The 56,084-nt window shown below is 70.8% G+C and carries 58 protein-coding genes (2 of these 58 cut by a window edge); 23 read left to right on the forward strand and 35 right to left on the reverse strand.

All coding sequences use genetic code 11. The features are described from left to right. The 5 genes in view from ABZX85_RS03315 to ABZX85_RS03335 are tightly spaced (at most 49 nt apart) and all read left to right on the forward strand, a layout consistent with a single transcriptional unit that may run on beyond the window. Positions 1-223: the 3' portion of a CPCC family cysteine-rich protein gene (locus ABZX85_RS03315; RefSeq protein ID WP_355862109.1), read on the forward strand. 164 nt of this gene lie to the left of the window's left edge; 223 of the gene's 387 nt are visible here — the last part of the coding sequence; its start codon lies off the left edge, out of view; it ends in the stop codon at positions 221-223. Further along, positions 220-951: a HEAT repeat domain-containing protein gene (locus ABZX85_RS03320; RefSeq protein ID WP_355862111.1), complete on the forward strand. Its 732-nt coding sequence runs from the start codon at positions 220-222 to the stop codon at positions 949-951. Before ABZX85_RS03315 ends, ABZX85_RS03320 begins: the two co-directional genes overlap by 4 nt. 3 nt (positions 952-954) lie before the next feature. Further along, a complete protein-coding gene (locus ABZX85_RS03325; RefSeq protein WP_355862113.1) occupies positions 955-1,584 on the forward strand; it encodes a DUF6000 family protein in 630 nt (209 codons plus the stop codon). Between the two features lie 39 nt (positions 1,585-1,623). Further along, on the forward strand, positions 1,624-2,793 hold the full coding sequence (locus ABZX85_RS03330) for a hypothetical protein (protein WP_355862115.1): 1,170 nt from the start codon (positions 1,624-1,626) through the stop codon (positions 2,791-2,793). A 49-nt stretch (positions 2,794-2,842) separates the two neighbouring features. Beyond that, the gene (locus tag ABZX85_RS03335; RefSeq protein ID WP_355862331.1) at positions 2,843-3,010 is read left to right on the forward strand and encodes a type II toxin-antitoxin system prevent-host-death family antitoxin; all 168 of its coding nucleotides are present in this window, start codon (positions 2,843-2,845) and stop codon (positions 3,008-3,010) included. Between the two features lie 140 nt (positions 3,011-3,150). Here ABZX85_RS03335 and ychF read toward each other — a convergent pair whose 3' ends face one another. After that, positions 3,151-4,239 (reverse strand): redox-regulated ATPase YchF, encoded by a 1,089-nt coding sequence (gene ychF, locus ABZX85_RS03340; protein WP_355862117.1) that lies wholly within the window; start codon positions 4,237-4,239, stop codon positions 3,151-3,153. Positions 4,240-4,471: 232 nt separating this feature from the next. Between ychF and ABZX85_RS03345 the strand changes: the two genes are divergently transcribed. Next, positions 4,472-5,599, forward strand: a complete 1,128-nt coding sequence (locus ABZX85_RS03345; protein WP_355862119.1) for a DUF6542 domain-containing protein — start codon at positions 4,472-4,474, stop codon at positions 5,597-5,599. A 5-nt stretch (positions 5,600-5,604) separates the two neighbouring features. Here ABZX85_RS03345 and ppgK read toward each other — a convergent pair whose 3' ends face one another. Together ppgK and ABZX85_RS03355 are read right to left on the reverse strand one after the other, a co-directional pair. Then, positions 5,605-6,345 carry a polyphosphate--glucose phosphotransferase gene (gene ppgK / locus ABZX85_RS03350; RefSeq protein WP_355862121.1) on the reverse strand — a complete coding sequence of 247 codons (741 nt, stop codon included), beginning with the start codon at positions 6,343-6,345 and terminating at the stop codon, positions 5,605-5,607. Positions 6,346-6,438: 93 nt separating this feature from the next. Next, positions 6,439-7,455 (reverse strand): 4-hydroxy-3-methylbut-2-enyl diphosphate reductase, encoded by a 1,017-nt coding sequence (locus ABZX85_RS03355; RefSeq protein ID WP_355862123.1) that lies wholly within the window; start codon positions 7,453-7,455, stop codon positions 6,439-6,441. A gap of 83 nt (positions 7,456-7,538) precedes the next feature. Between ABZX85_RS03355 and ABZX85_RS03360 the strand changes: the two genes are divergently transcribed. From ABZX85_RS03360 to ABZX85_RS03375, 4 genes are all read left to right on the forward strand, one after another. After that, the gene (locus tag ABZX85_RS03360) at positions 7,539-8,912 is read left to right on the forward strand and encodes an APC family permease (RefSeq protein ID WP_355862125.1); all 1,374 of its coding nucleotides are present in this window, start codon (positions 7,539-7,541) and stop codon (positions 8,910-8,912) included. 395 nt (positions 8,913-9,307) lie between these two features. Further along, a complete protein-coding gene (xseA, locus tag ABZX85_RS03365) occupies positions 9,308-10,531 on the forward strand; it encodes an exodeoxyribonuclease VII large subunit (RefSeq protein ID WP_355862127.1) in 1,224 nt (407 codons plus the stop codon). A gap of 5 nt (positions 10,532-10,536) precedes the next feature. Further along, on the forward strand, positions 10,537-10,758 hold the full coding sequence (locus ABZX85_RS03370; RefSeq protein ID WP_355862129.1) for an exodeoxyribonuclease VII small subunit: 222 nt from the start codon (positions 10,537-10,539) through the stop codon (positions 10,756-10,758). Positions 10,759-10,887: 129 nt separating this feature from the next. Further along, positions 10,888-11,478: a malonic semialdehyde reductase gene (locus ABZX85_RS03375; RefSeq protein WP_355862131.1), complete on the forward strand. Its 591-nt coding sequence runs from the start codon at positions 10,888-10,890 to the stop codon at positions 11,476-11,478. A gap of 86 nt (positions 11,479-11,564) precedes the next feature. Here ABZX85_RS03375 and ABZX85_RS03380 read toward each other — a convergent pair whose 3' ends face one another. Next, the gene (locus ABZX85_RS03380; protein ID WP_355862133.1) at positions 11,565-12,092 is read right to left on the reverse strand and encodes a DUF4245 domain-containing protein; all 528 of its coding nucleotides are present in this window, start codon (positions 12,090-12,092) and stop codon (positions 11,565-11,567) included. A 132-nt stretch (positions 12,093-12,224) separates the two neighbouring features. Here ABZX85_RS03380 and glpX point away from each other — a divergent pair, with 132 nt between their 5' ends. Next, the gene (gene glpX / locus ABZX85_RS03385) at positions 12,225-13,259 is read left to right on the forward strand and encodes a class II fructose-bisphosphatase (protein WP_355862135.1); all 1,035 of its coding nucleotides are present in this window, start codon (positions 12,225-12,227) and stop codon (positions 13,257-13,259) included. Between the two features lie 81 nt (positions 13,260-13,340). Here the strand turns inward: glpX and ABZX85_RS03390 are convergent, their stop codons facing one another. Then, positions 13,341-13,712 carry a WhiB family transcriptional regulator gene (locus ABZX85_RS03390; RefSeq protein WP_355862137.1) on the reverse strand — a complete coding sequence of 124 codons (372 nt, stop codon included), beginning with the start codon at positions 13,710-13,712 and terminating at the stop codon, positions 13,341-13,343. A 128-nt stretch (positions 13,713-13,840) separates the two neighbouring features. Then, the gene (locus ABZX85_RS03395; protein ID WP_355862139.1) at positions 13,841-14,497 is read right to left on the reverse strand and encodes a DUF1707 domain-containing protein; all 657 of its coding nucleotides are present in this window, start codon (positions 14,495-14,497) and stop codon (positions 13,841-13,843) included. Between the two features lie 157 nt (positions 14,498-14,654). Here ABZX85_RS03395 and ABZX85_RS03400 point away from each other — a divergent pair, with 157 nt between their 5' ends. From ABZX85_RS03400 to ABZX85_RS03420, 5 genes are all read left to right on the forward strand, one after another. Further along, on the forward strand, positions 14,655-16,337 hold the full coding sequence (locus ABZX85_RS03400; protein WP_355862141.1) for a fumarate hydratase: 1,683 nt from the start codon (positions 14,655-14,657) through the stop codon (positions 16,335-16,337). A gap of 198 nt (positions 16,338-16,535) precedes the next feature. Beyond that, positions 16,536-17,003, forward strand: a complete 468-nt coding sequence (locus ABZX85_RS03405) for a hypothetical protein (RefSeq protein WP_355862142.1) — start codon at positions 16,536-16,538, stop codon at positions 17,001-17,003. Positions 17,004-17,151: 148 nt separating this feature from the next. Then, positions 17,152-18,555, forward strand: coding sequence for a class II fumarate hydratase (locus ABZX85_RS03410; protein ID WP_355862144.1), 1,404 nt, complete (start codon positions 17,152-17,154; stop codon positions 18,553-18,555). An 82-nt stretch (positions 18,556-18,637) separates the two neighbouring features. Further along, entirely contained in the window at positions 18,638-19,330 is a 693-nt protein-coding gene (locus tag ABZX85_RS03415; protein ID WP_355862146.1) for a DUF402 domain-containing protein, read from the forward strand. Positions 19,331-19,629: 299 nt separating this feature from the next. After that, positions 19,630-21,654, forward strand: coding sequence for an ATP-binding SpoIIE family protein phosphatase (locus ABZX85_RS03420; protein ID WP_355862148.1), 2,025 nt, complete (start codon positions 19,630-19,632; stop codon positions 21,652-21,654). A gap of 100 nt (positions 21,655-21,754) precedes the next feature. On the opposite strand, the gene ABZX85_RS03425 is transcribed toward ABZX85_RS03420, so the two are convergent. Beyond that, positions 21,755-24,199, reverse strand: a complete 2,445-nt coding sequence (locus tag ABZX85_RS03425) for a transglycosylase domain-containing protein (RefSeq protein ID WP_355862150.1) — start codon at positions 24,197-24,199, stop codon at positions 21,755-21,757. 260 nt (positions 24,200-24,459) lie between these two features. On the opposite strand from ABZX85_RS03425, the gene ABZX85_RS03430 reads away from it, so the two are divergent. Further along, positions 24,460-25,374: an SPFH domain-containing protein gene (locus ABZX85_RS03430; RefSeq protein WP_355862332.1), complete on the forward strand. Its 915-nt coding sequence runs from the start codon at positions 24,460-24,462 to the stop codon at positions 25,372-25,374. Next, complete coding sequence (locus ABZX85_RS03435; protein ID WP_355862152.1) at positions 25,320-25,589, forward strand: hypothetical protein; 270 nt, start codon at positions 25,320-25,322, stop codon at positions 25,587-25,589. Before ABZX85_RS03430 ends, ABZX85_RS03435 begins: the two co-directional genes overlap by 55 nt. Before the next feature lie 22 nt (positions 25,590-25,611). Here the strand turns inward: ABZX85_RS03435 and ABZX85_RS03440 are convergent, their stop codons facing one another. From ABZX85_RS03440 to ABZX85_RS03455, 4 genes are all read right to left on the reverse strand, one after another. Next, on the reverse strand, positions 25,612-26,811 hold the full coding sequence (locus ABZX85_RS03440) for a VanZ family protein (protein ID WP_355862154.1): 1,200 nt from the start codon (positions 26,809-26,811) through the stop codon (positions 25,612-25,614). Positions 26,812-27,061: 250 nt separating this feature from the next. Beyond that, the gene (locus tag ABZX85_RS03445; protein ID WP_355862156.1) at positions 27,062-27,277 is read right to left on the reverse strand and encodes a hypothetical protein; all 216 of its coding nucleotides are present in this window, start codon (positions 27,275-27,277) and stop codon (positions 27,062-27,064) included. 386 nt (positions 27,278-27,663) lie between these two features. After that, positions 27,664-28,197, reverse strand: coding sequence for an alkyl hydroperoxide reductase (locus ABZX85_RS03450; RefSeq protein ID WP_355862158.1), 534 nt, complete (start codon positions 28,195-28,197; stop codon positions 27,664-27,666). A 2-nt stretch (positions 28,198-28,199) separates the two neighbouring features. Beyond that, positions 28,200-28,754: a peroxiredoxin gene (locus ABZX85_RS03455; protein WP_355862160.1), complete on the reverse strand. Its 555-nt coding sequence runs from the start codon at positions 28,752-28,754 to the stop codon at positions 28,200-28,202. A 103-nt stretch (positions 28,755-28,857) separates the two neighbouring features. On the opposite strand from ABZX85_RS03455, the gene ABZX85_RS03460 reads away from it, so the two are divergent. Further along, positions 28,858-29,796: a LysR substrate-binding domain-containing protein gene (locus ABZX85_RS03460; RefSeq protein WP_355862162.1), complete on the forward strand. Its 939-nt coding sequence runs from the start codon at positions 28,858-28,860 to the stop codon at positions 29,794-29,796. A gap of 158 nt (positions 29,797-29,954) precedes the next feature. On the opposite strand, the gene ABZX85_RS03465 is transcribed toward ABZX85_RS03460, so the two are convergent. The 9 genes from ABZX85_RS03465 to ABZX85_RS03505 form a co-directional block, all read right to left on the reverse strand. After that, positions 29,955-32,348 (reverse strand): ABC transporter permease, encoded by a 2,394-nt coding sequence (locus ABZX85_RS03465; protein WP_355862164.1) that lies wholly within the window; start codon positions 32,346-32,348, stop codon positions 29,955-29,957. Continuing rightward, on the reverse strand, positions 32,345-33,034 hold the full coding sequence (locus tag ABZX85_RS03470; RefSeq protein WP_355862166.1) for an ABC transporter ATP-binding protein: 690 nt from the start codon (positions 33,032-33,034) through the stop codon (positions 32,345-32,347). Before ABZX85_RS03470 ends, ABZX85_RS03465 begins: the two co-directional genes overlap by 4 nt. Continuing rightward, the gene (locus ABZX85_RS03475; protein WP_355862168.1) at positions 33,031-33,555 is read right to left on the reverse strand and encodes a PadR family transcriptional regulator; all 525 of its coding nucleotides are present in this window, start codon (positions 33,553-33,555) and stop codon (positions 33,031-33,033) included. The genes ABZX85_RS03470 and ABZX85_RS03475 overlap by 4 nt, the downstream gene beginning before the upstream one ends. Before the next feature lie 126 nt (positions 33,556-33,681). Next, positions 33,682-35,055: an AI-2E family transporter gene (locus ABZX85_RS03480; RefSeq protein WP_355862170.1), complete on the reverse strand. Its 1,374-nt coding sequence runs from the start codon at positions 35,053-35,055 to the stop codon at positions 33,682-33,684. A 129-nt stretch (positions 35,056-35,184) separates the two neighbouring features. Next, on the reverse strand, positions 35,185-35,859 hold the full coding sequence (locus ABZX85_RS03485) for a transglycosylase SLT domain-containing protein (RefSeq protein WP_355862172.1): 675 nt from the start codon (positions 35,857-35,859) through the stop codon (positions 35,185-35,187). Positions 35,860-36,243: 384 nt separating this feature from the next. Next, a complete protein-coding gene (locus tag ABZX85_RS03490) occupies positions 36,244-37,569 on the reverse strand; it encodes a PhoH family protein (protein WP_355862174.1) in 1,326 nt (441 codons plus the stop codon). 313 nt (positions 37,570-37,882) lie between these two features. Next, positions 37,883-38,656 (reverse strand): isoprenyl transferase, encoded by a 774-nt coding sequence (locus ABZX85_RS03495; protein ID WP_355862176.1) that lies wholly within the window; start codon positions 38,654-38,656, stop codon positions 37,883-37,885. Positions 38,657-39,259: 603 nt separating this feature from the next. Continuing rightward, positions 39,260-40,039, reverse strand: coding sequence for a methyltransferase domain-containing protein (locus ABZX85_RS03500; protein ID WP_355862178.1), 780 nt, complete (start codon positions 40,037-40,039; stop codon positions 39,260-39,262). Positions 40,040-40,087: 48 nt separating this feature from the next. Next, complete coding sequence (locus ABZX85_RS03505; RefSeq protein WP_355862180.1) at positions 40,088-40,939, reverse strand: LLM class flavin-dependent oxidoreductase; 852 nt, start codon at positions 40,937-40,939, stop codon at positions 40,088-40,090. 68 nt (positions 40,940-41,007) lie between these two features. On the opposite strand from ABZX85_RS03505, the gene ABZX85_RS03510 reads away from it, so the two are divergent. After that, entirely contained in the window at positions 41,008-41,379 is a 372-nt protein-coding gene (locus tag ABZX85_RS03510; RefSeq protein ID WP_355862182.1) for a DUF192 domain-containing protein, read from the forward strand. 25 nt (positions 41,380-41,404) lie between these two features. Then, positions 41,405-41,674, forward strand: coding sequence for a hypothetical protein (locus tag ABZX85_RS03515; RefSeq protein WP_355862184.1), 270 nt, complete (start codon positions 41,405-41,407; stop codon positions 41,672-41,674). Here ABZX85_RS03515 and ABZX85_RS03520 read toward each other — a convergent pair. From ABZX85_RS03520 to ABZX85_RS03585, 14 genes are all read right to left on the reverse strand, one after another. Further along, positions 41,652-42,254: an OmpA family protein gene (locus tag ABZX85_RS03520; protein WP_355862186.1), complete on the reverse strand. Its 603-nt coding sequence runs from the start codon at positions 42,252-42,254 to the stop codon at positions 41,652-41,654. The two genes, ABZX85_RS03515 and ABZX85_RS03520, sit on opposite strands and share 23 nt — an antisense overlap. Before the next feature lie 8 nt (positions 42,255-42,262). Next, positions 42,263-42,850, reverse strand: a complete 588-nt coding sequence (locus ABZX85_RS03525) for a hypothetical protein (protein ID WP_355862188.1) — start codon at positions 42,848-42,850, stop codon at positions 42,263-42,265. A gap of 28 nt (positions 42,851-42,878) precedes the next feature. Continuing rightward, the gene (locus ABZX85_RS03530; protein WP_355862190.1) at positions 42,879-43,472 is read right to left on the reverse strand and encodes a pilus assembly protein TadG-related protein; all 594 of its coding nucleotides are present in this window, start codon (positions 43,470-43,472) and stop codon (positions 42,879-42,881) included. A gap of 50 nt (positions 43,473-43,522) precedes the next feature. Next, on the reverse strand, positions 43,523-43,681 hold the full coding sequence (locus ABZX85_RS03535) for a hypothetical protein (RefSeq protein ID WP_355862192.1): 159 nt from the start codon (positions 43,679-43,681) through the stop codon (positions 43,523-43,525). A gap of 120 nt (positions 43,682-43,801) precedes the next feature. Further along, entirely contained in the window at positions 43,802-44,533 is a 732-nt protein-coding gene (locus tag ABZX85_RS03540; protein WP_355862333.1) for a response regulator transcription factor, read from the reverse strand. Next, positions 44,533-45,729 carry a histidine kinase gene (locus ABZX85_RS03545; protein ID WP_355862334.1) on the reverse strand — a complete coding sequence of 399 codons (1,197 nt, stop codon included), beginning with the start codon at positions 45,727-45,729 and terminating at the stop codon, positions 44,533-44,535. Before ABZX85_RS03545 ends, ABZX85_RS03540 begins: the two co-directional genes overlap by 1 nt. Before the next feature lie 573 nt (positions 45,730-46,302). Continuing rightward, positions 46,303-47,190, reverse strand: a complete 888-nt coding sequence (locus ABZX85_RS03550; RefSeq protein ID WP_355862194.1) for a DUF5936 domain-containing protein — start codon at positions 47,188-47,190, stop codon at positions 46,303-46,305. A gap of 16 nt (positions 47,191-47,206) precedes the next feature. Then, entirely contained in the window at positions 47,207-48,151 is a 945-nt protein-coding gene (locus tag ABZX85_RS03555; RefSeq protein ID WP_355862196.1) for a type II secretion system F family protein, read from the reverse strand. Between the two features lie 13 nt (positions 48,152-48,164). Continuing rightward, positions 48,165-49,502 carry a CpaF family protein gene (locus ABZX85_RS03560; RefSeq protein ID WP_355862198.1) on the reverse strand — a complete coding sequence of 446 codons (1,338 nt, stop codon included), beginning with the start codon at positions 49,500-49,502 and terminating at the stop codon, positions 48,165-48,167. A gap of 40 nt (positions 49,503-49,542) precedes the next feature. Next, entirely contained in the window at positions 49,543-49,941 is a 399-nt protein-coding gene (locus ABZX85_RS03565; RefSeq protein WP_355862200.1) for a TadE/TadG family type IV pilus assembly protein, read from the reverse strand. 1 nt (position 49,942) lies between these two features. Then, complete coding sequence (locus ABZX85_RS03570) at positions 49,943-50,359, reverse strand: TadE family protein (protein WP_355862202.1); 417 nt, start codon at positions 50,357-50,359, stop codon at positions 49,943-49,945. Between the two features lie 620 nt (positions 50,360-50,979). After that, positions 50,980-52,236 (reverse strand): AAA family ATPase, encoded by a 1,257-nt coding sequence (locus ABZX85_RS03575; protein ID WP_355862204.1) that lies wholly within the window; start codon positions 52,234-52,236, stop codon positions 50,980-50,982. 12 nt (positions 52,237-52,248) lie between these two features. Further along, positions 52,249-52,956, reverse strand: a complete 708-nt coding sequence (cpaB, locus tag ABZX85_RS03580; protein WP_355862206.1) for a Flp pilus assembly protein CpaB — start codon at positions 52,954-52,956, stop codon at positions 52,249-52,251. A 62-nt stretch (positions 52,957-53,018) separates the two neighbouring features. Next, the gene (locus ABZX85_RS03585; RefSeq protein WP_355862208.1) at positions 53,019-53,897 is read right to left on the reverse strand and encodes a hypothetical protein; all 879 of its coding nucleotides are present in this window, start codon (positions 53,895-53,897) and stop codon (positions 53,019-53,021) included. Positions 53,898-54,196: 299 nt separating this feature from the next. On the opposite strand from ABZX85_RS03585, the gene ABZX85_RS03590 reads away from it, so the two are divergent. Further along, a complete protein-coding gene (locus tag ABZX85_RS03590) occupies positions 54,197-54,706 on the forward strand; it encodes a SigE family RNA polymerase sigma factor (RefSeq protein WP_355862210.1) in 510 nt (169 codons plus the stop codon). 44 nt (positions 54,707-54,750) lie between these two features. Beyond that, positions 54,751-55,953: a hypothetical protein gene (locus tag ABZX85_RS03595; protein ID WP_355862212.1), complete on the forward strand. Its 1,203-nt coding sequence runs from the start codon at positions 54,751-54,753 to the stop codon at positions 55,951-55,953. On the opposite strand, the gene ABZX85_RS03600 is transcribed toward ABZX85_RS03595, so the two are convergent. Continuing rightward, positions 55,907-56,084, reverse strand: the 3' portion of a protein-coding gene (locus ABZX85_RS03600; RefSeq protein WP_355862214.1) for an isochorismatase family protein. 428 nt of this gene lie beyond the right edge of the window; the window shows 178 of its 606 coding nt (coding positions 429-606); its start codon lies off the right edge, out of view — the gene reads right to left on this strand; the stop codon is at positions 55,907-55,909. The two genes, ABZX85_RS03595 and ABZX85_RS03600, sit on opposite strands and share 47 nt — an antisense overlap.

Consider the following 56,084-nt stretch of genomic DNA (forward strand, 5'->3'; position numbering starts at 1 on the left):
GCGGAACTACCGGGAGTTCGGCGCCTGTGACGAGCACGGCCGGCGGTTCGGCCGCCTGCCGGCCGAGGACGAGCCGCTCGACCCCACCTGGCGCCCCATCGACCCGACACGCGACTCCTTCGAGGACTGGGAATCCGGGGACCGCGCACCGTGGCCGGACGACCGGTCGGTGCTCTGCTGGTGGCTGCCCACCTTCTGGCGCCGGGACCACTCCTCGTCGTGACCTCCCGTATCGAGAGACTCGTCCAACAGCTCGACGGCAGGGCCGACGAGTCCTACGACGCCCGCGCGGAGCTGATCCCGATCGGCGCCGACGCCGTACCCGCCGTCATCGACGGCCTGCCCTCCCTCGGCGGCTTCGGTCAGCTGACCGCCGTCGAGGTCTTCGAGGAGGTGGGCGATCCCCGTTGCGGCCCCGCTCTCATCGGCCTGCTGGACAGCGACAACCCGACCGTCCGCGAATGGGCGGCCATGGCCCTGGCGAGCCTGGAGATCGACGGCGCCGTCGAGCCCCTGCGCCGCGCCTACCGCGCCTGCCTGGACCGCGCGACCCCACCGGACCTGACCGAGTCCGTCGGCATCCGCTGGGCGCTGACCGAACTCGGCGCCCGCACCCCCGTCGTCCCGCCGCTCACCGCGCACCTGCGCGCCACCGTGGCGGACGACGCCCCGGGCTGGCCCTCGGCCCACTTCACCGAGATCGTCGACGACCTGGCCGACCACGCCCAGGTGATCCTCTACTCCCAGTTCTGGCGCGTGGACGCCGGCCGCACGTACGGCATCTCCGGCACCGGCCTGGACTGGGGACTCGACTGGACCGCGCCCTGGGAGCGCCTGGTCGAGGAGTCCCGCGCCTGGTCCCTCCTCGAAGCCTCCGAGGCCCCCGCCGGCGACGCCATCTTCGTCGCCCCCACCTGGATCGACCGTACCGACCTGTACCCGGAGAGGTGACCGATGCCGTTCCAGCACCCCGAGGAGATCGGCTACGGCTACGTGATCGAGCGCTACGCGGCAAGGAAGGACTCAGGCCACGCGCGCTACGTCGTCCTGAAAAGTGGTCGATTCCTGCGGCCCGAGTGGCCTCACGGCGAACGTTTCGCCCATCACCTCATCGACGACGCGGCCACGATCACCGATGCCGAGTTGGAAGCCCTCCTCGGCTACGAGTGGCGCTCGCGCCTCACCGCCGCATGGCTGATCGGCGTGGACCGCCGCGAACGGTTTCGCGAACGCATCGGCGACCTGCTCCTGGCCAGCGAGGTCTGCTTCTCCGGCAGCGCCTACTGCTTCGTCCTGGCCCGCTTCGGCACACCCGCCGACGCCGAGATCCTCACCGCCTACCTCGACCGCTACCTCCCCCGCACCGACCTGAACTACGACCAGCCCGCAGCCCTCGGCGCCCTCCTCCGCCTCGACGCCCTCCTCGGTACCCACCACGCCGACCGCTTCACGGAGCCCGGCGGCCTCTGGGAGGGGTGGGTCAAGGCAGGGGGACGCCTCGGCCACCCCAGCCACGTCCCCGCCGAACAGCGCCGCTGGACGGACCTCCACTGCGACTTCGCCGACGGCTGGACCCGGCGGTGAGCGCGGCGGGCTGTCAGTGGCGGCTGCTTTCATGGCGCCATGAGCACTGTGCACGAGGTCGCCTCCCTCCTCCCCGGCCCTGCCGAACTCCGCGCCCATCTGAACGCGTTGGCCGTCCTGGACGCCACGATCAGCGACGATCCACGGTGCTGCATCTACACCTTCGCCGCCACACGAGGCCCTGGCGGGGAGACGGCCCTGATGATGAACGGGGCGGGGGACGAGTTCTCCGTCCACTTCACCCCGGCCGGTGTGCTCATACGCGGCTTCGACCACGAGTCGGAGATGAGCCCGTACGGAACGGACGACGAGCAGGTCTGGCCCGGCGTCATCGACGAAGTGCCCGCCGCGCTCCGCCCGATCCTGGACGACCCCGCCCTCCATGACGAGGGCATCGACGCCCCGCGCGTCACCGCCTGCCTGTGGCAGGAGACCGGCGACACCTCCTGGCGGACCGGCCAGGCCATCTCCTTCCCCTCCGGCAGAGTGGACCCGGATGGCTCCGGCTTCCTCTTCCGCCTCCTCACGGACCGGTCGCCCGAGGCCGTCCAGGGTCACTTCGCGGACGACTACGAGCGCCCTGTCCCCCTCGACGCCGTCCGCCACGTCCTCGCGGGACGTCCCCTCACCCCCGCGATCGTCACAGCCCTCAACCCGGTCACGCTCTCGGAGAAGGTGCTGCTCCGGAGAGTCGCCGCGCAGCGCGAGGCCGCCGCCTACCTGGCCTGCGACGGTGAGTTCGACGTCGACCGTACCGACCCGATCGAGCCGATCGCCCTCCCCAACGGCCTCCCGGTGGAGCCCGTCGCCGGCTGCAACGCGGGCGGTACCCACTACCTCTGCGGCCCCGCCGTCCCGGGCGGCTCCCGCCCGGTCCTCTACACCGACTCCGAGGGCCGGGCCTCCCTCATCGCCGAGTCCCTCGCCGAGGCCCTGACCCTCGCCATCGTCCTCCCGTCCTGGCACGACGCCCTGGCCGGCGCCCGGCCCCCGGCCCTCGGCGCCGACCACCTCGCCGACCACCCGGACCACCCCACCGTCCGCGACCGCCTCATCGCCGCCCTCCGACTCCCCCCGGCCACCGAACAGGAGGTCCTGACCCGCCTCCTCACCACAGCGGCTCGCACAGTCCCCGACGGTTTCCTCCCCCAGCACCCGGACGAGGAGGACTCCGCCTTCGAGCCGCTGCTCGAACCGTCTGCCGAGTAGGGCCGGCCCAGCGCCCCCGAGTTCCACGAACCACCGCGGACGGGCACACCTGGCCGAGGTCGTGGAACGGGCCGACCACGACGACGTACCCACAGTGATCACACGCCGAGGCGAGGAGGTGACTGCCGTGGTCTCCATCGACGAGCGCATGGCCGATCCGGCACACGGCATCCCGATCGAGGACATCACGAGGGAGACGCTGGCACGCAGTGAGTAACCACCGCGCCGCCTTCCACCCCGAGGCTCAGGCCCAGCACCGATCCAGCACGGGGTCGACGAAGGGGCCGGCTCACGAGAGCACGGCCCCTTCTGATCTGCGTGTTTGCCAGATCAGCGACGTGGTGTCACCTCATCCGCTCACACGTTGAAGCGGAACTCCACGACATCCCCGTCCTGCATGACGTACTCCTTGCCCTCCATCCGCGCCTTCCCCTTCGCGCGGGCCTCCGTCACGGAGCCCATTTCGACGAGGTCGGTGAAGGAGATGACCTCGGCCTTGATGAAGCCCTTCTGGAAGTCGGTGTGGATGACGCCGGCGGCCTCGGGGGCGGTGGCGCCCTTCTTGATGGTCCAGGCGCGGGATTCCTTGGGGCCGGCGGTGAGGTAGGTCTGGAGGCCGAGGGTGTTGAAGCCGACTCGGGCGAGGGTGGCGAGGCCGGGTTCTTCGGCGCCTACGGATTCGAGGAGTTCGAGGGCGTCGGCCTCGTCGAGTTCCGCGAGGTCCGCCTCCAGCTTCGCGTTGAGGAAGATCGCCTCGGCGGGGGCGACGAGGGCGCGCTGCTCGTCCTTGAAGGAGTCGTCCGTCAGCTCGTCCTCGTCGACGTTGAAGACGTAGAGGAAGGGCTTGGTCGTCAGGAGGTGCAGGTCGTGGAGGAGTTCCGCGCGCTCCGTGCCCTGGAGGATGCCCTCGGAGAACAGGGTGTCACCACGCTCCAGGATCTCCTTCGCGGCCTCGACGGCGGCGACCTTCGGCGCGATGTCCTTCTTGATCCGGGACTCCTTCTGGAGCCGGGGCAGGACCTTCTCGATGGTCTGGAGGTCGGCGAGGATCAGCTCGGTGTTGATGGTCTCGATGTCGTCCTTCGGCGAGACCTTGCCGTCGACATGGACGACGTTCTCGTCCTTGAAGGCCCGGATGACCTGGCAGATCGCGTCGGACTCACGGATGTTCGCGAGGAACTTGTTGCCGAGCCCCTCCCCCTCGGACGCGCCGCGCACGATGCCCGCGATGTCGACGAAGTCGACGGTCGCCGGGAGGATCTTCTGGGAACCGAAGATCTCCGCGAGCTTGTCGAGGCGGGGGTCCGGGACGCCCACGACGCCGACGTTCGGCTCGATCGTGGCGAACGGGTAGTTGGCCGCCAGCACGTCGTTCTTGGTCAGGGCGTTGAACAGGGTCGACTTGCCGACATTCGGCAGACCGACGATTCCGATCGTGAGCGACACGTTGCGACTTCCCGTATGTGGAGAGGGCGTATGTGGAGGGCCAGGAGCCGGGGGCGGTGCGGACCTGGCCGGTCCGCGCTCGGACCCTGCCACGGCCCGGAAACCCGGCCGATCCCCCAGTCTAAGCCGTACCCGTCCCCGCCCCGGCGTCCCGCTCGAACGCATGCCCAAGCCCGGTCCGACGGCGTGTCCCACGCCGGATTCTCCACATAAACAGACCTAAGTTGGACAAGTGCACCGACCGAGAGCCCCCCGTCCCCCGCGCACCCCTGCCGCGCCCCCGCAGCCGGGCGGCCCGTACGAGGCCGGCGACCTGTACGAGGCCGGCGCCCCGGACGGCAGGGACGCGCGCGGGTTCCGCGACCCGGCGGCTCCCGGCAGCCGCGGCACCGGGACGACGACCCCCCGGCAGGGGGACGACGGCACGCGCCGCACCCGCGCGCCCGGCGCAGCGCGAGGCGGCAGGCGCGGGGAGGCGGACGGTATGACAGACGGCACGGCGGGCAACAGGACAGGCGGCGTGACGGGCGGCACGGCAAACCGCAGGGCAGGCAGCACAGCGGGCGGCGCGGCAAACAGCAGGGCAGGCAGCACAGCGGGCGGCGCAGGCGGCGGCAGGACCGGCGGTACGACAGGCACCGGCAAGCCCCGAAAGCCCGGCACCGACGACTTCTCCCGAGCCGCCCTCGACGCCCTCGGCCTCCTTGAGGACACGACGACCACCCCGCCACCCCGCACGCCGGTCCAGAACCGCAGCCCCGGCCGCCCCACCCCCGTACACCCCCCGGCCGACGCCTGCGCCACCCCCGTACGCCCCTCCGCACAGAACCGCGGCGGCGACCGCGTGGGCCCCCCTGTGCAGAGCCGAACCGACACCCCCCGCCGAGCCGTCCCCCGGCCCGCCCGGAAGGTGTCTCGCCGGACCGCGCACCCCGGCCCCCCGAAGCCGCGCCGCGCCGCCCCTCCCCCGGCGGCCTCCCGCTACCCCAACCCCCGCCTCACCGGCCTCGGCAGCGGGCTGTTCAGCGGGACGCTGATGACGGCGCTGGGCCTGCTCGTCGGCCTGGCGGGCGGTTCGACGACCGTGTACGCGGTCCTCTACCTGCCCGTCTGCCTGCTGACGGCCCTGTGGACCCGGCGGGGCGACCTGGTCTCCGCGCCGGTCGTCCTCCCGATCGCCTTCGCCGTCGGCATCCTGTTCGTCGCGGACGGCGGGGGCGGGTTCGGGGGGACGCTGATGGGGCTGGTGACGGCGCTGGCGACGCAGGCGGGCTGGCTGTACGGGGGGACGCTGGCCGCGCTGGTGACGGTCGCCGTGCGCCGGGTGTGGCCGCGGGGGGCGGCCGGACGGCGCCGCTGACGGACCTACTCGGCGGCCCGCATCGCCGCCCCGACGATCCCCGCGTTGTTCTGGAGCTGCGCCGGGACGATCTCCGCCTTGATGCCCTGGACGAACGGCAGGAACTTCTGCGCCTTGCGGCTCACCCCGCCGCCGATGATGAACAGTTCGGGCGAGAAGAGCATCTCGACGTGCGCGAGGTACTTCGTCACCCGGTGGGCCCAGTGCTCCCAGGTCAGCTCACCGTCCTCCTTGGCCTTGCTGGAGGCGCGGGTCTCCGCGTCGTGGCCGTGGAGTTCGAGGTGGCCCAGCTCGGTGTTGGGGACGAGCACGCCGTCCGTGAAGAGGGCGCTGCCGATGCCCGTGCCGAAGGTCAGCAGGATGACCGTCCCCTTGCGGCCCCGCCCGGCGCCGAAGTTGATCTCGGCCACCCCGGCGGCGTCCGCGTCGTTCACCACGGTCACCGGGAGGCCGCCGAGGCGCTCGGAGAACAGCGCCCGCGCGTCGGTGTCTATCCAGCTCTTGTCGACGTTGGCCGCTGTACGGATCGTGGACCCGCCGGTGACGACGCCCGGGAACGTCAGGCCGACCGGGCCGGTCCAGCCGAAGTGGTCGACGACCTGTTTCACGCCGTCGGCCACGCCGTCGGGGGTCGCGGGATGCGGCGTGAGCACTTTGCAGCGCTCCGCCGCCAGGTCCCCCTTGTCGAGGTCCACAGGGGCGCCCTTGATCCCTGATCCACCGATGTCCACGCCGAAGATCTGCATGGCCCCACGTTACGACGGCCCACTGACAGTCACCCGCCCGAGGCCGTCAAGACGGCTTCAGGCCGGTTCCCCGGGCCGCCTCCCCGGCCTTCTTCAGGCCGCTTCCGGACCGCTCCCGCCGCGCTCGGCCACCAGCGCCGCCGCCTCGTCCCGCAGATCCCGGCGCAGCTCCTTCGGCAGCGAGAACGTGATCGACTCCTCGGCGGCCTTGACCAGCTCCACATCGCCGTACCCGCGCGCGGAGAGCCACTCCAGGACCTCCTCGACGAGGACCTCCGGGACGGACGCGCCCGAGGTGACACCGACCGTCGTCACGCCCTCCAGCCACGCCTCGTCGATCTCGCTCGCGAAGTCCACGAGGTACGCCTCGCGCGAGCCCGCGAGTTTGGCGACCTCGACGAGCCGTACGGAGTTGGAGGAGTTGCGGGAGCCGACGACGATCACCAGTTCCGCCTCGGCGCCCATCTGCTTGACGGCGAGCTGGCGGTTCTGCGTCGCGTAGCAGATGTCGTCGCTCGGCGGGGAGATGAGCTGCGGGAACTTCTCCTTGAGGGCGTCGACGGTCTCCATCGTCTCGTCGACGGACAGCGTCGTCTGGGAGAGCCAGACGATCTTCGACTCGTCGCGGACGGTGATCTTCTCGACGTCCTTGGGGCCGTCGACGAGCTGGATGTGGTCCGGGGCCTCACCGGAGGTCCCGATGACCTCTTCGTGGCCCTCGTGGCCGATCAGGAGGATGTCGTAGTCCTCGTTCGCGAACCGGACGGCCTCCTTGTGGACCTTCGTCACCAGGGGGCAGGTCGCGTCGATCGTGGCGAGGCTCCCGCGCGCGGCCTCTTCGTGGACGACGGGGGCGACGCCGTGCGCCGAGAACATCACGATGTTCCCGGGGGGCACCTCCTCCGTGCGCTCGACGAAGACCGCGCCCTTCTTCTCCAGGGTCTGGACGACGTACTTGTTGTGGACGATCTCGTGCCGGACGTAGATCGGGGCCCCGTACTGCTCCAGGGCCTTCTCGACGGCGATCACGGCGCGGTCCACACCCGCGCAGTAGCCCCGGGGGGCGGCGAGCAGGACACGGCGGCGCGGCGAAGCGGTCATGCCTCCCATCGTAAGGGTGCGCCCGAGGGGTCGAAGATCCCCGCTTCGGGGAGACTGGCGGCACGCTACGCGCGCGTGGGCGGAGGCAAGCGATGCAGGACACCTCTCAGGACACCTCCCGGGACGTCGGTACGACGGCGTTGCGACGTACTCTCGGCTTCCGTGACCTCGTCGTCTACGGGCTGCTGTTCATCGCACCGATGGCGCCGGTGGGGGTGTACGGGACCCTCGACGCGAAGTCGCACGGCGCCGTCGCCCTCGTGTACGTCGTCGCGACGGTCGCCATGGCGTTCACCGCGTTCAGTTACGCCCAGATGGTGCGCGTCGCTCCGCAGGCGGGCTCCGTGTTCGCCTACGCGCGCGTGGGGCTCGGGAAAGGGGCCGGGTTCGTCGCCGGGTGGATGGCGATGCTGGACTACGTCCTCATCCCGGCCGTCGCCTATCTGTTCTCCGGGATCGCGATGAACTCGCTCGTGCCGGAGGTGTCCCGGTGGGTGTGGACGGCTCTCGCGGTCGTGGTCACGACCCTGTTGAACCTCTGGGGCGTGCGGGCCGCCGCCCGCGTGGGGCTGCTCGTGCTGGCCATGGAGATCGTCGTCCTGCTGGTGTTCGTCGTGTCGGCCGTCGTCGTCCTCGCGCGGGACGGGGCCGAGCGGGGGTGGTTGTCGCCGTTCACCGGGGACGGGTCGCAGGGGGGCTTCGCGATGTCGGCCGTCCTCGGAGCGGTCTCGGTGGCGGTGCTGTCGTATCTCGGCTTCGACGCGATCGCCTCCTTCGCCGAGGAGGTCACGGGCGGGTCCGCCCGGGTCGCCCGCGCGCTGCTTTTCTGTCTCGCCCTCGCCGGGGTGCTGTTCATCGCCCAGACGTACCTCGTCGCCCTCCTGGAGCCCCTCTCCTCGGCCCAGCTCGCCGCGGAGCCCGCCCGGCAGGGGTCGGCCTTCTACGACGCCGTCGAGGCGTCCGTCGGGGGGTGGCTGCACGATCTCGTCGCCGTCAGCAAGGCGATCGGCGCGGCGTTCGCCGCGCTCGCGGGGCAGGCCGCCGCCGGGCGCCTCCTGTTCGCGATGTCGAGAGACGGCCGCCTCCCACGCGTGCTGTCGAAAACCTCCTCCGGCGTCCCCCGGATCGCCCTCCTCTGCTCCGCCACCGTCACCCTCGTCGCCGCCGTCTGGGCCGCCCGCCGCGACGACGGCATGGACCACCTGGTGTCGATCGTCGACGTCGGCGCACTCACGGCCTTCACCCTGCTCCACGCCAGCGTGATCGGCTGGTTCGTCGTCCGGCGCGCGGGCGGGGAGGTGAGCTGGTGGCGACACGCACTGCTTCCCCTGCTGGGGGCGGCGATCACTGTCGCGGTGATCGTGGAGGCGTCGGAGACGGCGTTGACGGTGGGGGCGGTGTGGTTGGTGGTGGGGTTGGGGGTGTTGGTGGTTCAGCGGGGGCGGGGGGTGGGTGGTGTGGGCTGAGGCGGGTGGGTGGTGTGCGGCCGGTGGGTGGCTGGGGGCGGGGGGCGCTTGCCCGCGCGTGCGGGGTGCCTCCCCCAAGCTCTCCGAGCAGGGGGGACCCCCAGCCCACCCGTGCCCTGGCGGCACGACTGCCCGCAGCTGGGCGCAGGAAGGAGAAGTGGGTGCGGGTGGGTGTGTTTCAGGGGCGCGGGGAACTGCGCGAGCAACCACGAGGGACCCGCAGCCGAACCGCCCGCACCAGCGTCGGTCGCTTGTCCGACGGCGTGAGCGGTCGTCGTCAGGGGCGCGGGGCTGTATCTGATCTGCGGCTCCGCCGCGTGGGCGCGAACGGCCACGACGGGCCCGCGGCCGAACGACCCGCCCCGTTGTCGGTGGTGGCCGATACTCTCGACCGCATGGCTGTGAACACGTCCGCGGAAGCTCCCCTGCCCGTCGGGGAGGTGTCGCGGCTCATCGGGAGTTGGATCGATCGGCTGGGGGCGGTGTGGGTGGAGGGGCAGATCACGCAGCTGTCCAGGAGGCCCGGCGCCGGGGTTGTTTTTCTGACGCTGAGGGACGCCTCGCATGACATCTCCGTCGGGGTCACCTGCTTTCGGCAGGTCTTCGACGCCGTCGCCGATGTCGTGGGAGAGGGCGCCAGAGTCGTCGTGCTGGCGAAGCCCGAGTGGTACGCGCCCCGGGGGCAGCTGTCGCTGAGGGCCACCGAGATCAGGCCGGTCGGCGTGGGCGAACTGCTCGTGCGGCTGGAGCAGTTGAAGAAGGCGCTGGCGAGCGAGGGGCTGTTCGCGGCGGAAAGGAAGCGGCGGCTGCCGTTCCTGCCGCAGCTCATCGGCCTGGTGTGCGGAAGGGCCTCGGCGGCGGAGCGGGACGTGCTGGAGAACGCACGGCACAGATGGCCGGCGGTGAGATTCGAGGTGCGCAACGTCGCCGTACAGGGCGTGCACGCGGTCACGCAGGTCGTCCAGGCCGTGAAGGAGCTGGACGAGATGGAGGAGGTCGACGTCATCGTCGTCGCCCGAGGGGGCGGCAGCGTCGAGGACCTCCTCCCGTTCTCGGACGAACAGCTGGTGCGGACGGTCGCGGCGTGCCGTACCCCGGTCGTCTCGGCGATCGGCCACGAACCGGACAACCCCCTCCTGGACCACGTCGCGGACCTGCGCGCCTCGACCCCCACGGACGCCGCGAAGAAGGTCGTCCCGGACGTCGGGGAGGAGCTGGAGCGCGTACGGATGCTGCGCGGCCGGGCCCGGCGATGCGTGGAGGGGCTCGTGGACCGCGAGGAGCGGGGGCTGGCGCACGCGCTCGCGAGGCCGTCGATACAGGACCCGCACCGGATGGTGGCCGAACGGGAGGACCACGTCGCGTCGCTCCTGGAGCGCTCGCGCCGCACCCTCGGCCACCAGCTGGACCGCGCGGACTCGGAGCTGTCGCACACGCACGCGCGCGTGGTCGCCCTCTCCCCCGCGGCGACGCTGAAGCGGGGCTACGCCGTCCTCCAGCGGTCCGACGGCCACGTGGTCCGCGACCCGGACGAGGTCGCGGCGGACGAGACACTGCGCGCCCGGGTCGCCCGGGGCGAGCTGACGGTACGGGTTGAGGAGCGGGGAACACAGGAATGACGGACATGACCGGCACGAAGGACGAGACCCTCGGCTACGAGCAGGCGAGGGACGAGTTGATCGACGTGGTGCGCCGCCTGGAGGCGGGCGGTACGACGCTGGAGGAGTCCCTCGCCCTGTGGGAGCGCGGCGAGGAGCTGGCGAAGGTGTGCCGCCGGTGGCTGGAGGGCGCGCGGGCACGGCTGGACGCGGCACTGGCGGAGGAGGGCGAGGAGGACGCCGACTGAGCCTGCGTCCTCCGGACCACTGAGCCCCCCGAGTGACTTTGTTGAACGTTGAACATAAATGGCGTACGGTCGTGCACGTCAACCGGTCCGGCGTCCCGGATCGGGACGTGCACCTAAGGAAAGCCACGCATGTCTCTCGTTCTCGACCCCACCGCCCAGGACCTGCTGTTCCGCGAGGCCCACACCGCGAACGCCTTCACGGACGAGCCCGTGACCGACGAGCAGGTCCAGGCGATCTACGACCTGGTCAAGTTCGGCCCCACGGCGTTCAACCAGACGCCCCTGCGCATCACCCTGGTCCGCTCCCCCGAGGCCCGCGAGCGCCTCGTGAAGCACATGGCCGAGGGCAACCAGGCCAAGACGTCGACGGCCCCGCTGGTCGCGATCCTCTCCGCGGACAACGAGTTCCACCAGGAGCTGCCGACCCTGTTCCCGGCGTTCCCGCAGGCCAAGGACGTCTTCTTCGCCGAGCGCCCGGCCCGTGAGGGCTCCGCGAAGGTCAACGCCGCCCTCCAGGCCGCGTACTTCATCATCGGCGTGCGCGCGGCGGGCCTCGCGGCCGGCCCGATGACCGGCGTCGACTTCGAGGGCGTCCGCAAGGAGTTCCTCGACGACGACCACACCCCGCTGATGGTCGTCAACATCGGCCGCCCGGCCGAGGGCGCCTCGCACCCGCGCTCCCCGCGCCTCGCCTACGACGACGTCGTCACGACCGTCTGAGCGGCGCCGTACGGCCGCTGAGAGCCGTACGGCACAGAGAAGCCCCCCGGGAGCACCGGGGGGCTTCTTCGTGTGCGAGGGGGCGCTCAGGGGGTCTTGAGGGCACGGGCCATCTCGGCGAGGCGGTCGAAGGAGGCGGTGCCGGCGACGACGGTGGTGGAGCCGTCGGCGCCGTTCAGGACGAGCGCGTCGTACCGGCCGCCGGTCCAGCGGGTCCACTTCGCGCCGCCGATCTCGTCGGTGACGTCCGTCGCGGTCGAGCCCTGGCTCGCGTCGTCCACGAACTTGTCGCGCTTCTCCGACGCGGACTGCTCGACCTGGACGTACTGCCCGTCGGGCGCGCGGAAGCCGAGGTGCCAGGCGTCGGAGTCCGCGCCGTCGAACCGTACGGACGTCGCCTTCCAGGTCTCCGGCAGCCCCACGGGCGCGGAGATCGGGTACGACGCCGCGCGGCGGGCCGTCGCCAGCTCGACCGTGTAGTCGACGCGCTTGAGGTCGGGCTCCCCGTCGTCGTGCGGGATGAAGAGGTAGATGACGAATGCCGCCGCCACGATGAGCCCCAGGGAGAGGATCATGTCCCGGGCCGACTTCTGCTTGCCGTTCGAACCTGCCACGCCCCCTATCGTCGCAGGTGCCCCCCGCGCTCATCCGTGGGGTCCCCTGCTCATTTTTTCGTACTGGAGTTAGAGTCAGGAGTCAGACTCCCCGCCCCGGCCGTCGTCGTATCGGTCAGAAAGGTGCGCCCCGTGTCCGAGCACCATCACTTGCCGTCCGAGCTCGATGTCCCCTCCGAGGCCCCCGACCGCAACCTCGCACTCGAACTCGTCCGGGTGACCGAAGCCGCCGCGATGGCCGCGGGCCGGTGGGTCGGGCGCGGCGACAAGAACGGCGCCGACGGCGCCGCGGTGCGCGCGATGCGGACGCTCGTGTCGACCGTCTCGATGAACGGCGTGGTCGTCATCGGGGAGGGCGAGAAGGACGAGGCTCCGATGCTGTTCAACGGGGAGCGCGTCGGCGACGGCACCGGGCCCGAGGTCGACATCGCCGTCGACCCGATCGACGGGACGACGCTCACGGCGAAGGGCATGCCGAACGCGATCGCCGTGCTGGCCGCGACCGAGCGGGGGGCGATGTTCGACCCGTCCGCCGTGTTCTACATGGACAAGCTGGTCACCGGGCCCGAGGCGGCCGAGTTCGTCGACATCAACGCGCCCGTCGAGGTCAACATCCGGCGGGTCGCCAAGGCGAAGCGGGGCACCCCGGAGGACGTCACCGTCGTCATCCTGGACCGGCCGCGGCACGCCGGGATCATCAAGGAGGTCCGGCAGGCGGGGGCGCGGATCAAGCTGATCTCCGACGGGGACGTCGCCGGGTCGATCCTCGCGCTGCGGGAGGGCACCGGGATCGACCTGCTGCTCGGGGTCGGGGGGACGCCCGAGGGGATCATCTCGGCCTGCGCCGTGAAGTGCCTCGGGGGTGTCATCCAGGGGAAGCTGTGGCCCAAGGACGACGCGGAGCGGCAGCGGGCGCTCGACGCCGGGCACGATCTGGACCGGGTGCTGACGACCGAGGACCTCGTCAAGGGCGAGAACGTGTTCTTCGTCGCCACCGGGATCACGGACGGGGAGCTGCTGCGGGGCGTGCGGTACCGCTCGGAGACGGCGACCACCGACTCGATCGTCATGCGCTCCAAGTCGGGGACGGTCCGGCGGATCGACTCGGAGCACCGGCTGCGCAAGCTGCGGGCGTACAGCGCGGTGGACTTCGACCGCGCGAAGTAGCGCCACCGGCGGCAAGCGGCCCCACCGGCAACTGGAGAGGGCGTCCCTGCGGGGACGCCCTCTTTCCCGCGCCGGGAGTCTTCAGCCCGCCTGCGCGACCCGCGTGTCCGTCGCCCTCGCCGTCTTCTTCAGCTCCAGTTCCCGGCGGCGCCGGCGCGCGAGCACCACGCGGCGTTCCGCGGCGGTCAGGCCGCCCCAGACGCCGTAGGGCTCGGGCTGGAGGAGTGCGTGCTCGCGGCACTGGACCATGACCGGACAGCGGGCACAGACGCGTTTGGCGGCCTCCTCGCGGGAGAGGCGGGCCGCGGTGGGCTCCTTCGAGGGGGCGAAGAACAGTCCCGCCTCGTCGCGCCGGCACACCGCCTCGGTGTGCCAGGGGGCGTCTTGGTCCCGCACTGGCACCCGCTGGGCCGGAACGGCAGCTACCAGGGACGAATGCGGCGGTTGCAGCACGGTCTACTCCTGACGACGGCTTCGCGAGCGAGAGACGATTGCGAGAGGCGATGCAGCAAGCCCTACCCGCTGTACGCGTACCTATGCACTGAGTTCCGAACCGCGGGTTTCACATCCCTTCACAGGCGTCAACGGTCCAGATGCTTGTGCAAACTCCGGTCGACCTTGCGCTGAACCCGATCGAGAATGTCCGCGACGAGGCGCCCGCGTCTCGGTCTGCCCTCGATGCTGCCGAGCACCGCCCAGCCGTCCAGATAGACCACCGGGGCCTCCGGATCGCCCGCGTCGAGCGTGTCGACCTCGAAGCTGCCGAGGACACCGCCGCCGTTGCCCCGCAGCGAGACGTTCTCCGGGACGCGGACCTCGACGCTGCCGAAGACCGCGTACGCCTTGATGACGACCTGCTGGTACTCGAAGAGCGCCTCGCTGAGGTCGATCTCCACGCTGCCGAAGACCGCGTACGCGTGGATACGGCGGCCCGCGCGCCAGCGGCCTCGCCGGCCGGCCGCGCTGAAGACGGCGACGATGTTGTCGTCCGGGTCGGCCGGGAGGGCGGCCTGCGACGGGTGGGACGGTGCCGTCGGCCGCCCGGGGTGGGCGGCGGGGAGGTCCCTGACGAAGACCTCCAGTTCGCCGACCGTCTTCGCGGCGAGCACACCCTCGACGCGCTCGGCGTGCTCGTCAGCCGTGAGGCGGCCTTCCGCCAGGGCGTCGCGGAGGATGTCGGCGACGCGGTCGCGGTCGGCGTCCGACGCGCGCAGATCGGTCTGCTTCTGAAGGTCCACGACAGCAGCGTACCCAAACACGATAGATCGCGACACCCCTCCGGAATTTTCATTATCATCGAACTAAGCCTTGCCTCACCAGGGCGCTGTCGGTGGCAGGTTCTAGTCTGGAGAGCGCTTGCCAATGGAGGCCGGCCGCTGACCCGTCAAGTGAGGAATGGGCTCGATGCCTGAGTTCGCGTACACCGATCTGCTGCCCCTGGGAGAGGACACCACGCCCTACCGGCTGGTGACCTCCGAAGGCGTCTCCACCGTCGAGGGGCCGGACGGGCGGACGTTCCTCAAGGTCGAGCCCGAGGCGCTGCGCGCGCTCGCCGCGGAGGCGATCCACGACATCCAGCACTACCTGCGCCCCGCGCACCTCGCGCAGCTGCGCCGGATCGTCGACGACCCGGAGGCGTCCTCCAACGACAAGTTCGTCGCCCTCGACCTGCTGAAGAACGCGAACATCGCGGCGGCGGGCGTCCTGCCGATGTGCCAGGACACCGGCACGGCGATCGTCATGGGCAAGCGCGGGCAGAACGTCCTCACCGAAGGTGAGGACGAGAAGGCCCTCTCGCACGGCATCTACGACGCCTACCTGAACCTGAACCTGCGCTACTCGCAGATGGCTCCGCTCACGATGTGGGAGGAGAAGAACACCGGCTCCAACCTCCCGGCGCAGATCGAGCTGTACGCCACCGACGGCGGGGCCTACAAGTTCCTCTTCATGGCCAAGGGCGGCGGCTCCGCGAACAAGTCGTTCCTGTACCAGGAGACCAAGGCCGTCCTGAACGAAGCCTCCATGATGAAGTTCCTGGAGCAGAAGATCCGTTCGCTCGGCACGGCCGCCTGTCCGCCGTACCACCTCGCGATCGTCGTCGGCGGGACGTCCGCCGAGTACGCCCTGAAGACCGCGAAGTACGCCTCCGCGCACTACCTCGACGAGGCCCCCGCCGAGGGCTCCGCGCTCGGGCACGGCTTCCGGGACAAGGAGCTGGAGGAGAAGGTCTTCGAGCTGACGCAGAAGATCGGCATCGGCGCCCAGTTCGGCGGCAAGTACTTCTGCCACGACGTCCGGGTCATCCGCCTCCCCCGGCACGGCGCGTCCTGCCCCGTCGCCATCGCCGTCTCCTGCTCCGCCGACCGGCAGGCCGTCGCGAAGATCACCGCCGAGGGCGTGTTCCTGGAGCAGCTGGAGACCGACCCGGCGAGGTTCCTGCCGGAGACGACGGACGAGCACCTCTCCTCCGGTGAGGAGGACGTCGTCCGCATCGATCTCAACCAGCCGATGGAGACGATCCTCGCGGAGCTGACGCGGTACCCGGTGAAGACCCGCCTCTCCCTCTCCGGGCCTCTCGTCGTCGCCCGGGACATCGCCCACGCGAAGATCAAGGAGCGGCTCGACGCGGGTGAGGAGATGCCGCAGTACCTGAAGGACCACCCGGTGTACTACGCGGGCCCGGCGAAGACGCCCGAGGGGTACGCCTCCGGTTCCTTCGGCCCCACCACGGCCGGCCGGATGGACTCCTACGTCGAGCAGTTCCAGGCGGCCGGCGGCTCCAAGGTGATGCTCGCCAAGGGCAACCGCTCCCAGCAGGTCACCGACGCCTGCGACACCCACGGCGGCTTCTACCTCGGCTCCATCGGCGGCCCCGCCGCCCGCCTCGCCCAGGACTGCATCAAGAAGGTCGAGGTCGTCGAGTACGAGGAGCTCGGCATGGAGGCCGTCTGGAAGATCGAGGTCGAGGACTTCCCCGCCTTCATCGTCGTCGACGACAAGGGCAACGACTTCTTCCAGGACCCGGCCCCGGCCCCGACGTTCACCACGATCCCGGTACGCGGCCCGGGGCTCGTGTGATCCCCCCGGCTCCCCCGACTTCCCGCCGGGCGAGGTGACTTCGCGCCAACTTGGCCGCGTGGTGCGACGTCACCTCCACGGGCACACCCCTTCTCGTCCGGGACATGCCACAGTGAAACCGATGCCCGTAGTTCCGCGCATCGGTTTCGCTCGACACTCGAAGCTCGACACAAGAACTCGACACACGAAGGAGTGGTCGTGTCCCGTCGACTCAAGGTCTCGGTGGCGCTCGCCGCAGGAACGCTGGCGATGACCGGCGCACTGTCCGGCAGTGCCAGTGCCGTCCCGTCCCACAGCGCCAACTACCCCCTCTTCAGCTACGAGGGCAGCTACCCCGGGAACACCCCGTGCAGCGGCAGCTACAGCCTGGTCCGCCAGACCAGCGCCGTCGTCAGCGGTCGCACCATCGCGCTGAAGTATTTCTACGCGGGCGGCTGCGGCTCGTTCGCCCGGATCGAGAACGCGCCCCAGGGCTGTTACGCCTGGCTCGACCGTACGTCGTACGTCCCCAGCGGTACGCCGACCAGCTGGGACTGGGTGCGTGAGAGCGTCGACCCGGGGATCGACTACGCGTACACGCAGATCGGCAACAACCTCAACGGCCGGCTCTCGCGGGCCGCGCTGGTCTGCGGTACGACCGTCTACGCCAGGACCGCCTGGTACTGACCCGCCTCGGCACGGAGCGGCCCACGTGGACGGCGGAGCGCGGTGTGCCGCCGTTCACGTGCCGTGCGGACCGCGCGAGACGTGAATCACATGACCCGTGCGAGTGGTCATCCGGAACATCCGCGCCGCTCCGTTCGCTGTACAGGACATGAGCGACGTACAGGACACCGCCGGTTACCGCATCGAGCACGACTCCATGGGCGAGGTCAGGGTTCCCGCGCACGCGAAGTGGCGGGCGCAGACGCAGCGGGCCGTGGAGAACTTCCCGGTGTCCGGGCAGCGGATCGAGCGGGCGCACATCGAGGCGCTGGCCCGGATCAAGGGCGCGGCGGCGAAGGTGAACGCCGAGCTGAAGGTGCTGGACCAGGACATCGCGGCGGCGATCCAGGAGGCGGCCGAGGAGGTCGCGGCCGGGAAGTGGGACGACCAGTTCCCGGTGGACGTGTTCCAGACGGGCTCGGGGACGTCGTCCAACATGAACACCAACGAGGTGATCGCGACCCTGGCGAGCGAGCGCCTCGGGCGGGATGTGCACCCCAACGACCATGTGAACGCCTCGCAGTCGTCGAACGACGTCTTCCCCTCGTCGATCCACATCGCGGCGACGGCCGCCGTCACCCACGACCTGATCCCGGCCCTGGAGCACCTCGCGGCATCCCTGACCCGCAAGTCCCAGGAGTTCGCGGACGTCGTCAAGTCGGGGCGCACACACCTGATGGACGCGACCCCGGTCACGCTGGGACAGGAGTTCGGAGGGTACGCCGCACAGGTCACGTACGGCGTCGAACGGCTCCGCGCGTCCCTCCCCCGCCTCGCCGAACTCCCCCTCGGCGGCACGGCGGTGGGCACCGGCATCAACACCCCGCCCGGCTTCTCCGCGGCCGTCATCGCGGAGGTCGCCCGCGCCACCGGCCTGCCGCTGACGGAGGCCCGCGACCACTTCGAGGCGCAGGGCGCGCGGGACGGCGTGGTCGAGACGAGCGGCCAGCTCCGGACGATCGCGGTCGGCCTGACGAAGATCGCCAACGACCTGCGCTGGATGTCGTCGGGCCCGCGCACGGGCCTCGCCGAGATCTCCCTGCCCGACCTCCAGCCGGGCTCCTCGATCATGCCGGGCAAGGTCAACCCGGTGATCCCGGAGGCCGTGCTGATGGTCGCCGCGCAGGTCACGGGCAACGACGTGACGGTCGCGACGGCGGGCGCGGCCGGCAACTTCGAGCTGAACGTGATGCTCCCGGTGATCGCGAAGAACGTCCTGGAGTCGATCCGCCTGCTGGCGAACGTCTCCCGGCTGCTCGCCGACCGCACGGTCGACGGCGTCGTCGCGCACCGCGAACGCGCCCGCGAGTACGCCGAGTCGTCCCCGTCGGTGGTGACCCCGCTGAACAAGTACATCGGGTACGAGGAGGCCGCGAAGGTCGCCAAGAAGGCCCTCGCCGAGCGGAAGACGATCCGGCAGGTCGTCGTCGAGGGCGGGTACGTCGAGCGGGGCGATCTGACGGTCGAACAGCTCGACGAGGCCCTGGATGTCCTGCGGATGACACACCCGTAACCAGCGGTGACGCAGATTTAAGATCACGAGAACCATGACCGAAGCCACAGCGCTGGATGGCCTGAGCACCTAATATCTGGCCATGAGAGACGACGGAGCGGTGAGCGGCGTGGGTGGTGGGTCGGAGATCGTCCGCTGGGCGCCGGGCAGTCGCGTCCTGTGGCGCTACCGGGAGAACGGCGGCCCCGGCATCCACATCGCCCGTCCCGTCACCGTCGTCCGGGACGACGCGGATCTCCTCGCGGTGTGGCTCGCGCCGGGCACGGAGTGTGTGAAACCCCGTATGGCGGACGGCACATCGGTGCACGAGGAGCCGCTGGAGACCCGCTACACGAAGCCGCACACCGTACATCGCGAACGCTGGTTCGGGACGGGCGTGCTGAAGCTGGCGCGGCCCGGTGAACCATGGTCGGTGTGGCTGTTCTGGGAACCGGGCTGGCAGTTCAAGAACTGGTACGTCAATCTGGAGGAGCCGCTGGCCCGTTGGGCGGGCGGGGTGGACTCGGAGGACCATTTCCTGGACATCTGTGTGCACCCGGACCGGAGTTGGGACTGGCTTGATGAGGACGAGTTCGCACAGGCACAGCGGGTCGGGCTGATGGACGCCGCGGTGGCCGGGCGAGTGCGGTCGGCGGGGTGGGCCGCGGTGGAGGTGATCCGCGCCTGGGGCCCGCCGTTCGCGGACGGCTGGGAGAACTGGCGTCCCGATCCGTCCTGGAACGTCCCGGTCCTGCCGCAGGACTGGGACCGTACCCCCGTGCATGCCTCACCATGAGACCCTTGATGCGCCCCGGGACGGCAACCGTAGGATCGTCGTCCGGAAGGGCAGTGCGGCAGTAACTCCCGGAGCAGACACCAGGTCTGACCGAACGTCACCGAGGGGCGGCAGGACGTGAGCGAGGGGTACGAGGGCAACACCGGTACGGGCGGCGGCCAGTCGTCCCCCGGGGAGTCGAAAACAGCCTCCGGTCACACCGGCCTCCCGTTCCGGGGACACGTATTCCGGGTATCGGGTTTTCTGCGGGACCGACTGCGCGTACGGCGCGCAGCCCCGGACGGACGGATTCGACACGCGTGACGGAGCACCCGACCTCCTTCGAACGCCCTCAGGGCGTCGACCCCGCGGACCCCCGCGGGGCGCTCCTGCGTTCCCCGGTGCACGCACCAGGCACCGCGGCACTGGAGACACCGCCGTTCGACACGGGCGGCGACAGCACAGGCGACATGGGCAAGGACCCCGAGCACTCGCAGCCGGCGTCCGCGGAACAGGGCGCCCACCGCCCCCGCCCCGCGCCGGAGGGCATCCCCGTGCAGCCGGGCGGCGAGGCGCCGCAGGAGCGGCGCCAGGGCTCGGGCCTGCCGCCGGGGCAGCCGACGCCGATGCGGCGCGACGGCGACCGGCTGCGGTTCGTCGGCGCGGCCACCCGGCGCATCGCGCGCGGCATCGACCTCGACGAGATCGTGATGGGGCTGTGCCGGGCGACCGTGCCGACCTTCTCCGACGCGATCCTCGTCTATCTGCGCGATCCGCTGCCGGTCGGCGACGAACGGCCCACCGGTCCGCTCGTGCTGCGGCTGCGCCGGACCGACCGGATTCCCGAGGAGCAGGACTCCGAGGCGGGGTTCATCATCCCGGCGCCGCTGCCCGAGCCGTCCGAGATCTCCGAACTGTCGTCCGCGATCGCCGAGTTGTGCGAGGTGCGGCAGGGCGGGGCGCTCGCGGAGGTGCTGCGCGGGGTGCGGCCGGTGTTCGCGGACGCGCCCGCCGCCCGGGCGGCGCTGCCGGAACTCCTCGGCGAGGAGAGCCAGTTGATCGTACCCGGCGGGCAGCGCGCGATCCTCGCGCCGCTGCGCGGCCGGCGCCGGGTGATCGGGGCGACGGTCTTCATCCGGCGCGCCGACCGCTTCCCGTTCGAGCCGGACGACCTCCTCGTCGCCGCCCAGCTGGCCACGCACAGCGCGCTCGGCATCGACAAGGCCGTCCTGTACGGCCGCGAGGCGTACATCGCGGACGAGTTGCAGCGCACGATGCTGCCCGACCACCTCCCCCGCCCGACGGGCGTCCGGCTCGCCTCCCGCTACCTCCCGGCGGCCGAGACGGCGCGCGTCGGCGGCGACTGGTACGACGCGATCCCGCTGCCCGGCAGCCGGGTCGCCCTCGTCGTCGGCGACGTCATGGGCCACTCCATGACGTCCGCCGCGATCATGGGCCAGCTCCGGACGACGGCCCAGACGCTGGCCGGGCTCGACCTGCCGCCGCAGGAGGTCCTGCACCACCTCGACGAGCAGGCCCAGCGGCTCGGCCAGGACCGCATGGCGACCTGCCTCTACGCGGTGTACGACCCGGTCTCGCACCGCATCACCGTCGCCAACGCCGGTCATCCGCCGCCCGTGCTGCTGCATCTCGGCGGGCGGGCCGAGGTCCTCAAGGTGCCGCCGAACGCCCCGATCGGGGTCGGGGGCGTCGACTTCGAGGCCGTCGAACTGGACGCGCCCGCCGGCGGCACGCTCCTGCTGTACACGGACGGGCTCGTCGAGTCCCGGCTGCGGGACGTCTGGACCGGGATAGAGGCGCTGCGCGAGAAGCTCGCCGCGACCGCGCAGTTGACCGGCCCGGACCATCCGCCGCCGCTGGAGGCGCTGTGCGACGAGGTGCTCGACATGCTCGGTCCGGGCGACCGGGACGACGACATCGCGCTGCTCGCCGCCCGGTTCGAGGGGATCGCGCCCAGTGACGTCGCGTACTGGTTCCTGGAACCGGAGGACGCGGCGCCCGGCCGTGCCCGCCGCCTCGCCCGACGGGCCCTGGCCCGCTGGGGACTCGAGGAGCTCAGCGACTCCGTCGAGCTGCTGGTCAGCGAGGTCGTCACCAACGCCGTGCGGTACGCCTCCCGGCCGGTGACCCTGCGGCTGCTGCGCACGGACGTCCTGCGCTGCGAAGTCGGGGACGACGTACCGCAGTTGCCGCGGCTGCGGCAGGCGCGGGCGACGGACGAGGGCGGGCGGGGCCTGTACCTCGTCAACAAGCTGGCCCGGCGCTGGGGTGCGACGCGGCTCAGCACCGGCAAGGTCGTCTGGTTCGAGCTGAACCGGAGCTGAGTTCCTGTCCGTTCAGGGCACGGGAACGTGAAGAGGCGCCCGGTACCGGGAAGGTACCGGGCGCCTCTTCGTGCTCCGCCGGCGTCCGTCTACCGGCTGTCTACTGGCTGTCTCCAGGGTCGAACGGGTTCCCTCCGGTGCTCCCCACGGTGTCCCCGCCCGTCGGGGTCGGTGACGGGGAGTTGCTCGGGGTCGGCGACGGGCTCGGGGAGTTCGTCGGCGTCGGGGTCGGGGTCGGCGACGGGCTCGGAGAGTTGCTCGGCTTCGGGGACGGGCTCGGCGAGCTGGTGGGCGACGGGTTCGCGGTCGGGCTCGGGGTGGGGCTCGCCGTCGGCTGGACGGCCGCGCCCTGCGTGGTGTCCAGGTCGAACTTGGAGACCTTCGTGGAGACGCCGAACGTGTACTCGGCCCAGATCTGCGCCGGGTAGCCACCGCCGTTGATCCGGCCCTTGCCGGGGATGAGGCCGGTCGCGCCGGTCAGGGTGACCTGGGGGTGCGGGGCCTTCGCGGACTCGCCGAAGAGGCCGACGGACGTCACCAGGTCGGGCGTGTAGGCGGTGAACCAGGCCGACTTGTTGTCGTCCGAGGTGCCCGTCTTGCCGGCCACCTTCTGGCCGTTGCGCTTGTCGTTGTCGCGGACGGACGTCTTGGCCGTACCGTCGTCGACCACGCCGGTCAGCACCGAGGTGACCGTGTCGGCGGCCTCGCGGGAGATGACCTCCTCGCCGATCGGGTTCGGCTTGATCGTCATCGTGGAGGACTCGGCCTCCTCGATGATCGCCGGGGTGACCTTCTTGCCGTGGTTGTCGAGCGTGGCGTAGACACCGGCCATCTGGAGGGGGCTCGCGCCCATCGTGCCGAGGGTCTGCGCGGGGACGGCCTTGAGGTCGGCGGTGTCCATGCCGAGGGCCTTGGCCGTCTCCATCACCTTGTCCATGCCGACGTCCACACCGAGCTGGGCGAACACCGAGTTGATGGACTTGTTCATCGCCGTCTGGACGGTGACCGGGCCGTAGTCCTGGTCGTCCTCGTTCTCCGGGGCGAAGCCGATCGCGCTGCCGACGACCGGGCGCTTGCTGGTGCCGTCGTACATCGAGTTCACGCTGATCGTGTCGCCGTCCTGGTTCTTCGCGTCGTGCGCGAGGGCGGCGGCGAGGATGACCGGCTTGAAGGTGGAGGCCGGCTGGTAGTCGGTGCGGGTCGCGTTGTTGAGGTAGTGCTCCAGGTAGTCCGTGCCGCCGTACATCGCGACGACCTTGCCGGTCTTCGGGTCGACGGAGACGGCGCCGGCCTGGACGTCGCCGTCCACGGAGCGCTTCTTCTTGTCGAGCTTGCTGGTGAGCTGGTCCTTGACGGCGGCTTCGAGGGCCGCCTGCTTCTTCTTGTCGATGTTGAGGGTGATGGTCCAGCCGCCCCGGTCGACGAGGGCGTCGGCCTCGGACCTGGTGGCGGCCCGGCCGCTGGCGACGAGCTGGCGGGCGAGTTCCTTGTTGGCCGCGTCGACGAGGTAGCCGACCTGGCCCTTCTTGCCGGCGGCGGGCTTGGGGTCGAGCGGGATCGGGAACTTCATGGCGTCCCGCTCGGTCTTGTCCAGCCACTTCTGGCCGACCATGTTGTCCAGGACGTAGTTCCAGCGGGCCTGGACGAGCTTCTTGCCGGTCGGGGTGGCCGCCGCCCAGTCGTACTGGCTGGGGGCCTGGAGGAGGGCGGCGAGGTAGGCGCCCTGTTCGACGGTGAGCCGGTCGGCGTCGACGCGGTAGTACGCCTGGGCGGCGGCCTGGATGCCGTACGCGCCACGGCCGTAGTAGCTCGTGTTGATGTACCCGGCCAGGATGTAGTCCTTGGACTTCTGGCGGTCCAGCTTCAGGGAGATGACGATCTCCTGGAGCTTGCGGGTGACCGTCTGTTCCTGGGTGAGGTAGTAGTTCTTGACGTACTGCTGGGTGATGGTCGAACCGCCCTGCGCGCCGCGCCCGGCGACCGTGTTGAGGATGCCTCGGGCGGTGCCCTTCAGGTCGACGCCGGAGTCGTTGTAGAAGGTCTTGTTCTCGGCGGCGACGAACGTGCGCTGCACGGGCTTGGGGATCTTGGAGAGGGCGACGTTCTCGCGGTTGAGGTCGCCGTCGCGGGCGAGGACCGTGCCGTCGCTGTAGCGGATGACGTTGCTCTGCTTGAGGGCGTCGGCGTTCCCCGTGGGGATGTCGATCATCATGTACGCGGCGATGAAGGCGCCGATGGCGAGGAGGCAGGCGCCGAGGAACGTCCCCAGGACCTTCTTCCAGGTGAACATCCTGCGCAGGAGGCTGCGGCCGTCCTTCTTACCCTTTTTCTTACCGCGCGCTTGCGCCTGCGCCGCTCGCCGGGCCGCGGCCCGGCCGCCGGGTATCGGGCCCGGGTCGGCGCTCGCCTCGGCGGGCGGTTCGGTCAGTGTCGGCGCCGCGCCGGAGGCCCGGGAGTCGGCGGCGGGTTCCTGCGCCGAGCGGTCCCTGGGCGCGGCGCGGCGGCCACCGCGCTGTCGCGCACGTCTGTCGTCCGCTCGTCCCATGAGTCCGCTCGCTCCGCTTCCTTCTCAGCAGTCAGCTCAGAAAACTAACATCGCTCTCTATGACAAAGGTCCGCCGATGCGGACTCTTACGGGCGTGAGAATCAGCACCCGGGCACAACGGGCCCCAGGGGTACACCGGTTCCACCCCAATGTTTCGACGCTTCCGAACGGCTTCAGGTTGCCGCGGGCCGAAAAAGTGATATCACTTAGCTAGACCAACGCTAGTGACCTCGGGGGGACGACCCATGACTGAAACGAACATGACGGACAATTCGCTCACGCCGGTGGAGGAGCTCATCGAGGAGTTCCCGGCGCACAGCGTCGGCGGCGGGCTCGCCCTGCTGCTCGGGCTCCTCGGGACGTTCGGCGGCATCGGGGCGGCGGTCTCCGCGGCGGCCGTGACGTCCGTCGCCGGGAAGGCCGTCCTCATCACGGGCGGCATCCTCGTCTCGATCACCGCGCTCTTCTTCCTCTGCGGGCTCAACATGATCGCGCCGGGTGAGGCCAGGGTCGTCCAGCTCTTCGGGCGCTACCGGGGGACCCTGCGGGACGACGGCCTGCGCTGGGTCAACCCCCTGACCTCCCGCACGAAGCTCTCCACCCGGGTCCGCAACCACGAGACGCCGGTCCTGAAGGTGAACGACGCGTACGGCAACCCGATCGAGCTGGCCGCCGTGATCGTGTGGCGCGTCCAGGACACCGCGCAGGCCACCTTCGAGGTCGACAACTACCTGGAGTTCGTCGCGACCCAGACCGAGGCCGCCGTCCGCCACATCGCCATCGAGTACCCGTACGACGCCCACGACGAGGACGGCCTCTCGCTGCGCGGCAACGCCGAGGAGATCACCGAGAAGCTGGCCGTCGAACTGCGCGACCGGGTGCGGACCGCCGGTGTCCAGATCATCGAGTCACGCTTCACGCATCTCGCGTACGCTCCTGAGATCGCCTCCGCGATGCTTCAGCGGCAGCAGGCGGGCGCGGTCGTCGCGGCGCGGCGGCAGATCGTCGACGGGGCGGTGGGCATGGTGGAAGCGGCCCTCGCGCGCATCACGGAACAGGACATCGTGGAACTCGACAACGAGCGCAAGGCGGCGATGGTGTCCAATCTGATGGTCGTCCTGTGCGGCGACCGCGCCCCGCAGCCGGTCCTCAACACCGGAACCCTCTACTCGTGACCCCCACCCCCGGCGACCGCCGCCCGCAGCGCAAGCAAGTCCTGCTGCGGCTCGACCCCGCCGTCTACGACGCCCTCGCCCGCTGGGCCGGCGACGAACTCCGCTCCGCCAACGCACAGATCGAGTTCCTGCTGCGGAAGGCGTTGCAGGAGGCGGGGAGGTTGCCGGGGGGGACGGGGCCGCTGCCGCGCCGGGGACGCCCGCCGTCCACCTGATGCCGTACGGCGTCGAGTCGCCCTACGGCTGCACGACTTGCCCGGTGTCTGGGACCTCGTCCGCGCTCGGACTGTGGACGCTGCCGTCGGTCGCGTCCACGACCGCGGAGAGCAGTGTGCCGCCGTCGCGTGCGGAGAGCCGCCAGTGGACCCGCCAGCGGCCGTCCCTGCGCTCCGCCAGCAGGACCGGCTCCGTCCGCTCCCCCTCGCCGGCCGCGAGCCCGTGCGCCGTCTCGAACCTCTCCCACGCCTCCCGCTCGCCGATCCGGGACTCCGGAAGCCGTGGGTCCTCGATGTGCCGCGCGATGAGGTCGATCATCCGGCCCGACGGTTCTATCGCGATGTTCAGCCGCATCGGCATGAGGACGTCGCCGCTCCGGCGACGCCACTCCACCATCCAGCCGATGCCGACCGTCTCGTCGATGGCCCGCACACTGACCTTCGATCCCGGCAGGGCCCAGGGCGCGTAGCTCGCGGCGTACTCCTCGGCGACCTTCTTCGCGTCCTGCGCGGTGCCGACCCTGCGGCTCACCCCGGGGATCTCGTAGGCGTGCACCCCCTCGCCGTGCGAGCTGGGGGTGAAGTGCGCGGTGAACTGCTCCCGGTCGGGCCATGAGATCTCGGCGTACCCTCCACCGGCCAGCGGCATCGACACGACCGCCGTCCCGTCTCCGTGGTCGAAGTAGAGGGCGCCCTTCACCTCGGGGGCCGCCCGGAAAGCCTTGCCGAGCGCGTCGTCGAGCGCACGCGCCTGTTCTGCGGTCGCCGCGGGGATCTCCGACGGCTGGAACACCTTCGTGGGCTCGATGAGCGTCACCCAGGCGGCGACGACAAGCGCGGCCACCGAAGCGCCGACGAACCCGGCACGCCGTACGAAGCCCCGGGACAGTGCCTTCCCCTTCCCCACCCGACGGTCGATCAACGCGCCGACAGCCGCCCCGGCCAGAGCGCCCGCCACGTTCGCCACCAGATCGTCGGTGTCGCACAGGCGGCTGATGAAAGGCACCGTCGCCTGCGCGGTCTCCACCACAGCCGTGAACACGACGCCCGAAGCGACAGCCGGCAGAACCCTGCGAGTCGCCAGCACGGCGAACAGCCCGAAAGGCACGAACAACAGGACATTGAGCTGCCCCTGCGTACTGGCGAACGCCGCCGTCACATCCGGATTGACCGCGCACTCGTACGTCAATACCCCACTGCCCGACCACGAGGTGAGCACCACGGGCCCAACCGTCGCCCCTCCCCACAGCCCATAGAAAACGGCCCGCACCCTCCCCACACGACGAACAGCAACAAAATAAACACCAAACCCCGCCACCAGGGTTACCGATATAGCCAAGGCCAGAAAAACCAAATGCCCTTGGAAGACGGCTTCGATCAAGGTATATCCCAATTCCAAAGCGCGAGGCGCTTCACCGGCTGAAAGTTCCAGGACTCACCAGCCAGGAAAACGCCTCGCGCGAGCGACCAGGTCAGCAGGGATCTGCCGGGGGCGTGATGTAGGTAGTACCGCCGCTGGTCACGAGCTTCCCGTAGAAGGCGGAGCAACTGGCGCCCACGGTCCAGGTTCGCTCGTAGTGGAAGGGCGCGCTGGACATGTTGATGAACCCGGAGTAGACACTGCTTCCGGAACGCTCGTAACCGAGCCTGGCGGAAAGGCTGTTCCCGCCCGTACGGTAGTAGTTCACCGTGACATAGTTTCCGGCGGCCTGGGTTCTCACGCTGAGTACACCGTTCGAAAGACTGGTACAGCGGTCCCACTGGGTAATACGGCCATCGCTGGGGCAGGAAGTGGCACCGGCCGCGGAAGCGGGTACGGCATTGAGGCCGATTACCGCGAAAGCCGCGACTCCGATGACTGTGGCTCGTAAACCTGACTGCATGACGCGGACCTCATTCTTCGGGAACGAGTAAATGATCATGTACGCGTCGCAACGTATCACGAGTCTCACGGGAGGTGACCGTCAGGTTTTCGCCCATGATCATCGATGCCGAAAATCGACGATCGACGTCTGAAAAGGTTGACGGCCCCGGTCGGCGGGGCCGAGTGGGGCCGTCAGGCGAGAAGGGGAAGTCAGTCCTTCAGGATTTCCTCCGCCTCCAGTGTCACCCCCACCGCCTGGATCACCGAGGCGATCTTGAACGCCTCCTGGATGACCTCGCGGTCGACTCCCGCCTTGCGCAACACCTGTTCGTGGGAGTCGAGACACGCCCCGCACGCGTTGATCGCCGACACCGCGAACGACCACAGCTCGAAGTCGACCTTCTCGACGCCGGGGTTGGCGAGGATGTTCATGCGGAGGCCGGCGCGGAGGTTGTTGTAGTCGGGGTCGGAGAGGAGGTGGCGGGTGCGGTAGAAGACGTTGTTCATGGCCATGACGGAGGCGGCTGTCTTGGCGGCCTTGTAAGCCTCCGGGGTCAGCATCTCCCTTGCGTCCGGCGCCAGTTCGCGTAGGACGATCGGGGAGCGGGAGGCGATGGCGGTTGCGAGGACCGTGCCCCACAGCTGCTGAGGCGTGAGGTCGGAGTTGGTGACGACCGAACTCAGGTTGAGGCGGAGGTCCTTGGCGTAGTCCGGTATCGCGGACTTGAGGGTGTCGAGGGACATAGTCACTCACCCGCCAGGAGCCGCGCCGCGTCGAGCGTGGACTCGCCCTTGGTCCAGTTGCAGGGGCACAACTCGTCGGTCTGGAGGGCGTCCAGCACGCGCAGCACCTCCTTGGGGTTGCGGCCGACGGAGCCGGCGGTGACCATCGTGAACTGGATCTCCCGATTCGGGTCGACGATGAAGACCGCGCGCTGGGCGAACCCGTCCTCCCCCTCGATGCCGAGATCCCGCATCAGCTCGTGCCGCGAGTCCGCCAGCATCGGGAACGGCAGGTCACGCAGGTCGTCGTGGTCCTTGCGCCAGGCGTGGTGGACGAACTCGGAGTCCCCGGAGAAGCCGAGGACCTGCGCGTCACGGTCGGCGAACTCCTCGTTCAGCTTGCCGAACGCGGCGATCTCGGTGGGGCAGACGAAGGTGAAGTCCTTGGGCCACGCGAACACCACGAGCCATTTGCCTTCGTATGTTTTGTGGTGGATCGTCTCGAACTCCTTGCCCTTCTCCAGCGAGACACAGGCCGTCAGTTCGAACTCGGGGAACTTGTCACCGACAGTGAGCACGAGCGCTCCTCGTATCAGGGGTTGGACGAGGCAGATGCTTGCACAAGGTGCATTGATTGCGGAAATAGCTATTATCGGACCTCCTGATGGGAGGCGGCTGTCGATGACCGTGAGTAACGTCGGGGCCAAGAGGCGCCAGCCCAGTCTGGCCCAGCTACGGGCGTTCGCGGCGGTCGCGGAGCACCTGCACTTCCGGGACGCCGCGGCGGCGATCGGCATGAGCCAGCCCGCGCTCTCCGGGGCGGTCGCCGCGCTGGAGGAGACCCTGGAGATGACGCTCCTGGAGCGGACGACGCGCAGGGTGCTCCTCTCCCCGGCGGGCGAGCGGATCGCCGTTCGCGCCAGGGCCGTCCTCGCGGAGGTCGGTTCCCTGCTGGAGGAGGCGGAGGCCGTCCGCGCGCCCTTCACCGGCACGCTGCGGCTCGGCGTCATCCCGACGGCCGCGCCGTACCTCCTGCCGACGGTCATCGGCCTGGTCCACGACCGCTACCCCGCCCTGGACCTCCAGGTCCACGAGGAGCTGACGGCCGGCCTCCTCGACGGCCTCGCGACGGGCCGCCTCGACCTCCTCCTGCTGGCGGTCCCCCTCGGCGTCCCCGGCGTGACCGAACTCCCCCTGTTCGACGAGGACTTCGTCCTGGTCACCCCGCTGGACCACCCCCTCGGCGGCCGACAGGACGTCCCCCGCGAGCGGTTGCGGGAGGTCACCCTCCTGCTCCTCGACGAGGGCCACTGCCTGCGGGACCAGGCTCTCGACGTCTGCCGCGAGGCGGGCCGCGCCGACACCCCGGTCACCACGACCGCCGCGGGCCTCTCCACCCTCGTCCAGCTCGTCGCCGGCGGCCTCGGCTGCACGCTCCTGCCGGCCACCGCCGTCACGGTCGAGACCGCCCGCAACCCCCGCCTGCGCACCTCCACGTTCGCCGCGCCCGCGCCCGCCCGCCGCATCGCCCTCGCGGCGAGACGCGGTGCGGCGAGGGCGGCGGAGTACGGGGAGTTGGCGACGGCGCTGCGACCGCTGCCGGTGCGGACACTCGACTGACGTGCCACAAAAGGAAGTCACGCAAAAGGGAGTCGCACAAAAGGGAGTCGGGCGGGCAGGCCCCCACGGCCCACCCGCCCGAGAGCGGCCCTGCTTCCCCACGCCGCTCCGCACCGGCCCCTGCGGCTCCCCCAAGTCGCCCGCAGGACCCCGGAGTTCTACTCCGTCCGCAGCCCGTCCGGCTTCAGCAGCTTCAGCAGCGGCGGCAGACTCAGCAGCGTCACCAGCAGGACGACCCCCGCCGCGATCCCGGTCATCGTGAACACCCCGGACCAGTCGATCCGGACGCTCTCGCCGGTCATGCCCAGCAGGATCGCCCCGAGGGCGATGCCGATACCGGTCGCGAGGACCAGACCGAGGCCGATCGGGACGGCCGTCTGCCACAGCACGGACAGCGAGAGCGTCCGCCGCCGAGTGCCGAAGGCGACCAGCGCGGAGAGCAACTTCCGCCGCTCACGCAGCTGTTCGAGCTGCGAGACGAGGAGGCTCGCGCCGATCAGACCGAGCACACAGGTCGCGCCGACCAGCAGACCCGTACGGATCTTCGCGTAGTCCTCGTTCGTCCGGGTCTCGTTCCACATCATCGGCTCGTTCCCCGGGTCGAGCCGGGCCGCCGTGTTCCGGACCAGTTCGGGCGCGTCGGCCACGGACCGGTCGAGGCTGATGAAGACACTGCCGTACGCGGTCTTCTCCATCCCCTTCGGCAGGGCCTTCGGCGTCATCAGCACCCCGAAGTGCCGGTCCCCCCTGAGGTCGTCGATCGCGCGGGCGGTCTTGATGCCGGCCGGCACGGTCCACGTCGACAGGCCGGGCTTCTGCGGGTCCAGCCCGTAGTGGATGACCGTACCGGTCTTCAGCAGGCCCATGTCGTCGCCGGTGCCGCTTCCGTCCGGCTGCCGCGAGACCGTGTCGGACTCGTAGCCCTCACCGCCTCCGGGCACCCGGAAGACGTCCCCGTCCGCGCAGGACGGCAGCGCGGCCACATCCCGCAGGCTCACACAGTCACCGATCGTGACCTGGACGTAACGCCCGCTGCCGTCCTCGGACTTGAAGTAGGTCTCGTCCCCGATGTACGCCGTGGCGTTCGCGGTGGCCCGCTCCACCCCGGCGGTCTTCTCGAACTCGGTCTTGTACGCGGCCATCCGGTCGTACGACGACACCGATACCTGCATGGACGCACGCCGGGTGTCCTGACCGGTCTTCTCGGTGTAGTCGCCCCCGATACCGGCGAACAGCATCTGGAGGGCGATCGCCCCGGCGACGGCGACGGCCACCCCGTTGACCATCCGGGCCGCCGTACCGCTGCTCAACTGGAGCCGCCGTACCGCCAGTTGCCACGACACCCCGCCGGAGCCGAGCCGGGCGACGGTCGTCTCGACGAGCCACGGCAGCAGCGCGGTGACACCGATGAGCAGCAGGACGACACCGGCGACGACGAGGTACTCGTTGAAGGTGCCGCCGCTGCGCCCCTGCCCGATCATCGGGTAGAGCAGCCCGGCCCCGGCGACCGGCAGCAGCAGCCGCCACCACAGCCGGCGCCGTGAGGGACGCGCGGTGCGCACCACGCCCAGCGGTTCGATGACGACACCGCGCAGGGTGAGCAGCGTGACCCCGACGGCCGCGGCCGGGACCGCGACGATCACGAGCAGGGCGAGGAGCGGCGAGGGCTTCAGGTCGCCGGGCAGCACGCTGATCCCCGCCAGCTCGACCTGCCCGGCGAGCTGACGGCCGATCAGGAAGAACGCGGCGCCGAACACGAGCCCGAGGAGCGCCCCCGCGAGCGCCTCGCCGGCCGCGATCCGCCGCGTCATCAGCCCGTCCGAGCCGACCAGCCTGAGCGCCGCGAGCCGCTTGTCCCGCCGCTCGCCACCGATCCGTACGGCCGCCGAGACGAACACCCCGACGGGCATCAGCAGGACGACGATCACGATGACCGTGAGCAGCACGAGGACCGGATCGGGTGCCTGGGGATCGGCCTTCTGAGTCCGCCCGAGCCGCTCGAAGCGCATGACCTCGCCGCCGTCGAACTTCTTGTCGAGGCCGGCGACGGTCGCGTAGTACGACAACTCCTGGGCGCCGACGATCCCTTGGTCCCCGATGGTCCCGACGACCTCGTACGGCAGCCGCTCGCGCAGCAGCTTCCCGGAGTCGGAGGCGAGGAGTTCCTTCAGCTTCGGCGAGACGACCATGCCGCCCGCCTTCGGGTACTCCTTCACGCCGGGCGGCAGCGGAGCGCGCGGCCCCTCCGGCTCGATCAGCCGCCCCCGTACCGACACGTCGTGGTACGTGGTGTCGGTGCGGACGAGCAGGAACGTGTCGTCGGACCTCTTCGGCGCGGTCTCGGAGTCGTAGGACCAGTCCGAGCGGGCGTCCTCGCGGGCGTCCCGCGCGTTGAGCGCGCTCGGCACCGCCGCCGTGAGCAGCAGCAGCGCCACCCCGAGCCCCACCCCGACGGCCGTCAGCAGCGCCCGCGACCACCCCTCGCGTCCCCCGGCGAACGCGAACCGCGTCCCCATGACGAGGTCCCGGCTCCACGATCTGGCCTTGCTCATACGACGCGCTCCATGTCCCGCGACTTCCCGTCGCGTACGACGATCTCGCGGTCGGAGTAGGCGGCGACGCGGGCTTCGTGGGTGACGAGGACGACGGCGGCGCCGGTCGTGCGGGCGGCCTCGGTCAGCAGCTCCATCACGCGCTCGCCGTTCAGGGAGTCCAGCGCGCCGGTCGGCTCGTCGGCGAACAGGACCCGCGGGCTGGTCACCAACGACCGTGCCACGGCGACGCGTTGGCCCTGGCCGCCGGAGATCTCGCCGGGGCGCTTACGGCCCAGGTCGTCGACTTCGAGGCGTTCCATCCAGCCGAGGGCGGTCTTCTCGGCGGCCTTGCGGGAGGTGCCGTTCAGGCGCAGCGGCAGGGCGACGTTCTCGACGCAGGTCAGTTCGGGCACCAACTGGCCGAACTGGAAGACGAATCCGAACTCCGAGCGGCGCAGGGCGCTGCGCTGGGCGTCGTTCATCGTGGCCATCTCGCGGCCGTCGTACAGGATCGAGCCCGAGTCGGGGGTGACGATCCCGGCGAGGCAGTGCAGGAGCGTCGACTTGCCGGAGCCGGAGGGGCCCATCACCGCGACGACCTCGCCGGGGTGGATGGAGAACTCGGCGCCGTCCAGGGCGAGCGTCGGGCCGTACGCCTTGCGGAGGTTGTCGGCGGTCAGGAGGGAGCCGGCGGGGGCGGTCATCGGGCCACCACCTCGCGGAGCTTCTCCAGTCGGGCGGCGGTGAGTTCGAGCCAGCGCAGGTCGGCCTCCAGGTGGAACAGGGCGTGGTCGCAGATGAGTTGGTCCGCGAGGTCGCCCTTGCGCTTGCGGTCGGTGAGGATGCGCATGCTGCGCAGGTGCTCGGAGCGCTGCGTGTCGAGGATGTCCCCCGCGTCGCGCCCGGTCAGCAGCGCCAGCACGACCTTCGTGTACAGCGCGGACTGGAGGTACGGTTCCGGCTTCTCCGGCGTCGCGAGCCAGCGTTCGACGTCCGTGACGCCGGCGCCGGTGATCGCGTACCGCTTGCGCTCCGGGCCGTCGCCGGCCTCGACGCCGTCGACCTCGACGAGGCCGTTCTTCAGCAGCCTCGACATCGTCGAGTAGACCTGGCCGTAGTGCAGCGGCCGGTCGTGACCGAACTTCTCGTCGAAGGCCCGCTTGAGGTCGTAACCGTGGCGAGGCCCGGACTCCAGGAGTCCCAGGAGGGTGTGACCGATGGACATGGGGAGGACTGTACATGCGGTGTATACGCCGCGTGTATACGCGGGGTGTACAGCCGACCGTGGGAGGGCGTGTCCGTGCAGGTGGGGGCCGATTGTCACGGCTTTGGAACAGGGGCGGACCGATGCTCAGAGAGGCGCGTCGTCCGGTTCCCCGACCTCGTCCGCCAGCTCCGCCTGTTCGCTCGCGTACCTGCGCAGATAGCCCACCACCGTGTTCGTCACGGCGACCAGCGGCACCGCCACCACCGCTCCCCCGATCCCCGCGACCATCCCGCCCGCGGCGACGGACAGGACGACGGCGAGGGGGTGCACCCGGACCGCGCGGCCCAGGATGAAGGGCTGGAGGATGTGCCCCTCGATCTGCTGGACGGCGAGGACGACGGCGAGGGTCATGACGGCGGTGAAGACGCCCTGGGTCACCAGGGCGACCAGGACGGCGAGGGCGCCGGAGGCGACGGCTCCGACGAGCGGGATGAAGGAGAAGAGGAAGATGAAGACGGCGAGCGGGACGGCCATCGGGACGTCGAGGAAGTAGATGCCGATGCCGATGAAGATGGCGTCGATCAGGGCCACCACCACCGTGCCCCTGACGTACGCCGTCAGCGTCGCCCAGGCGCGGGGGCCGGCGCCCGCGACGCCCTCGCGGGCCGCGGCGGGGACGAGCTTGAGGGCCCACTCCCAGATGCGGCGGCCGTCGTACAGGAGGAAGAGGGTGGAGAAGGCGGCCAGCAGGATGCCCGTCAGGAGTTCGACGATGACCGTCACGCCTTCGAGCCCGGCGGAGGTGATCGAGTCGGCGTTCGCGCCGACCGCCTCGCGGAGGTTCTTGGCGATCGCGTTGATCTGTTTGTCGGTGACGTGGAAAGGGCTGTCGAGGAGCCAGCGGCGCAGGTCGTCGATGCCGGACTGGATCTGGTTGGAGAGGTCGTCGATGTTCTCCATGACCTGCCAGGTGACGAACCACCCGAGCAGCCCGATGACGACGAACCCGAGGACGGCCGTGAGGGCGGTGGCCAGGCCCCGCGGCACCCCGCGCCGCTTCAGGAGGGCGACGGTCGGTTCGAGGAGGGCCGTCAGCAGCAGGCCGATGACGAAGGCGAAGACGACGAGCTGGACCGCGCTGATGACCCGCATCAGAATCCAGACGGTCCCGGCGAGCACGAGCAGCCGCCACCCGGCCTCGGCCGCGACCCGCACGCCCCAGGGGACGGCCTGGGCGGGGTCGGGACGGGGCCCGGAGGGGCGAGTACGGACCGGGCGGGCGGCGGGCTTCGACACGGCAGGCCCCGACGCACCGGACTTCGAGGCGCCGGACTTCGATGCCGCAGACGACTCCGCGGCCGACTCCACCGCCGACCCGGCGTCAGGCTCCCGCTTCGGGTGCGGTTCGTCCAGCACCCCGCCGTCCCGCTCGACCTCCGCGCGCCGTTCGTCGAGCCGCTCCCCCATCTCGGTCAGCCCCGCGCCGAGCCTGCCGAGCCACCCTGGTACCCGCGACATGATCCGACCTCTTGCCCCGTCTCTTCGCACCACTCCCTCCCTGGGAGTCGTCCGCACCCGACCGTACAGGGCGACAGCCCCTCCCTAATGACGGGGAGGGGCTGTCGGAGGTTGAGAAAACCGGTAGGGCTAGTACCAGTTGTTGGCCTGCCAGAACGACCAGGCGTCACACGGGCTGCCGTAGCGCTCGTTCATGTAGTTCAGGCCCCACTTGATCTGCGTGGCCGGGTTGGTCTGCCAGTCGGAGCCGACCGAGGACATCTTCGAGCCGGGGAGCGCCTGGAAGAGGCCGTACGCGCCCGAGGAGGCGTTGACGGCGCGGTAGTTCCAGCTCGACTCGTGGTCGACGATGTTCGAGAAGCACTGCCACTGGCCGCCCGCGACCATCTGACGGGCCATCGACTGGATCTCGGAGATCGAGTAAGAGCTCTGGATCGGGAAGTCGCCCTTGGCGGCCTTCGCCTTGGCCTCGGCCTCTTCCTTGGCCTTAGCCGCCTCCTCGGCGGCCTCCTTCTTCGAGATCGCGATCTCGGCGGCGGCCTTGCGCGCTGCCTCCTCGGCGTCCTTCTTCGCGCTCTCATCGGCGGCCATGGCCTGGTAGGCGGCCTGCTGCGTCAGAGAGGCGGTCTGGACCTCGGCCTGCTGTCCCACGGGGATGTCGGCGAGGAGGGTGGCGTCGTCCGCCTTCGTCTGTACGTCGTTCGGCTGCGCGACGCTGCCCGAGGCAACACCCACGACGCTACCGACGGCGGTCACCGCGGTGGCCGAAGCCACTGCGAAACCCCGGACCGAGACCAGGCTCACACGATTTCCTTCCAGCATCGCCCGCTTCGGTGACCCTGGCGGACGCGATCGTGCCCCTTGGCGCTGGCTTCCGAAAGGGGTCACGGGAAGCACTGGCCCACCGGCAACTCCTGGGGAGGGGGTGCCTTCTGGTGCTCGGGCGGCGCACGACGTCGATGATGAAGTTTGAGGCGCTGAACCGCTGGGGGTACAGCTGTGTCGCACGCGGGGCCTGACAGAACCGAGACTCTGCCGTAACCAAGCGCCGATGACAATTCCGGACCGGGTGTGAAAGCTCACATCCCCTGCGGGGCAAGGGATTTCGGCGAATCCCCCACACGGCGACGCCGTCCCGCTAGGCTCTCGACCTTTGCGGGACGGCGCCGACCGGCCGTCGATTACGGGTCAGATACTGCCGTCCTCCAGCATTTCGGTCACGAGCGCGGCGATCTGGGAGCGCTCGGAGCGGGTCAGCGTGACATGCGCGAAGAGCGGATGCCCCTTCAGCTTCTCCACCACGGCCACGACACCGTCGTACCGGCCCACCCTCAGGTTGTCGCGCTGGGCGACGTCATGGGTGAGGACGACACGGGAGTTGGCGCCGATCCGGGAGAGGACCGTCAGCAGGACGTTCCGCTCCAGGGACTGGGCCTCGTCGACGATGACGAACGCGTCGTGCAGGGAGCGGCCCCGGATATGGGTCAGAGGGAGCACTTCGAGCATCCCGCGCGCCGTCACCTCCTCGATGACCTCGCGGCTCGTGACGGCCGACAGCGTGTCGAAGACGGCCTGTGCCCACGGGCTCATCTTCTCGGCCTCGGAGCCGGGCAGATAGCCCAGTTCCTGGCCGCCGACCGCGTACAGCGGGCGGAAGACCATCACCTTCTTGTGCTGGCGGCGCTCCAGGACCGCCTCAAGGCCCGCGCACAGCGCGAGCGCCGACTTGCCGGTGCCGGCCCGGCCGCCCATCGAGACGATGCCGACGTCCGGGTCGAGCAGCAGGTCGAGCGCGATGCGCTGCTCGGCGCTGCGGCCCTTGATGCCGAACGCCTCGCGGTCGCCGCGCACGAGCCGGATGTTGCCCTCGGGGGTGACCCGGCCGAGCGCCTTGCCGCGCTCCGACTGGATCATGAGGCCGGTGTGCACGGGGAGGTTCGCGGCCTCCGGGACGTACACGTGTCCTTCCTCGAAGAGGACGTCCACCTGGTCGCCCGGCAGTGTCAGTTCGGACATGCCGGTCCAGCCGGAGGAGTCCGTGATGGCGAGCTCGGCGCGGTACTCCTCGGCGAGGAGGCCGACCGAGGACGCCTTGATGCGCAGCGGCAGATCCTTCGAGACGACGGTGACGTCGTACCCCTCGGCCTGGAGGTTGCGTGCCACCGCCAGGATGCGGGTGTCGTTGTCCCCCAGCCGGTAGCCGCTCGGCAGGATGCTGGGGTCCGAGTGGTTGAGCTCGACACGGATCGAGCCGCCCAGTTCCCCGATCGGGATGGGCGCGTCCAGGCGGCCGAACTTCACCCGGTAGTCGTCCAGCTGGCGCAGGGCCTGCCGGGCGAAGTAACCGAGCTCGGGATGGTGCCGCTTGGCCTCCAGTTCGGTGACGACGACGATCGGGAGCACGACTTCGTGCTCCTCGAAACGGGTCATCGCGGACGGGTCGGCCAGCAGGACGCTGGTGTCGAGAACATAGGTGCGCCGGTCGGACTTGTGGCGCTTTGTGCTGGTCACCACGGAAGGACGTACCCCCTCGGATGAGGTCGGGGAGCGACGGAGTGGAGCTGGACCGGTCCGAGACCCGTTTGCACGGGCCGGGGACCGGCCCTCCACTGCTTCGTCCGTGCCGTGACCGCACGGTCGGGCTGGTGCAAAGGGCCTCCCGGGCGGACGGCCCCGTGCCGTCCGCTGAGATCCGACACCCGTGGGTCGGGTGTCGACCTGCTTGGCTTATGCCCTCTAATTTGCGCCGTCATGCCACGGCAAAGCGCGGCGTCCTGGTGAACAACTTGTTACGGGTGTGGTCCCCACCGAGGTGAGGGGTGCGCGGTCAGCCCCCGAAGCGGCGGTGGCGGGCCGCGTAGTCGCGCAGGGCGCGCAGGAAGTCGACCTTGCGGAAGGCGGGCCAGAAGACGTCGCAGAAGTAGTACTCGGAGTGCGCGGTCTGCCACAGCATGAAACCGGACAGCCGCTGCTCGCCGCTGGTGCGGATGACGAGGTCGGGGTCGGGCTGGTCGCTGGTGTAGAGGTGGCGGCCGATCATGTCGGTGTCCACGGACTCCGCGAGGTCGTCCATCGACAGGCCCCTGTCCTGGGCGTCGTGCAGCATCGAGCGGACGGCGTCGGCGATCTCCTGCCGGCCGCCGTAGCCGATGGCGACGTTCACCAGTATTCCGTCGACGTCCGAGGTCGCCTGCTCCGCCTCTTTCAGCGTGAGCTGCATCTGGTCGGGGAGGAGGTCCTTCGTCCCGACGTGGTGGACGCGCCAGCGGCCGTCCGAGGCGAGGGTGCGGACGACGTCCTCGATGATGCCGAGGAGGGGGACCAGCTCGTCCTTCGGGCGGTCGAAGTTGTCCGTCGACAGCAGCCAGAACGTGACGACCTTCACATCCGTCTCGGCGCACCAGCCGAGGAACTCGGACATGTTGTCGGCGCCGGCGCGGTGGCCGTGGACGGTCGACGAGCCCGCGGCCTTCGCCCAGCGGCGGTTGCCGTCCATGATGACGCCGATGTGCTTCGGCACCTGGGTGTGGTCGAGGTGGCCTTCCACCCGTCGTGCGTAGAGCCTGACCAGCAGGCCGCGCAGTTTGTCGCGCAGGATCACGATGTTCAGCCCCTCCGAAACGGCGGTCCCCGCAGGCGGGGAAGCTTACCCCCAGGGGGAGTTGAGGTGCCTCACGCGGGGTAGGGATGTCTGTTTGCGCGGACGCGGGGTTGCTGTGCGTGCGGCGTGGGCGCGCTGTGCGTGCGCTGGGCGTGCCCCTCGGGTGCGGGGGTGGTCGCGGGGGCGGGTGCGGCGGGCAATAAAACGGGCCGGTCCGTGGGGGGGATACGGACCGGCCCGAGGGGGGGGTTTCCACCATAACCCTTTGTGAGGGATGCTGCGCGCATCAGCGCGAAATAATTACTCTCCGGAGTTGTCCGGCGACGCCGATCCGGGGGTCAAAGCGCTGTTCGTGGGGGTTTCGTGGCCAAAAACGAGGGGTCCCACGGCGTCCCTCGCACGGGGGAACGCGGCTCGGGGCGTTCGATTGACGGAGGCGGCACCGCGCGGTCCCCTCCACTGCGCGGTGCCACCCCCGCAGCTTTGCTGGCGCGAATTGCCGCCGCCGAATCTACGTGATGCCGGGGGGATCGAGCACTCGTTCGCGATAACGATGTGGAAACCCTGTGGAGATCACGGCCCCGGCCGACGGTTCCCGGCCATTTATCCGGCGGGGCGCCTGCGGGCCTCGATCAGGTGCCGCGCGCTGTACGCGACGAAGGGGCCCTCGTCGGTGATCCGGCGGTGCAGGGCCCTCAGCTCCGTCTCGTACCGGGCGGAGGTGAAGCCGGGGACCATCCAGACGACCTTGCGCAGGAAGTGGACGACGGCGCCGATGTCGTGGAACTCCATGCGCGGGCGCTCGACCCTGAGGTCGACGATCTCCAGCCCCGCCGCCCGCGCCGCCGCCGACTCCGTCTCCGGGTGCCGGTCGCGGCTCACGGCGTCCGGGAGGGGGCCGAGGAACTCCTCGACGAGCTCGAACGCGCTGCGGTGGCCGACGTGCTGGGCGAAGTAGGTGCCGCCGGGGGTGAGGACACGGGCGATCTCCGACCAGTCGGGCCGGATCGGATGCCGGCTCGACACGAGGTCGAACGAGGCGTCCGCGAAGGGGAGTTCGTCGTCGTCCTCACCGGTGCGGACGACCACCGCGCCCCGGGGGCGCAGCAGCCGGGTCGCCCTGGCCGCGTTCGGGGGCCAGCTCTCGGTGGCCGCGAGGGTGCGGGGCGGGGTCGCCGTCCGGGCCAGCGCGAAGTCCAGGACCTCGCCGCCCCCGGTGTCGAGGTCCAGCGCGGAGTCCGCCCGCCCGAGGCGGTCCGCGAGCGACACCGCGTACCCCCAGGAGGGCCGGGCCTCGGTGGCGCGGCCCTCGAACCAGGAGAAGTCCCAGCCTTCGGTGGGGGCGGCGTCGGCTTCGGCGACGAGGTGTTCGTACGTGGGCATGAGTGGATGGTGGCAAAGGGGTGGGCGGGAGTGCCGCTGAATTTCTCTCTACGGCACCAGCGGGCGCACCTCTCGGGCCGTGAACCTCAGGAAGCCCTCCGGGTCGGGGTCGTCGGGGGTGGGGAGGAGGACGACGGTGTCGGCGCCGGCGTCTGCGTATCTGCGGACCTCCGCGGCGACCGTCGCGGCGTCCCCGGCGACGCCGACGCCCGTGAGGCCGAGGGTGTCGAGTTCGCGGGCGAGGCGGGCGTGGGCGTCCTCGCCGGTGGCGGCGACGAGGTAGACGACGACGCGGTGGGGGCCGGTGGACTGCTTCTCGGCGGCGGCGCGGATCTCGCGGACGCGCTCGGGGGTCGCCGACTCGTTCAGGACCGTGCCGTCGGCGATGCGGGTCGCGAGGCGCAGCGTGCGGGGGCCGATGCCGCCGACCAGGATCTCGGCGCGGGTCTGCGGGGGCCAGCCGAGGGCGACGTCGTCCAGCGTGACGTACGTACCCTTGCTGGTGACGCGTTCGCCGTTCAGGAGGGCGCGCAGGGCGGTCGTGTACTCGCCGAGGAGGGTCAGCGGGGAGTCGGGGCGGGCGCCGACCTGGGCCATCCAGTCCTGGACGCCGTGGCCGATCGCCAGGGAGACGCGGCCGGGGAACATGCGGTGCAGGGCCGCCGTCTCCATCGCGGTGAGGGCGACGTTGCGCAGGGGGACGGGGAGGAGGCCGACGCCGATGCGGACGCGGTCGGTCCAGGCGAGGGCCGCTGCCGCCGCGGTGAGGCCGCCCTGGAGGAAGCAGTCCTCCCACAGCCAGAGTTCGTCCAGCCCCTCCTCGTCGGCCAGCCGGACGGCCGACCGCAGTCGTTCCGGCGGGAGTTGGGGGCGGAGGACGGCACCGAGGCTGATCGTCATGGGGTTCTACTATCCAGGTACGGGACTCTTGCAACTCCCTGTGCGGGGGCGGACGTACGGAGGCGGACGTGGGGCGCTGGCGGGACGGGCGGGGTGTGCTGGTCGTGGGGGCGGCGGAGGGAGCCGTGGAGGTGCCGTTGGAGATCGCCGCGTCGTACCGGGCCCGTACGAAGGGGCTGCTCGGGCGGGAGTCCGTCGAAGGCGCCCTGCTCCTGTCCCCCGCCTCCGGGATTCACACCTTCCGCATGCGGATGCCCATCGATGTGGCCTACCTGTCCCGGGACTTGAGGGTCCTGGCCGTGCGGACGATGGTCCCGGGACGGCTCGGCCTGCCCCGGCCGCGGGCACGGCATGTGCTGGAGGCGGAGGCGGGGGTGATGGCCGGGTGGGGGGTGGTCGCGGGGGTGCGGGTGGACGTGGTGGCGGGGGGCGTGTCCTGAGGGCGGGGGTGTCGTTGTCGTACGCATGAAGAAGATCGTCTTCGCGGTGCTGCCGCTCGCTGTCCTCGCGCTCTCCGCCGGTCCGGCTCAGGCCGACAACGACTCGAATTTCGGGTCGGGGGTGAACGCGGCGAACAACTGGAACTTCACCGCCGCCGACGTCTGCCTTCAGGAGCTCGCCGTCGTGCCCGCGCTGTCCGACTGGACCGGCAGCCACCAGAACAACTGCTCCGACGGGAACGTCATCGACCACTCCGGGCTCGGGTCGTCCCTCACCCCTCTCTCGGGAACGTGATCTCCACCCGGCGGTTCTTCTTGCGGCCCGGTTCCGTGGAGTTGTCGGCGATGGGGTACTGCTCGCCGTAGCCGCGGACGTCGAAGGTGAGGTTCGGGTCGTTCAGTTCGTCGTCCAGGACCGCCTGGACCGCGTTGGCGCGTTGGCGGGAGAGGACGTCGCCGTGGGCGGACGAGCCCAGGTTGTCGGTGAAGCCGAAGACCCGGATGCGGGTCGCATTCTGTTTCTTGATCTCGGTGGCGATGGCCGCGATGCGGGATCTCGACGCCGGGGTGATCTTCGAGCTGTCCTTGCCGAAGAGGACCTCCGCCTGGAGCGCGAACTTCACGTCCGCGTTCGTGTCCTCCCTGCGTTCGTCGCCCGTCTGGTCCTCCACCACCTGCTTGATGTCCAACACCTTCGGCGCCGCCAGCGTCCCGCCCTGCGGGAGCTTCAGGTCGGGGTCGTTGGGGTCGACCTGGACGGGGGCGGAGGCGGAGGGTTCGGTGCCGGGGGGGACGCTGGGGTCGTCGGCTCGGGCGGGCGTGCTGAGGGGAAGGGTGAGCAGGAGGGCCGTCGTCAGGGTGAGCGTGTGTTTCATCGGCGGCCTCACCCGGAGATGCCGATCGTGGCGGTCGGGAACATCGGCAGCTGGAAGTCGACCTCGGTGGTGGCGGTCGGGGGCGCCGGGAACTGCATGAACACCGGGAAGGAATCGCCCGACTTGAGCGACGGCAGGGAGGTCGTCGTCAGGGGCCGTCCATCGGTGTCGCGTAGCACGTAGTAGCGCTTCTTGCCCTTGGAGTCGACGAGCGTGGCTCCGCCGAGAGACGTGCCGTTCCTGATGATCTCGGTCTCGTTCCCGCTGAGCTGGGACGGCACGTTCACCGTCTTGGGGCCGTCGTTCTTCAGCGTGCCGTTGACCGTGACGAAACCGCCCGAGTCGCGTTTCGCGCTGGTGATCTGGAGCAACAGGCCGCTCGGTCCCTTGAGTTCGGCGATCGGCTGCTCCGAGTCGCCTTCCTGGGTGGTCGGCCCGGAGCCGTCGGCCGTCTTCTGCACGGACGGTGTCGAGTCCGCCTTCTTGTCGTCACCGCCGCCTCCGCCACCGCATCCGGCCGCGCCGAGGGCAAGACCGACCGCGAGGGTCAGGGCGACCGTCCCCCTGCGGGCCTTCGTCGTGAACCGAATGCTCATGCCTCTGCTTCCTTAGGTCTGGGGCGGGTCAGTCGACGAGATGGACGTCGAAGAGGTCCCGGGGTTCCGGCAGCCGGAGATCCTCCGGGTCCAGGTGCCACTTGACACCGTCGCAGTCGAGTTCCGGAAGGGGAGCCGGGGGGATCTCCCCGTTGTCGCCGCCCGTAGGACTGGGATCGGGCTCGGATGTGGGGGTGGGGGTGGGAGTCGGCGTGGGGAGCGGGTCGAAGGTGCACAGGGACTTGATGACCGCCGTGGCGTGCGCCTTCGAGTGGACGTTCTCCGTGCCGGGTACGACGGAGTCGCCGACGGATTTGTCCGTCACCGCCTCGACGGTGTACCGCATGAGGCCGGGCTCGCAGGAGACGGTGGCGTCGTTCGCCCCGGCGAGCTGGTGGGCGCGCCAGCAGCCGTCGACCGCGCCGACGCCGTCGAAGATGTCGTCCCACTTCGTCGGGTCGAGGACGTTGTCCACCCAGTCCGCGGCGAGCTGGTCCCGGGTCTCCTGGGCGGCGGCCAGCGCGGCGGCGTCGGCGGCGGCCTGGGCGTCGCCCCTGTTCGCTCCCGCCTGGCCGACCGCGAGGTACGCGAACGCGAGGAAGAGCAGGCCCGCCACCACCATGATGTAGATGGGGAAAGCCTGCCCCGCGTCGCCGCGTCTCCGGAGTGGCGTCAGCCTCCGGTGACGTTGGTGATCTGGTCCTTGATGGCGTTGTAGATCGTCTGCCCGATGTCCGTACCCGTGATCGCCAGCACGATCGCCACCACCACGGCGATGATCCCGAGGTACTCCACCGCGGTCTGGCCCTTGTCGTGCCGCAGTTTGTTCATGGGTCTGTCCTCCGGTCGCACGGGGGGTTCGTCCGTGTTCGGCGGGAGTGTAGGCCGTGGGGGAAGAGGAAGGGGAGGGTCCGGGGGCCCAAAGGTGGGCCCAAGGGGAGGAACGCATGGTCAGCTCACCCCCTGGACGGGGGGCGGGGCGGTGCCGAGCCACTGGGCGGTGGCTTCGGCGCGGGTGGTGCTGTGGAGCTTGGCGAAGATCCGGTTGATGTGGTTCTTGACGGTCTTCTCGCTGATGAAACAGGCCGCGGCGATCTGATGGTTCGACATGCCGGACGCGATGAGGTCCATGATCTCCGCCTCCCTCGCACTGAGCCGGAACCTCCCCCTACCTGACGCAGACTGTCCCACAAGTGGTTGCACTCGCGAAAGTGGTTTGCCGAAAGTCCCTGAGAGATGAGGGTTTGGCGGGTCTGTGTCGTATGCATTCGCATTCTCCTGGAACCCCTCCAGCACCGCGGTGGCCGCCGTCGGCGTCAAGTGCGCCCGCCCCCGCACGACATCGCGCACGGCGTCGAGCAACTGCCCGGCGCCGAACTCCCCGTGGACGAGGTAGCCGCGCGCGCCGAGCCGCAGGGCGCCGCGGACGGTCTCCGGTTCGCCGCTGTAGGTGAGCATGAGGACGGGGGCGAGCCGCACGAGCCGGGGCAGCGCGGCGAGCCCGTCGACGCCGGGCATACGGACGTCGAGGAGGACGGCGTCGGGCCGGTGGAGCTCGGCGAGTTCGTACGCCTCGCGCCCGTTCTCCGCCTGGGCGACGACGTCGATGTCCCCGGCGCCGGTGAGCAGCGCGGTGAGGCCCGCGCGGACCACGGGGTTGTCGTCGGCGACGAGCACTTTCATCATGCCGCTCCCTGTCCGGACCGTCCCACCGAGGGCGGGAGTTCGAGCTCCAGGCGGACCTCGGTGCCGCGCCCGGCCGGTACGACGCTGAGCCGCGCGCCCAGTGTCGCCGCCCGCTCGGTCATGCCGAGCAGCCCGTAGCGCCCGGCGCCGCGCAGGGCGTCCAGGGAGGTGCCGGGCGGCAGGCCCTTGCCGTCGTCGTGGACGGTGACGCGCAGGACACCGTCGTCCACCCCCGCGCTCACCTCGACCCGGGTCGCGTCCGCGTGGCGGTGGGCGTTGTCGAGGGCCTCGGCGGTGATGGAGAGCAACTCGCGGGCGACGGCGGGGGGTACGGGGACGGTGGTGCGGTCGCCGGTCGTGCGGTAGGTGGCCGGCAGGCCGGTGCGGGAGGTGAAGTCCGTTGTCCGGGAGGCCAGTTCGTCGAGCACGTCCAGTTCCTCGCCCTCTTTGTCGCGCAGGTCGGTGAGCAGGTCGCGGGACTCCCCCGCCGCCCGGCGGGCCGCCGAGGCGATCGACTTCGCCTGTTCGCGGACGGGCCGGCCCGCGCCGGCCGCGAGCGCCTCGGCGGCGAGGGCCACGCCGTACAGGGACTTGGCGAGGGAGTCGTGCATCTCCCGGGCGAGGCGGGCGCGTTCGGCGGCGACGGCCTCGGCGGCGGCGAGGCGGGCGCGGGTCTCCGCGAGGGCCTCCGTGGCCTCGCCGAACCTCAGCATCAGTCCGCGCAGGGCCGATCCGAGGGCGCCGGTGATGACGCAGAAGCCGGGCAGCAGGAGCCGTTCCGCGAGCGAGGCGCCCGAGCGGGCCTCCAGCGTCGTGTACACGAGCAGCAGGATCAGCCCCTGCAACGAGGCGAAGCAGGCCGCGCCCCGCCAGCCGTACACGATCCCCGCGAGCAGCGGCGTGCACACGCTGACGTACGCCAACGTCGTCTCCGGGCCCGCGGACACCAGCAGCAGCGAGCCCAGCAACGTGTCCACGGCCAGCACGCTCGGGTGCCGCAGCAGCAGCGGCCCGAACCTCTCCCAGTCCCGCAGCAGCGCGTACGACACCATGAACGTGACGACCACGGCCGTCCCGACGAGCCGCACCCCCACCCCCGGCGAGGCGTTCACCAACGCGGAGGGCGCGGCCAGCACGATCATCGCCAACCGGAACCCGAACACCTGCCGGGACATGGCCTGGAGCGCGTTGATCTGGAGGGCGAGGGGGGCGGAGGGGGTGGGGTGGGGGCGGTTCGAGGGGCGGAGTCGGAGACGGCGGGCCGAGAAAGGGCCGCGCGGGTTCTCGCCGCGAGGCAACCGCCTCCCGGCGGCCGGGGTCCGAGAGCGGCGGGCCGGGGAGAGGAGGTCACGCGGGCGCGAGCCGGAAGGCTGCCGCTTCTCGGCGGCCGGGGAGAGGGAGCCGTGGGGGTTCTCACCGGGGGGCCGATCCGTCTCCGAGGCCAGGGGGCGGGAGCCCGGTGCGAGCTCCCCGGAAGGCTGACCCCCGTCGGAAGCCGGGGTGTGGAAGCCGCGTGCGCGCTCCCCGGAAGGCCGCTCCACCCCTGAAGTCACGGAGTGGGGTGGCTGCGGGGCCGGGTCGGTGGAGTTGTCCGGGCGGGTGGTGTCGGGTGTGCCCGGTCCGGGCAGGGCGCCGGGAGGCCCGGGGCGGCTCGGGCTGCCACTGCCCTCGGCCGGCTCGCTCGGGCCGTGGTTCTCCTCGGTCTCCGTGCCGTGTCGTGTCACCTCGTTCACCCCCTTTCGGCAGAACTCCCCCATTTTCGGCCTCTATTCGCCTGTGATCGTGCCGAAGTCGGTGCCGGAGCCCAGGAGGAGGCCGGCGCCGAGGAGGAGCATCGTGGCGGGGACCATGAAGGTGGTGATCATGAGGGTGGCGCGGGGGACGGCGCGGGCGGCTTTGCGGCGGGCGTTCTGGGCGTCGGTGCGGCGCATGTCCTTGGCGATGGCCACGAGGGTGTCGACGATGGGGGCGCCCAGTTCCTCGCCCTGCTGCAACGCCGTGACGAACATGGCTACTTGCTCGGAGTCGTTGCGGCGGCGCAGTTCCGCGAAGGCTTCGCGGCGGCTCATGCCCAGGTCCATCTGGCGGAGCGTGATGCGGATCTCGTCCGCCCAGGGGCCCTCGTAGCGGGTGGCGACCCGGTCGAGGGCCTGCCGAAAGCCGAGCCCCGCGCTGACGACGACCGCGAGGACGTCGAGGAAGTCGGGCAGGGTGCGTTCGATGACGTCCTTGCGGACCCGGATCGCCGACCAGATCCCCACCTCGGTCCACACCGCGCCGAACGCCAGCATGAACAGGGCGATGAGCGGGTTGCCGCGGAGGAAGAAGATCACAGCCCCTACGGCCCCCAGCGCGCCGTACACCGCGCGGCGGGCGGCGTACCGGTCGATGGTGAGGCCCCCGGGGTTGCCCGCGAGGTCGATGCGGCGGCGGTACTTGGCGACGAGGCGGGGTCCCATGAGGCGCAGGACGGCGGGCGCGTACCGCATGCCCATCCGGTCGACCAGCGAGTCCACCGCGCCGGTCCGTGTCGCCCCGACCTCCAGGGCGAGCGCGAGATCGGGGGGCAGTTTGACGTCCGCGCGGTACATGCGGACCCCGGTGAAGGCGCCCCACACGGACGCCGCCATCAGGAACGCGAGCAGCAGAGCCATGTCCAACTCCCCCCGCTCAGATGTCGATCCGGGACATGCGCCGGATGAGGACGAACCCGACGGCGTACAGCCCGAAGGCGATGAGGACGGCGGCCTGCCCGGTCGTCGAACCGGTCATCCGCTCCAGCGCCCCCTCCTTGACCCCGTCCATGAGGAACAACGACCCGACGCCCAGGAGGGGTACGGCGTACGCGGTGAGGTTGACCTGCGAGAGCTGGGTGCGGATCTCCCGTCGCGTCTCCTTGCGTTCCTCCAGCGTCTCGGTCAAGTTCCGCAGCGCGCCCACGACTTGGCCGCCCGCCTTGTTGGAGAGCACCAACGTCGTGACGAGGACGACGAGTTCACGGGACGGGAGCCGGTCGGCCAGCTCACCGAGGGCGTCGTCCATGGACTGGCCGACCGCCAACTGGTTGGCGACCTTGGCGAGTTCCTCCCCGGCCGGTGCCTCCAGCTCCTCCGCGGCCATCCCTATGGCGGTGCGCAGCGCGAGCCCCGCCTGGGTGGCGTTGGCCAGGATGCGGGCCAGTTCGGGGAGTTGGTTGATGAACCGCTCGATGCGTTTCTGGCGCTGCCAGTTGAGGAACTGGAAGGCGCCGCCGACCGCGAGGAGCCCGGCGATGGGGCCGAAGAAGGGGGCGAGGACGGCCTGCGTGATCAGCCAGAGCCCGGCGACGGCGCCGAGCAGGTAGACGGTGAACTCGCCCGGGGTGACGTCGAGTCCGGTCGTCGCGAGCCTGCGTTCCAGACCCCGCCCCAGGCCGGTGCGGCGGATACGCCGGTCGAGGTCGCGGAAGCGGCGGCGGCGTCCGGAGGGCGGCAGCTGGCCGGTGTAGGAGAGCCGGTCGACGAGGGCGGCACGCTGGGCGCGGCCGGTGGCGTAGGCGTGCAGGCCCGCGACGGCGAGGGTGAGGCCGAGGACGGTCAGCCCGGTCGTCAGCGCGGTGAGGTTGTCGAGGTCCATGGGGTCGTCCTGCCTAGCGTGCTTCTCGGATCGCGAGTTCGGCCGGGGTCTGGGCCACGCCGAACGCCTGGGGGATGGGCTGGCTCGCCATGTAGAGGCGGTCGGCGGTACGGCGCGGGAGGGGGAAGTAGCGGAAGCTGCCGTGGATACGGCCGTCGGAGGACATCGGCAGCGGGTCGAAGCGGGCGACGGTCGCGAGCCGGTACGGTTCGCCGCCGTGGCTGTCGAGGATCGCGATCTCGGTGATCCGGCGGGCGCCGTCGGCGAACCGGGTGAGCTGGACGAGGACGTCGACGGCGCTGTTGATCTGGTCGTGCAGCGCGACGAAGGGGACCTCGACGTCGGACATGGAGGCGAGGGTCTGGAGCCGGGTGAGGGCGTCCTCGGCGCTGTTGGCGTGGACGGTGGCGAGCGAGCCGTCGTGGCCGGTGGACATCGCCTGGAGCATGTCGAGGGACTCGCCGCCGCGGACCTCGCCGACGACGATCCGGTCGGGCCGCATCCGCAGGGAGTTGCGGACCAGGTCGCGGATGGTGATGTGGCCCTTGCCCTCGACGTTCGGGGGCCTCGACTCCAGTCGTACGACGTGCTGTTGCTGGAGCTGGAGTTCGGCGGAGTCCTCGATGGTGATGATGCGTTCGCCCTCGGGGATGAGTCCGGAGAGGGAGTTGAGGAGGGTCGTCTTGCCGGTGCCGGTGGCGCCGGAGACGATCACGTTGAACTTGGCCTGGACGAGTCCGGCGAGCAGGAACAGCATGTGTTCGTCGAGGGAGTTGAAGCCGACGAGTTCGTGGAGGGTGAAGGAGCGGGGGAAGCGGCGGATGGTGAGGATGGGGCCGGTGAGGGAGAGCGGCGGGATGATGACGTTGACGCGTTCGCCGGAGGGGAGGCGGGCGTCGACCATCGGATTCGACTCGTCCACGCGGCGGTTGACGGTGGAGACGATGCGTTCGATGGTCTGCATGAGTTGCTCGGCGGAGGCGAAGCGGAGGGGCAACTGCTCGACCCTGCCGCCGCGTTCGACGAATATCGCGTCGGGGCCGTTGACCATGATCTCGGTGACGGAGGCGTCTTCGAGGAGCGGTTCCAGGATGCCGAGGCCGAGTGCCTCGTCGACGACTCGCCTGATCAGCCTGGCCCGTTCGGACGTCGACAGGACCGGGCCCTCGCGGCTGATGATGTGACCGAGGACGCGTTCGAGGCGGGCCCGGCGTTCGGCCGCCGCGAGGGACGTCATCTCGGCGAGGTCGATCTCCTCCAGGAGCTTCGCCCGGTACGTCGCGACCAGGTGGCCGTCCTCGCCCCGGCTGCCGTTCTCCTCCGGGGTGTTGATACGTGCCCGCAGGCTCATGTGGGCTCCTTCACTGGGCGCGTTCTCACGGGGCGCGTTCTCACTGGTCGACCGGCATGGTCGCGGTCCGCTGGGCGGGCCCGAAGTCGCCCCAGCCGAAGAAGACGGACGGGATGTCGACGGAGGAGGTGACGCGGACGTCGTTCCCTGTGAACCCGGCGACGCACGAGGTGCCGTCCGCGAGCCAGCCGCTCACGGCGTTCCGGCAGTCCTGCCCGTATCCTCCGCCGGGATCGCGCGACGCGCTCCGCGCACCGGCCCGCGCCGCCGTCCCGGCCTGCTGGCCCGCGTACGCGATGATGCCGAGCTGGACGACCGCCATCCCGACGATGAGCAGGATCGGGAGGAACCCCAGGTACTCGATGGCGACTTGTCCCCGGTCCCGGGGTGATCGACGACGGCGATCGGCGACTCGGCCCTGTTTCTCGCGGCGAGGCATCTCAGTTCCCGCTCCCGTCCTCTTCCTCGACGGCCCCCGCGTGCCCCTCGACCGTGAACGGCAGGGAGAGAACTCCCGGGAAGAGCACAGGGACTTGCAGGGTGACGGTCGCGGTGACGAACCCGGACCCCCCGCAGTCCACCTCCGCTCCCCCTTGCCACGCCCCCGGCAGATCCTCGGTCCCCGCCTGCTCACAGGCCCCCGGCCGGGCCCCCGGATCGGCGACCGTACCCGCACGGACGGCCGCGTCGGCGGCGTTCCCCGCGAGCGTGAACGTGTAACCCACCAGCACGCACTGCCAGATGGCGATCAGCGTGACGAGGATGACGGGCAGCATGCCGGTGAACTCGACAGCGACCTGCCCCCGATCACCGGCGAGCCGCCGGGACCGAGCGGGCCGAGCCGACCGACGCGGCACACCGCTCCCGGGCCGGTTCCGGAGCGGGCCGGGATGGCTCCGCCGGCTGACGGCCGTACCCGTGCCCGGCCACCGGAAGACGGCCGCGCCCACACCCGACCGCCGAGGCGACGCGACACGTCCCGCCAAGCGCATCGACGCGTCCCCACCCCCGTGACCGGGCATGCCCCCGGACCCGCACGTCGGCACGCTCCCGAGCCCACGTATCGGCCTGTCCCCGGCCCCGTAACCCGGCACGCCCCCGGGCCCGCATGTCGGCGTGCCCCCGGGCCCGCATGTCGGCACGGCCCCAGGCACGCGCATCGGCGCGTCCCCACCCCCGTGAACCGGCGTGCCCCCGGGCCCGCATGTCGGCACGGTCCCGAGCCCGCCGCATGTCGGCGCGCCCTCAGGCACGCATGTCGGCGCGCCCCCGGGCACGCGCATCGGCGCGCCCCCGCCCCCGTGCCCCGGCGCGTCCCCAGGCCCGCCGCATGTCGGCGTGCCCTCAGGCACGTATGTCGGCACAGCCCCAGGCACGTGTGTCGGCGTGTCCCCGACCGCGTGACCAGGCGTCTCCCCGGGCCCGCCCGTCGGCATACCCCCAGGCCCGCCCGCCCCCACCCCCGTGACCCGGCCCCTCATCCGCCCCGCTCCGTTCTGCGTCGCAGGCCCGCCGAGCCCCGGTCTCCGGTCTTCGACCGGCGGCGCTGCGGGGTGCTCTCGGAGGGCTTGGTGAGGCCGAGTTCGGCGGCGAGGGTCCAGAGGGCCTGGCGGATGGAGCCTTTGGGGTCGAGGTCGTGGAGGCGGCCGGAGTCGACGGCGGACTGGAGTTCTTTGAAGTGGGCGGGAACGGCCGTCGTGGCGAGGGCGGTTCCGGTGATCTTCTGGATCAGGGCGGGCTGGATCTCGCTCGTGCGGGAGTGCCGGTTGACGACGACGGTCGTCTCCTCGGCCTTGCGGATCTGGAGCCGGTCCCACATCCGGACGGTGCGTTTGGCGCCCCGGACGGCGACGACGTCCGGCGTGGTGACCAGGAGGGCCGTGTCGGCGGTCTCGACGGCCGCCGCGCTCGCCCCGCTGAGCTGCGCGCCGCAGTCGACGACGACGATCTCGTAGCGGGCGCGCAGGGCGCCGACGATGTGCCGGGCGGCCCGGTCGGTGACCTCCTCGCCGCGTTCGCCGTCACCGGGCGCGAGGAGGAGGTCGACGCCGGTGTCGTGGCGGAAGACGGCCTCGGCGAGGATGCGCGGGGAGATGTCGGTGATCGCGGCGAGGTCGACGACGGAGCGCCGGAACTGGACGTCGAGGTAGGAGGCGACGTCCCCGGTCTGGAGGTCGAGGTCGCACAGGGCGGTCGTCCGGCCCGACGCCTGCGCGGCGAGGGCGAGCTGGATCGCCGTGAGGGTGGTGCCGACACCGCCTTTGGCGCCGCTGACGGTGACGACGGTGCCGCCGGGTCCGGTGAACACGTCGGTGCCGCCGCCGAGATGCCGGCGCACGCCCGTCGACCACTGGGCGACGGCCTGGACGCGGGTGGCGAGGTCGTCGTAGGAGAGGGGGAAGGTGATCAGGCCGCGGGCGCCGGAGTCCATGGCCGCGGAGAAGAGCCCGGGGGACGCGTCGGTGGTGACGAGGATGACGCCCACCGCCGGGAAACGCAGGGCGACTTCACGGACCAGCTCCAACGCCGGTACCGGGCCGATGCGTTCGTGGACGACGACGACCTCGGGGAGTTCGTCCACCGACTCCGCGGCCAACCGGGCGAGCATGTCGACGAGTTGGGTGGAGTCGGTGACCGGGGGGACGGGTTCGGCGTTCGGGAGCTGGCTCAGCAGTGAGACGAGGGAGCGGACCGCGTCCGCGTCGCCGACGGCCGGGAGAATCCTCGTGGGCATGGCGGCGGCCTCTCACTTGTCCGTGGCGAGCTGGTAGGTGCGGTCCTTCTCCGGGACCGCGGTGTCGGTGCCGGGCGCGACCAGGGCGAGGCGGACCCGCTTCGCGAACGACTCGGCGTACGTGATGCGCTGGGCGTCCAGCGTGGAGAGGGCGAAGGTGATCGGGACGGCCTGGGTGGGGCCGGTCGCCCGTTCGTCGCGGTCGGGCGTGAGCGCCTCGATCTTGCCGACGTCCAGGACACGGGCGTTCGTGACGATGATCTTCGAGACGTCCGGGTCGGTGTCGCGGGCGCCCTCGAAGGTGGCGTACACGTTGACCGAGGCGCCCGCCGTGATCTTCCCGGCGACGCCGGTCGCCGCGTCGATCATGATGGCGACCTCCTGTTCGCCGGGGCGCAGGGCGGGCTGGTCGACGACCATGTCGCTCTGGAGGAGGGAGCCGGCCTTGAGGGTGGTCACGGCGATCTTGCCGCGGATGGCGGCCAGGTCGGTGACGGCGTTGTCCGACAGCCACCGCTTCGGCATCGAGATCTTCTCGAACTGCCCGGCGGACAGGGCGGTGTAGGGCGCCACGTCGTCCTTGACCTGGTAGGCGGTGACCTCCGGGCCGACCTTGGACTTCACGTCGTCGACGACGGAGAGCACGCCGGCGAACGCGCCGAGGGCGCACAGGACCGACAGGAGGAGAAGGATCACGCCGCGGCGCTGACGGGAGTTCATGTGCCGTGCAACCTCGTTGGGGGATCGGGTCGGGCGGAGACGGGGTGGGCGGTGCGCTTCGGTCAGCCGGCCGGGAGGGCGTGGCGGGGGCCGCTCGCGGTGAGCGCGCGGGCCGGTTCGGGGACGGGGGGCGGGGTGGCGGAGCAGAAGACGCAGCGGTCGCCGATGACGTCGATGCCGCACCAGTGGCACACGGACTGCCGTACGGAGGTGACCAGTTGGTAGAGGACGGACAGGTCGGGGAGGTAGGCGCAGAACTCGACGACCTTGTTCGTGCCCCACCAGCGCGTCGACTCGGCGGGCAGCGGGGTCTCGCGCAGGCCCTGGGTGCGCCAGGCCGGGGCGAGGGTCTCGGTCACCCACTCCGCCGGAAGCTGTCCCTTGGCGAGCAGCAGCCACGTACCGAACTCGGGTCCGGGGACGGTGACTCCGGGGCCGGCCTTCACCAACTGCGGCTGGGGGTGGGCGAGTACGGCGAATTGGCTGCCGGGGACCCAGGAGCGGGCGTGCGAGGTGAGGGTGACCGGGACGTGGTCCAGGCGGGCGACGGTGCCGAGCAGCGCGCCCGCGTGGATGTAGTGCGTGAGCAGTCTCCCCGCCGACGCCAGCACTCCGGGGCCCAGGTCGCAGGAGGCGAGCTGCCTCAACTGGCGGGCCAGCACGGCGAGGCCGAGGGGCGGCAGGTCGGGCTGGAGGAGGGCGATCCGGTCGCTCTCCAGCAGCGAGCGGATCATGTGCAGGCGCTGGACGACGGCGGCGGGGGCGGCCTTGGCGCAGACGACCACGAGATGGCCGTACCCGTCGAGGAGCTGCTGGACGGTGACCACCGCCTCGTCGAGGGGCCGGCTGTCGATGTCGTCCAGCACGACGGCGGGCACCGTCCGCTCGTCCTGCGCCGGCAGCGCAAGCCCTGCGCCGGTCACCGCAATGGCAGTTGGCACGCGCGCTCCCCGATTCCCGCGGTCCGGCACACCGGCCTTACCCCGGTGCACCGGAATGACTTCATTGCGTGACTACCTCAGCACTGTATCCACGCCTCACCACCGGGAGAACAGCTTTCGTGAGCCGGTAACGAACTCTTCTCCGAGCCTCCACCGAGCAATTCGGAGCAAATAAGGGCAACTTGGTTTCACATGCCTTCCACAAGCGGAATGTGAGACACCTCGGAACGCGCTGAAACATTTTCCTGGCCCTACCGCATCGACAGGAACAGAAGGCGGCACACCGGCAGGGGGAGCGGATGAGACAGTCCCGGGCGGACGGGTACGCGGAGTTCGCCGCGGCACGGACCGGGCAGCTGTACCGGTCGGCGTGCCTGATGGCGGCGGGGGACACGTACCTGGCCGAGGATCTGGTCCAGGAGGCGCTGGGCCGGATCTACGTACGGTGGGGCCGGGTGTCGCGGGCCGACAACCCGGCGGCGTACGCGCAGACCGTCCTCACCCGGGTGTTCCTCGCGCACCGGCGCCGGCGCAGCAGCGGCGAGCGGGCCACCGCCACCCTCCCCGACCTCCCCGCCGCCCAGGAGCCGGACGCCCCGCTGCGGCTCACCCTGCTGGAGGCGCTGGCCCGGCTCTCGGCGAAGGACCGCGCGGTCGTCGTCCTGCGCTACTGGGAGGACCGCTCGGTCGAGGAGACGGCGCAGGCCATGCAGACCACCTCCGCCGCCGTCCGCACCCGCAGCACCCGCGCCCTGCGCAGACTCCGCGAGCTGCTCGGCGAGGGCCTCAACGAGTACGCGCGCCCCTGACCGCGCCCCGATCCCCACTCCCTGAACGGAAACGGTGGTTCACCATGCCCGAACGCGACCCCTTCGAGGCGGACCTCGCCGACGCCCTGCGCCGCACCGGCGACACCTTCACCCCCGACGCCGCCGACCTCGTCGAGGGCGGCGCGCGGCGCGGCCGTACCCGGCGGCTGCGGCAGCGGTACACGCTGGCCGGCGGTCTGGCCGGGGTCGCGGCGCTCGGCGCCGGGATCGCGCTGCTCGGCTCGCCCGGCACGGCGGCCCCGGACGTCGGGACGAGTTCGACCCTGACGACCGCGGAGCCGTCCGCCACCCCGGTGCCCGCCCTCACCGAGGTCCTCAAGAGGCTGCTCCCGAAAGGCACGTTCACCTCGGCGGCGGACGGCCCCGACGGCACGAACACGGCCGGCGTCTTCGACGACGGGCACGGCGCCGCCGCGCTCAGCGTCTCCGTGGGCCGGGGCGGGGCGGACGAGGCCGGCTGCCCCGACCCGGTCATGCGCCCCTACGACCACTGCTCCACGGAACTCCTCGCGGACGGCTCGAAGGTGACCCTGTTCCAGGGGTACGAGTACCCGGACCGCCGCGAGGACACGAAGCTCTGGTACGCGAACCTGGTCACGCCGGACGGCAGCTTCGTGACCGTGCTGGAGTGGAACTCCCCGGTGGAGAAGGGCGGCGAGGTCACCCGCCCCAACCCCCCGCTCTCCCCCGACCAGTTGACGAAACTGGTGGCGGCACGGGACCTGCGGGCGCTCGCCGACGGCGCCCCGGTCCCGGCCACCTCGCCCGCCGCGCCGCCCGCGAGCGCCGTGAACGTCGGCCGGACCTTCGTGGGCCTGCTCCCGAAACGCCTCACGGTCGTCGCCAACAGCCCTGAGGACGGTGACCAGTTCGCGTACGCGGTGGTCGACGACGGCAAGGGCAGGAGCTACGTCCAGATCAACGTCCAGCCGGGCATGGGCGACGTGAAGGACGACCTCTTCGGCTCCGGCTCCGAGGAGTTGGCGGACGGCACGCTCGTCGCCGTCCACAAGGGCCCCGGGGAGAAGGGGGGTTCGGGTGTGGTGATGTGGACGGTGGACACGCTGCGCGCCGACGGCTTCCGGGTCGTCGTCAGCGCGTTCAACGCGGCCTCCCAGCAGACCTCGGCCACCCGGACCGCCCCGGCGCTGAGCGTCGGGGAGCTGCGGGCGATCGCGCTCAGCCCGAAGTGGCGTCCACAGGGCGGGAGTTCAGCAGGCCGGTGATCTCCTCGACGGTTCCCGGTTCGCCGATCATCGGGAACAGCCGGGAGACGCTGTGCCGGTGTGCCTCCTCGCTGATGTCGGTCATCGCGTCGACGGCGAAGGTGAGGTGGTAGCCGTGCTCGTGGGCCGCG

It is taken from the genome of Streptomyces sp. NPDC004539, from assembly GCF_040610055.1.
Taxonomy (GTDB): Bacteria; Actinomycetota; Actinomycetes; order Streptomycetales; family Streptomycetaceae; genus Streptomyces.

Excerpts from the sequence above, each read along its gene's own strand:
- ABZX85_RS03325 (WP_355862113.1), top strand. The coding sequence starts at position 955 with ATGCCGTTCCAGCACCCCGAGGAGATCGGCTACGGCTACGTGATCGAG.
- ABZX85_RS03330 (WP_355862115.1), top strand. The coding sequence starts at position 1,624 with ATGAGCACTGTGCACGAGGTCGCCTCCCTCCTCCCCGGCCCTGCCGAA.
- ppgK (WP_355862121.1), bottom strand. The coding sequence starts at position 6,345 with ATGCAGATCTTCGGCGTGGACATCGGTGGATCAGGGATCAAGGGCGCC.
- ABZX85_RS03355 (WP_355862123.1), bottom strand. The coding sequence starts at position 7,455 with ATGGGAGGCATGACCGCTTCGCCGCGCCGCCGTGTCCTGCTCGCCGCC.
- ABZX85_RS03360 (WP_355862125.1), top strand. The coding sequence starts at position 7,539 with ATGCAGGACACCTCTCAGGACACCTCCCGGGACGTCGGTACGACGGCG.
- xseA (WP_355862127.1), top strand. The coding sequence starts at position 9,308 with ATGGCTGTGAACACGTCCGCGGAAGCTCCCCTGCCCGTCGGGGAGGTG.
- ABZX85_RS03370 (WP_355862129.1), top strand. The coding sequence starts at position 10,537 with ATGACCGGCACGAAGGACGAGACCCTCGGCTACGAGCAGGCGAGGGAC.
- ABZX85_RS03375 (WP_355862131.1), top strand. The coding sequence starts at position 10,888 with ATGTCTCTCGTTCTCGACCCCACCGCCCAGGACCTGCTGTTCCGCGAG.
- ABZX85_RS03400 (WP_355862141.1), top strand. The coding sequence starts at position 14,655 with ATGGGCTCGATGCCTGAGTTCGCGTACACCGATCTGCTGCCCCTGGGA.
- ABZX85_RS03410 (WP_355862144.1), top strand. The coding sequence starts at position 17,152 with ATGAGCGACGTACAGGACACCGCCGGTTACCGCATCGAGCACGACTCC.
- ABZX85_RS03415 (WP_355862146.1), top strand. The coding sequence starts at position 18,638 with ATGAGAGACGACGGAGCGGTGAGCGGCGTGGGTGGTGGGTCGGAGATC.
- ABZX85_RS03425 (WP_355862150.1), bottom strand. The coding sequence starts at position 24,199 with ATGGGACGAGCGGACGACAGACGTGCGCGACAGCGCGGTGGCCGCCGC.
- ABZX85_RS03430 (WP_355862332.1), top strand. The coding sequence starts at position 24,460 with ATGACGGACAATTCGCTCACGCCGGTGGAGGAGCTCATCGAGGAGTTC.
- ABZX85_RS03450 (WP_355862158.1), bottom strand. The coding sequence starts at position 28,197 with ATGTCCCTCGACACCCTCAAGTCCGCGATACCGGACTACGCCAAGGAC.
- ABZX85_RS03460 (WP_355862162.1), top strand. The coding sequence starts at position 28,858 with ATGACCGTGAGTAACGTCGGGGCCAAGAGGCGCCAGCCCAGTCTGGCC.
- ABZX85_RS03465 (WP_355862164.1), bottom strand. The coding sequence starts at position 32,348 with ATGAGCAAGGCCAGATCGTGGAGCCGGGACCTCGTCATGGGGACGCGG.
- ABZX85_RS03470 (WP_355862166.1), bottom strand. The coding sequence starts at position 33,034 with ATGACCGCCCCCGCCGGCTCCCTCCTGACCGCCGACAACCTCCGCAAG.
- ABZX85_RS03475 (WP_355862168.1), bottom strand. The coding sequence starts at position 33,555 with ATGTCCATCGGTCACACCCTCCTGGGACTCCTGGAGTCCGGGCCTCGC.
- ABZX85_RS03480 (WP_355862170.1), bottom strand. The coding sequence starts at position 35,055 with ATGTCGCGGGTACCAGGGTGGCTCGGCAGGCTCGGCGCGGGGCTGACC.
- ABZX85_RS03500 (WP_355862178.1), bottom strand. The coding sequence starts at position 40,039 with ATGCCCACGTACGAACACCTCGTCGCCGAAGCCGACGCCGCCCCCACC.
- ABZX85_RS03505 (WP_355862180.1), bottom strand. The coding sequence starts at position 40,939 with ATGACGATCAGCCTCGGTGCCGTCCTCCGCCCCCAACTCCCGCCGGAA.
- ABZX85_RS03515 (WP_355862184.1), top strand. The coding sequence starts at position 41,405 with ATGAAGAAGATCGTCTTCGCGGTGCTGCCGCTCGCTGTCCTCGCGCTC.
- ABZX85_RS03520 (WP_355862186.1), bottom strand. The coding sequence starts at position 42,254 with ATGAAACACACGCTCACCCTGACGACGGCCCTCCTGCTCACCCTTCCC.
- ABZX85_RS03525 (WP_355862188.1), bottom strand. The coding sequence starts at position 42,850 with ATGAGCATTCGGTTCACGACGAAGGCCCGCAGGGGGACGGTCGCCCTG.
- ABZX85_RS03530 (WP_355862190.1), bottom strand. The coding sequence starts at position 43,472 with ATGGTGGTGGCGGGCCTGCTCTTCCTCGCGTTCGCGTACCTCGCGGTC.
- ABZX85_RS03535 (WP_355862192.1), bottom strand. The coding sequence starts at position 43,681 with ATGAACAAACTGCGGCACGACAAGGGCCAGACCGCGGTGGAGTACCTC.
- ABZX85_RS03540 (WP_355862333.1), bottom strand. The coding sequence starts at position 44,533 with ATGAAAGTGCTCGTCGCCGACGACAACCCCGTGGTCCGCGCGGGCCTC.
- ABZX85_RS03550 (WP_355862194.1), bottom strand. The coding sequence starts at position 47,190 with ATGGCTCTGCTGCTCGCGTTCCTGATGGCGGCGTCCGTGTGGGGCGCC.
- ABZX85_RS03555 (WP_355862196.1), bottom strand. The coding sequence starts at position 48,151 with ATGGACCTCGACAACCTCACCGCGCTGACGACCGGGCTGACCGTCCTC.
- ABZX85_RS03560 (WP_355862198.1), bottom strand. The coding sequence starts at position 49,502 with ATGAGCCTGCGGGCACGTATCAACACCCCGGAGGAGAACGGCAGCCGG.
- ABZX85_RS03565 (WP_355862200.1), bottom strand. The coding sequence starts at position 49,941 with ATGCCTCGCCGCGAGAAACAGGGCCGAGTCGCCGATCGCCGTCGTCGA.
- ABZX85_RS03575 (WP_355862204.1), bottom strand. The coding sequence starts at position 52,236 with ATGCCCACGAGGATTCTCCCGGCCGTCGGCGACGCGGACGCGGTCCGC.
- cpaB (WP_355862206.1), bottom strand. The coding sequence starts at position 52,956 with ATGAACTCCCGTCAGCGCCGCGGCGTGATCCTTCTCCTCCTGTCGGTC.
- ABZX85_RS03590 (WP_355862210.1), top strand. The coding sequence starts at position 54,197 with ATGAGACAGTCCCGGGCGGACGGGTACGCGGAGTTCGCCGCGGCACGG.
- ABZX85_RS03595 (WP_355862212.1), top strand. The coding sequence starts at position 54,751 with ATGCCCGAACGCGACCCCTTCGAGGCGGACCTCGCCGACGCCCTGCGC.